At 42.9% G+C, this 57671-nt stretch carries 39 protein-coding genes and 1 pseudogene (1 of these 40 running past the window's edge); 19 read left to right on the top strand and 21 right to left on the bottom strand.

Going from position 1 to position 57671, the window contains the following annotated elements:
* A protein-coding gene (locus JMX96_RS12330; protein WP_227677046.1) for an SIR2 family NAD-dependent protein deacylase crosses the window boundary here: on the top strand, nucleotides 1-796 show its 3' portion. The gene continues 5 nt to the left of window position 1, outside the view; only the last 796 of its 801 coding nucleotides appear in the window; the start codon falls outside the window, past its left edge; the stop codon is at nucleotides 794-796.
* 114 nt (nucleotides 797-910) lie between these two features.
* On the opposite strand, the gene JMX96_RS12325 is transcribed toward JMX96_RS12330, so the two are convergent.
* The 4 genes from JMX96_RS12325 to JMX96_RS12310 all read right to left on the bottom strand — a co-directional run bounded on the left by JMX96_RS12325 (nucleotide 911) and on the right by JMX96_RS12310 (nucleotide 4648).
* Nucleotides 911-1909 carry an adenosine deaminase gene (locus tag JMX96_RS12325; protein WP_201569410.1) on the bottom strand — a complete coding sequence of 333 codons (999 nt, stop codon included), beginning with the start codon at nucleotides 1907-1909 and terminating at the stop codon, nucleotides 911-913.
* Between the two features lie 202 nt (nucleotides 1910-2111).
* On the bottom strand, nucleotides 2112-2636 hold the full coding sequence (locus JMX96_RS12320) for a TPM domain-containing protein (protein WP_201569408.1): 525 nt from the start codon (nucleotides 2634-2636) through the stop codon (nucleotides 2112-2114).
* Nucleotides 2637-2707: 71 nt separating this feature from the next.
* A complete protein-coding gene (locus JMX96_RS12315) occupies nucleotides 2708-3892 on the bottom strand; it encodes a TPM domain-containing protein (RefSeq protein ID WP_201569406.1) in 1185 nt (394 codons plus the stop codon).
* Nucleotides 3893-4015: 123 nt separating this feature from the next.
* Nucleotides 4016-4648 (bottom strand): LemA family protein, encoded by a 633-nt coding sequence (locus tag JMX96_RS12310; RefSeq protein WP_201569404.1) that lies wholly within the window; start codon nucleotides 4646-4648, stop codon nucleotides 4016-4018.
* A gap of 956 nt (nucleotides 4649-5604) precedes the next feature.
* On the opposite strand from JMX96_RS12310, the gene JMX96_RS12305 reads away from it, so the two are divergent.
* Nucleotides 5605-7152, top strand: a complete 1548-nt coding sequence (locus tag JMX96_RS12305) for an alanine/glycine:cation symporter family protein (protein ID WP_201569401.1) — start codon at nucleotides 5605-5607, stop codon at nucleotides 7150-7152.
* Between the two features lie 460 nt (nucleotides 7153-7612).
* Here JMX96_RS12305 and JMX96_RS12300 read toward each other — a convergent pair whose 3' ends face one another.
* Both JMX96_RS12300 and JMX96_RS12295 read right to left on the bottom strand, forming a co-directional pair.
* The gene (locus tag JMX96_RS12300; protein WP_201569399.1) at nucleotides 7613-8218 is read right to left on the bottom strand and encodes a fasciclin domain-containing protein; all 606 of its coding nucleotides are present in this window, start codon (nucleotides 8216-8218) and stop codon (nucleotides 7613-7615) included.
* Between the two features lie 423 nt (nucleotides 8219-8641).
* Nucleotides 8642-9196 (bottom strand): fasciclin domain-containing protein, encoded by a 555-nt coding sequence (locus JMX96_RS12295; RefSeq protein WP_057758533.1) that lies wholly within the window; start codon nucleotides 9194-9196, stop codon nucleotides 8642-8644.
* 572 nt (nucleotides 9197-9768) lie between these two features.
* Here JMX96_RS12295 and metH point away from each other — a divergent pair.
* The 4 genes from metH to JMX96_RS12275 all read left to right on the top strand — a co-directional run bounded on the left by metH (nucleotide 9769) and on the right by JMX96_RS12275 (nucleotide 18268).
* Nucleotides 9769-13572, top strand: a complete 3804-nt coding sequence (metH, locus tag JMX96_RS12290; RefSeq protein ID WP_201569397.1) for a methionine synthase — start codon at nucleotides 9769-9771, stop codon at nucleotides 13570-13572.
* 199 nt (nucleotides 13573-13771) lie between these two features.
* Complete coding sequence (locus JMX96_RS12285; protein WP_201569395.1) at nucleotides 13772-14701, top strand: bile acid:sodium symporter family protein; 930 nt, start codon at nucleotides 13772-13774, stop codon at nucleotides 14699-14701.
* A 137-nt stretch (nucleotides 14702-14838) separates the two neighbouring features.
* The gene (locus JMX96_RS12280; protein WP_201569393.1) at nucleotides 14839-16587 is read left to right on the top strand and encodes a hypothetical protein; all 1749 of its coding nucleotides are present in this window, start codon (nucleotides 14839-14841) and stop codon (nucleotides 16585-16587) included.
* Nucleotides 16571-18268, top strand: a complete 1698-nt coding sequence (locus tag JMX96_RS12275; protein ID WP_201569391.1) for a hypothetical protein — start codon at nucleotides 16571-16573, stop codon at nucleotides 18266-18268. The genes JMX96_RS12280 and JMX96_RS12275 overlap by 17 nt, the downstream gene beginning before the upstream one ends.
* A 168-nt stretch (nucleotides 18269-18436) precedes the next feature.
* Here JMX96_RS12275 and JMX96_RS12270 read toward each other — a convergent pair whose 3' ends face one another.
* From JMX96_RS12270 to JMX96_RS12225, 10 genes are all read right to left on the bottom strand, one after another.
* Complete coding sequence (locus tag JMX96_RS12270) at nucleotides 18437-18952, bottom strand: hypothetical protein (RefSeq protein ID WP_201569389.1); 516 nt, start codon at nucleotides 18950-18952, stop codon at nucleotides 18437-18439.
* 245 nt (nucleotides 18953-19197) lie between these two features.
* Nucleotides 19198-19344, bottom strand: coding sequence for a DUF2256 domain-containing protein (locus JMX96_RS12265; RefSeq protein ID WP_201569387.1), 147 nt, complete (start codon nucleotides 19342-19344; stop codon nucleotides 19198-19200).
* Nucleotides 19345-19389: 45 nt separating this feature from the next.
* Complete coding sequence (locus JMX96_RS12260) at nucleotides 19390-19632, bottom strand: DUF2256 domain-containing protein (RefSeq protein ID WP_265088991.1); 243 nt, start codon at nucleotides 19630-19632, stop codon at nucleotides 19390-19392.
* 157 nt (nucleotides 19633-19789) lie between these two features.
* Nucleotides 19790-25939: a DNA repair ATPase gene (locus JMX96_RS12255; protein ID WP_201569385.1), complete on the bottom strand. Its 6150-nt coding sequence runs from the start codon at nucleotides 25937-25939 to the stop codon at nucleotides 19790-19792.
* A gap of 308 nt (nucleotides 25940-26247) precedes the next feature.
* Nucleotides 26248-28323 (bottom strand): hypothetical protein, encoded by a 2076-nt coding sequence (locus JMX96_RS12250; RefSeq protein WP_201569383.1) that lies wholly within the window; start codon nucleotides 28321-28323, stop codon nucleotides 26248-26250.
* 280 nt (nucleotides 28324-28603) lie between these two features.
* Nucleotides 28604-29260 (bottom strand): hypothetical protein, encoded by a 657-nt coding sequence (locus tag JMX96_RS12245; protein WP_201569381.1) that lies wholly within the window; start codon nucleotides 29258-29260, stop codon nucleotides 28604-28606.
* 142 nt (nucleotides 29261-29402) lie between these two features.
* Nucleotides 29403-30365: a Xaa-Pro aminopeptidase gene (locus JMX96_RS12240; protein WP_227677045.1), complete on the bottom strand. Its 963-nt coding sequence runs from the start codon at nucleotides 30363-30365 to the stop codon at nucleotides 29403-29405.
* Between the two features lie 377 nt (nucleotides 30366-30742).
* Nucleotides 30743-31228 carry an META domain-containing protein gene (locus JMX96_RS12235; protein WP_201569377.1) on the bottom strand — a complete coding sequence of 162 codons (486 nt, stop codon included), beginning with the start codon at nucleotides 31226-31228 and terminating at the stop codon, nucleotides 30743-30745.
* A gap of 370 nt (nucleotides 31229-31598) precedes the next feature.
* Nucleotides 31599-32705 carry a lipase secretion chaperone gene (locus JMX96_RS12230; protein ID WP_201569375.1) on the bottom strand — a complete coding sequence of 369 codons (1107 nt, stop codon included), beginning with the start codon at nucleotides 32703-32705 and terminating at the stop codon, nucleotides 31599-31601.
* 56 nt (nucleotides 32706-32761) lie between these two features.
* Nucleotides 32762-33838: an esterase/lipase family protein gene (locus JMX96_RS12225; protein WP_201569373.1), complete on the bottom strand. Its 1077-nt coding sequence runs from the start codon at nucleotides 33836-33838 to the stop codon at nucleotides 32762-32764.
* 298 nt (nucleotides 33839-34136) lie between these two features.
* Here JMX96_RS12225 and map point away from each other — a divergent pair, with 298 nt between their 5' ends.
* The gene (gene map, locus JMX96_RS12220) at nucleotides 34137-34928 is read left to right on the top strand and encodes a type I methionyl aminopeptidase (protein WP_371548431.1); all 792 of its coding nucleotides are present in this window, start codon (nucleotides 34137-34139) and stop codon (nucleotides 34926-34928) included.
* A 518-nt stretch (nucleotides 34929-35446) separates the two neighbouring features.
* Nucleotides 35447-38203, top strand: coding sequence for a [protein-PII] uridylyltransferase (gene glnD, locus JMX96_RS12215; RefSeq protein WP_201569371.1), 2757 nt, complete (start codon nucleotides 35447-35449; stop codon nucleotides 38201-38203).
* An 81-nt stretch (nucleotides 38204-38284) separates the two neighbouring features.
* Here glnD and JMX96_RS12210 read toward each other — a convergent pair whose 3' ends face one another.
* Nucleotides 38285-38956, bottom strand: coding sequence for a hypothetical protein (locus JMX96_RS12210; RefSeq protein ID WP_201569369.1), 672 nt, complete (start codon nucleotides 38954-38956; stop codon nucleotides 38285-38287).
* A gap of 261 nt (nucleotides 38957-39217) precedes the next feature.
* On the opposite strand from JMX96_RS12210, the gene dapC reads away from it, so the two are divergent.
* The 8 genes from dapC (at nucleotide 39218) to JMX96_RS12170 (ending at nucleotide 48477) form a co-directional block, all read left to right on the top strand.
* A complete protein-coding gene (dapC, locus tag JMX96_RS12205) occupies nucleotides 39218-40447 on the top strand; it encodes a succinyldiaminopimelate transaminase (protein WP_201569367.1) in 1230 nt (409 codons plus the stop codon).
* Nucleotides 40448-40771: 324 nt separating this feature from the next.
* Nucleotides 40772-42757: a DUF294 nucleotidyltransferase-like domain-containing protein gene (locus JMX96_RS12200; RefSeq protein WP_201569364.1), complete on the top strand. Its 1986-nt coding sequence runs from the start codon at nucleotides 40772-40774 to the stop codon at nucleotides 42755-42757.
* Between the two features lie 82 nt (nucleotides 42758-42839).
* On the top strand, nucleotides 42840-43445 hold the full coding sequence (locus JMX96_RS12195) for a 3'-5' exonuclease (protein WP_201569362.1): 606 nt from the start codon (nucleotides 42840-42842) through the stop codon (nucleotides 43443-43445).
* 151 nt (nucleotides 43446-43596) lie between these two features.
* Nucleotides 43597-45657, top strand: coding sequence for a D-alanyl-D-alanine carboxypeptidase/D-alanyl-D-alanine-endopeptidase (locus tag JMX96_RS12190; protein ID WP_227677044.1), 2061 nt, complete (start codon nucleotides 43597-43599; stop codon nucleotides 45655-45657).
* A 64-nt stretch (nucleotides 45658-45721) separates the two neighbouring features.
* Nucleotides 45722-46207 carry an ABZJ_00895 family protein gene (locus JMX96_RS12185; protein ID WP_057758504.1) on the top strand — a complete coding sequence of 162 codons (486 nt, stop codon included), beginning with the start codon at nucleotides 45722-45724 and terminating at the stop codon, nucleotides 46205-46207.
* A 185-nt stretch (nucleotides 46208-46392) separates the two neighbouring features.
* Entirely contained in the window at nucleotides 46393-46929 is a 537-nt protein-coding gene (locus tag JMX96_RS12180; RefSeq protein ID WP_201569360.1) for a DUF421 domain-containing protein, read from the top strand.
* 84 nt (nucleotides 46930-47013) lie between these two features.
* Nucleotides 47014-47502 carry a 23S rRNA (pseudouridine(1915)-N(3))-methyltransferase RlmH gene (rlmH, locus tag JMX96_RS12175; protein WP_057758501.1) on the top strand — a complete coding sequence of 163 codons (489 nt, stop codon included), beginning with the start codon at nucleotides 47014-47016 and terminating at the stop codon, nucleotides 47500-47502.
* Nucleotides 47503-47586: 84 nt separating this feature from the next.
* Complete coding sequence (locus JMX96_RS12170) at nucleotides 47587-48477, top strand: DODA-type extradiol aromatic ring-opening family dioxygenase (RefSeq protein WP_201569358.1); 891 nt, start codon at nucleotides 47587-47589, stop codon at nucleotides 48475-48477.
* Between the two features lie 29 nt (nucleotides 48478-48506).
* Here JMX96_RS12170 and JMX96_RS12165 read toward each other — a convergent pair whose 3' ends face one another.
* Together JMX96_RS12165 and JMX96_RS12160 are read right to left on the bottom strand one after the other, a co-directional pair.
* The gene (locus JMX96_RS12165; protein ID WP_201569356.1) at nucleotides 48507-50000 is read right to left on the bottom strand and encodes an amidase; all 1494 of its coding nucleotides are present in this window, start codon (nucleotides 49998-50000) and stop codon (nucleotides 48507-48509) included.
* A gap of 324 nt (nucleotides 50001-50324) precedes the next feature.
* The gene (locus JMX96_RS12160) at nucleotides 50325-53696 is read right to left on the bottom strand and encodes a DNA translocase FtsK (protein ID WP_201569354.1); all 3372 of its coding nucleotides are present in this window, start codon (nucleotides 53694-53696) and stop codon (nucleotides 50325-50327) included.
* Nucleotides 53697-54243: 547 nt separating this feature from the next.
* Here JMX96_RS12160 and trxB point away from each other — a divergent pair.
* The 3 genes from trxB to JMX96_RS12145 are packed head-to-tail and all read left to right on the top strand — an operon-like array spanning nucleotide 54244 to nucleotide 56538.
* Entirely contained in the window at nucleotides 54244-55266 is a 1023-nt protein-coding gene (trxB, locus tag JMX96_RS12155) for a thioredoxin-disulfide reductase (protein WP_057758497.1), read from the top strand.
* Nucleotides 55267-56073: a leucyl/phenylalanyl-tRNA--protein transferase gene (gene aat / locus JMX96_RS12150; protein ID WP_201569352.1), complete on the top strand. Its 807-nt coding sequence runs from the start codon at nucleotides 55267-55269 to the stop codon at nucleotides 56071-56073.
* A 30-nt stretch (nucleotides 56074-56103) separates the two neighbouring features.
* The gene (locus JMX96_RS12145) at nucleotides 56104-56538 is read left to right on the top strand and encodes a MerR family transcriptional regulator (protein ID WP_057758493.1); all 435 of its coding nucleotides are present in this window, start codon (nucleotides 56104-56106) and stop codon (nucleotides 56536-56538) included.
* 259 nt (nucleotides 56539-56797) lie between these two features.
* Here JMX96_RS12145 and rimI read toward each other — a convergent pair whose 3' ends face one another.
* Entirely contained in the window at nucleotides 56798-57292 is a 495-nt protein-coding gene (gene rimI / locus JMX96_RS12140; protein ID WP_201569350.1) for a ribosomal protein S18-alanine N-acetyltransferase, read from the bottom strand.
* A gap of 194 nt (nucleotides 57293-57486) precedes the next feature.
* Nucleotides 57487-57671 (bottom strand): annotated as a pseudogene (gene tuf, locus JMX96_RS12135) (elongation factor Tu); the annotation flags it as partial.

Here is a 57671-nt window from a genome sequence, read left to right as displayed (position 1 = left end):
AGCAGAATTATCACCAGCGTTAATAGCAGAAGTAAAACTTGCAGCACAACTACTGGCGTCGAAACAGCGTATTTGCGTTTTGACTGGAGCTGGCATTTCAGCAGAAAGCGGCATCCCAACGTTTCGAGATAAGCAAACAGGACTGTGGGAGAACTATGGTGTCGAAGACTTGGCCACCCCTGAAGCGTTCACTCGTGATCCAAAGCTGGTGTGGTCATGGTATCAGTGGCGTCGGCAAATGGTCGCAGACAAAGCGCCAAATCCTGCCCATCATGCGTTGGCTCAGTGGCAGTATCATGCGCAAACCTCCGATCAGCAAGTGACACTCATCACCCAAAATGTCGATGATTTGCACGAGCAAGCTGGTAGCGCAGTGACTCACCTGCATGGTCATCTGTGGCGCAACCGCTGTGGTCAGTGTGAGACACCTTATCAAGACCAATCGAGAGCATCGTACGATAATCAAGGTGCTATGAGTTTTGATGAATCACTGCTTAGCTGTCCGCATTGCGACGGTTATATTAGACCAGATATTGTTTGGTTTGGCGAAGCTCTACCCGTACAGGCATGGCAGACTGCTGAAGAAGCTGCGGCTAATTGCGAAGTATTTATCAGTATCGGTACCTCAAGCTTGGTTTATCCTGCTGCTGGATTGGCACAATTAGCCAAACAGAATGGCGCGAAAGTTATTGAGATAAACCCTGATCCAACGCCAAATACTATCGTTGATATCACATTAGCAGAAAAGGCTGGAATCATTTTACCACTGCTTATAGCAGAGATTACTACTTTATAAACGTTGCTACTACTTATAGATATTACTGAATGAATGAGTGACAGACAATAAAAAAGGCTTAACGATTTATATAGACCGTTAAGCCTTTGCTACTAAAAACAAGCTCGTTGTAGCTTATTTCAATGCAAGATCAACTCTCGCCAAGTAAGCTTCTTTCAATTCATCACTGATAAATGCCGATTTAAACGAGTTTTTGACCAATGTAATAATATCGTCTTCCGTAATCGGTAGATTTTCATATAGGTTGATAAAGTTTTGATTCACGTAGCCTTTGAAATACGCAGGGTCGTCCGAGTTAACGCTAATATTCAGACCATAGTCTAAAAGCTCTTTGATATTGTGCTCTTTATAAGTCTCAAAGACTTTTAGCTCGATATTTGAGTTCGGGCAAACCGTCAGTGGCATTTGCTCATCTTTGAGTCTTTGCATCAACTCTGGACTTTTTATAGACTGCACACCATGATCGATTCTATTGATATTCAATAAATCTAGCGCTTCGTAGATGTACGAAAAGTCAGCTTCCTCGCCTGCATGAGCAACCAGCTTAAAGCCTTCTTTTTTGGCTTTTTGGAAGACTTCTTTGAATTTCGATGGTGGGTTGCCCAATTCTGATGAATCAAGACCAACACCGATAATGTCATCTTTATAGTCCAGTGCTTGCTCTAATGTCTCAAACGCTTCTTCTTGCGATAAATGACGCAAGAAACACATAATAATGCATGATGTAATACCGTATTTTGCTTTGGCATCTGCAAGCGCTTCTTTGATACCTGTGATGATCGCTTCAAAAGGCACGCCGCGTTCAGTATGCGTCTGCGGATCAAAGAATATCTCTGTGTGAATGACATTATCTTCAACACATCTAAGAATATATTCCCACGTCAAATCATAGAAATCATCTTTTGTGAGTAGGACGTTGGCACCCGCATAGTAGATATCTAAAAAGGTCTGCAGATTGGTGAAGTTATAGGCACTGCGTACATCTTCGATATTTTTATAAGGTATCTCTACGTTGTTCTTTTTGGCCAGTCTAAACATCAGCTCAGGCTCTAGCGAACCTTCGATATGTAGATGAAGTTCAGCTTTCGGTAATTTCTTTATTAATTCGATCATAGTATTCCAATAATGGTGTTATCGAGACGAGCCCTAGTAAATGTTGCACAGTAGGATAATCGAACTGTATACATAAGGCATTACCTGTCCCAGAAGAGTCATTTTAACACTAAAAGCATATCGCCTAAAACAAGACCTTTTGACCGTATAGATAAGCTACTTATAAAAGCAACCTTCTTAATACAACCGTATAAAGTGCAAATTACTTTAAAAATACGACTGTATCAGACAGCTCATTACCTTCTGGATCATGCTCTAAATGATAGTATTGACGTAACACTTGCCCCACTTCGTCTAGAAGTTCAGTCAAGCTCTCTTCTGTCTTTTGAGTAGCAATACCAGATACCGCCTTTTCACACATTGCATTCCATACCGTTGGACTAACGTGAGCGCTGATACCTCGGTCTGCGACAATCTCTAGTTTACGCTCGCATACATTGACATAGATCAAGACGCCCGTATTTTCTTCGGTATCCCAGACGCGATATTCGCTAAACAAATCAATCGCACGCTCACGGCAGTTCATGCGATAGGCTTCTTGGATAGGCAGATGGTTTTCTACAATCAAGAACACCTCACCACGATGCCCACGTTCGGCTCGTGTCACAGCATCTGTTAAACGCGCCTTAGATTCTGTTGTTAGCCATTTACTATGTAATAAAGGGACGAACAAAACTTGACGCCACCAGCGGGCAAAACTGGGGTTTGAAGCGTTGTCTTCTACCATTATATTATTTCCTCAAGTACGTCGTTTTCGATGGTTATGTAGAGTTTATCTTGTTTGAGTGTGTGGAATACTTACCACGAGCCACCTGCACCGCCGCCGCCGAAACCACCGCCGCCACCGCCAAAGCCGCCTCCTCCGAAACCACCACCGCCAAAGCCGCCTCCACTACCGCCGCCCATACCGGGTAAGAAAATCATGCCACCTCTGCGCCCACCTTTACCGCCGCCGCCTTTTCCACCGCCACCGCCGCGTGAGATCAAAAACATCCAGATGAATATTGCCATAATCAGCGTCATGAAGAAACCGCCGCCTAGTGCCATTGAACCTGCAAAAAACCCGCCAGCGGTAATAATAGAACCAAATACCCGGCCCAATATATTAGTAATAAAGCTACCAAAAATCATCGCCATGATAAATAAGAAAATAGGTGATGGCAGCTCGTCTGAGCTTTGCTGAGCAGTACGTTCTGCAGCTTGCGCATCAGCACGGGCTAAGACTTCAGGATCAGCAGTTAGGCGCGTTTTAAGCGCTTCAACGCCAGCGATTATCCCTGCACCATAGTTATTTTGCTTAAATAACGGTGTGATATCTTCTCGAATGACACGGTTAACCGCTGCATCTGGTAAGACACCTTCTAATCCATAACCCGTTAAGATATACATATCACGGTCATTGACAGCGACGACAATCAGCAGACCATCATCGATAGCTTCATCACCCAATTCCCACTTCTCAGCAACTTGCAATGCATAATCAAATATTGGTACGCCATTGGTAGTTGGTACGATAACCACCGCTGCTTGTGCTAATCCCTGCTGATAAATACTTCTAAGCTGCGCCTCTAGACGTAGCTTTTCTTGAGGATTTAAGATATTGACCTGATCAACGACTGGTTCATTAAGTATCAACTTATCAGCGTCAACACCCTCGGCACTGGAGCGTACAGGTGGCTGAGCGGTTGTTTGGGCATTGGCAGTACCATTTGCTGCGCTTTGGTTATCTGCATTTTGATTGATAGCGTCGTTGCCGAGCACTGCCCCATTGATAGCATCGTTATTTAATACAGCATCATTGATTGCTTCGTTAGACTCGCCTGCTTTAGCAACGGCCACCAACTCTTCGACACTACGGTTTTGCAGATCCGAGGTGCTATCTGTCGCCACCGCTGTATCATTGGGTGCAGCGTGCAATACAGGCACGCTGACGACACCTAACGTAAACAGTAATGCTGATAAGATTGCTTTTGAATTATTCATCTAATCTATACCACCTCAGATAACATCTTTACCAATTGATAGACTCTAACTAATCATCATTGAACCATTAGCTAAATGAACAGAGCTGCCTATGCCGCTCTGTCGTCACATTCATTCTAAATTTTATTCAGCAGACTTTTCTGTAGAGTCGCCAAAATTAACACTTGGTGCGGTTGAAATCGCCTCTTCATTGGCCACACTAAAGTTGGGCTTAGTATCCATCCCAAATACTTTTGCAGTGATGTTGGTTGGGAACTGACGTACCGTTGTATTGTATCCTTGCACTTCTTGGATGTAGCGGTTACGAGCCACAGCAATACGGTTCTCAGTACCTTCTAACTGCGCTTGTAAATCTTGAAACAGTGCATCTGATTTTAGATCTGGATAACGCTCAGATACCGCCATCAAACGTGATAATGCGCCTGTCATCTGCTCTTGCGCTGCTGCATAACGCTCCATCGCTTCTGGATCATTAAGCACTTCTGGCGTCACCGTGATACCGCCCGCACGTGAGCGAGCTTCTGCCACTTGGGTAAATACCTCTTGCTCTTGCTCGGCGTATTGCTGTACGACTTTGACTAAGTTTGGCACCAAATCAGAACGGCGCTGATACTGGTTGACCACTTCTGACCATGAAGCAGTGACCTGCTCATCTTGTGCCTGCAGGTTATTGTAGCCACAGCCGCTTAGACCAACCGTAGAAGTTGTCAATAAAGCGGCTAGCAACATCGGCTTCATAATAGATTTACGCGTCATTGTTGATTCTCCTAATAATGATAAATAACAAATATCCAGTACCACGTTTTTAATATTTTTAAGTTTTCTTGGTATTCATACGGCAGTCATACGCTCTATATATTGTATATCTGCGCATCACTCTATCAGCATGATATCAAAAGAAGTTGTCCTAATGATGGCGTTATATACGGCTTTTTACAATTGACCGTTACCAAAACACAACCGCATAGTGTCAACGATAACGCGTTCTTATCATGATAGATATAGAGCAAAAATCTAGCAGTCTAACGCAATCAGACTAAATGTTATAAAAGTACAAACAATTATTTATATATAATCCAAATCTTGCTAATGTATCTGCTAAATAAAATACGAATATATCTACCGTCTACAAAGAAATTTCTAGTAATTAGTACAAAAATATGGCAAATTGCAGTTACGTAGCCGTACGGTTTGAATACATTTGGTAGTGGACTTATAGTTTGATTAGTATTAGCGAGTTTTTAATTTCTTAATAAAAACATCAATTAACTGTCAAATTATCGCTAGATACTGTCAATTCGCCATACCAGTCATGCATTCATTCAAGACAGCTCATAGTAAGTTGAATGCCATCATGGTGATGGATATTTAATTATATAACCGCCTGTTTTATCCGCCGGTCAACTTATGACTCATCTGATGTATAACATGATGATAGAAGGCCGCAGTAGTTGAGGTTGTAGAATAATAGTAAACGCAGCTGATATTTATATTGTCAGTGATAAGCGCTATGCAAATAGTCCGTATTACTGACGAGATACGCGGGTAAATACAGACAACTACAGTCCATTCTTGGTGGCCCAGCACATGAGACTTAGACAACAAATAAGTCGATGCAGAGACTTTAACTGCTTAACTTAAATAAGTAAGTTAACCAGTTAGTTTACTCCTAGCAAACAGTGCCACCTTGAGACAGTACTAGGAACATAAATATGGAAGGTTTAGTTAACTTAGTAAATGGAATTATTTGGAGCCCAGCGCTGATTTATCTCTGCTTGGGTGCCGGTCTGTTCTATTCCATTATGACGCGCTTTGTACAAGTACGTCTATTCGGTGAGATGATCAAACTCCTATTCACTGGTAAATCTAGTGCACAGGGTATCTCATCATTTCAGGCACTTGCCGTCTCACTCGCCGGTCGTGTGGGTATGGGTAACATCGCTGGGGTAGCTGCTGCTATCGGCTTCGGTGGCCCAGGTGCCGTATTCTGGATGTGGATCGTAGCCTTCCTAGGCGCATCTACAGCCTATGTCGAATCTACTCTTGCTCAGATTTACAAAGAAAAAGATGTGGTAACTGGCGAGTATCGCGGTGGCCCAGCTTATTACTTTGAACGTGCCCTTGGTCAAAAGTGGTACGGTATCCTCTTCGCAATCGCTTCTATTTTATCATGTGGTATGTTCTTACCTGGTGTACAGGCGAACGGTGTTATCAGTGCATTTGCACAGGTAATGGGCGAAGGTACGATCATGAACGTTGCAGGCCTAGAAGTTGGCTCTATGCGTTTGGTCGGCTTGGCTATCATCTTAGTCGTGCTAGGTATCATCATCTTTGGTGGTATTAAGCGTATTGCAACCTTTACTGAGTTTGCAGTACCTTTTATGGCTTTAGGTTATATTGCCTTAGCGCTAATCATCATGTTCAGCAACTTCAGCTTGATTCCAGATGTATTTGGTATGATCGTTGGTGATGCATTCACTGCACAAGCAGGTTTTGGTGCTGCTATCGGTTGGGGTGTGAAACGTGGTATCTACTCTAACGAAGCTGGTCAGGGTACAGGGCCTCACGCTGCTGCTGCTGCTGAAGTTGAGCATCCATCACAGCAGGGTCTCGTTCAGGCATTCTCAGTATATGTTGATACGTTACTAGTATGTTCTGCTACTGCATTCATGATCTTGTCTACTGGTATGTACAACATTCAAGGTACGCTACCAGATGGCCAGTTCATCGTACAGAACGTTGCTGCTACTACTGAAATCAATGCTCCTGCGTTCACGCAAATGGCAATGGAATCTGTATACGGTACGTTTGGTAATGCCTTTATCGCAATCGCTGTATTCTTCTTTGCCTTTACAACAATTCTGGCTTACTACTACATCGCTGAAGTAAACGTCGCTTACTTAACACGTTTTCTTGGTCGTAGTGCGAACAGAACTGGTCTATTCCTAGTGAAAGTGCTTATCATGGCGATGGTTGCTTATGGTGGTCTAAACTCAGCTGGTTATATCTGGGCAATCGGTGATATCGGTGTTGGTCTTATGGCTTGGCTTAACATTGTTGGTATTCTTGTCATCTTCATCGTGGCTCGTCCAACCCTTACTATGCTTAAAGACTATGAAGCTCAGCGTAAAGCTGGCGTAACTCGCTATAGCTTTGACCCTGCTAAATTCGGTATCAAAAACGCACCTTATTGGGAAGAGCGTCATCTAGCACAGCAAAAAAGCATGAACGCTGATCCATTACGTAAAGATAAAGTGTAAGTCGATTTAGATTTAGTAAGGTTACTACTTAATCTTATTGAATGAATAAAAAGCCCGAGACTATAGTCTCGGGCTTTTTTGTTTGGATGTTTTTCTACACCGCTACAGAATAGCTTACCGAAAAAACATCGAAGCCCACGTTCATACGAGCTGATTTAATACCTTAAAATCACCCTTTTATCTTCTAAGGTTAATCTGCATTCGAAACAACATATAACTGACATTTTGTATTTTGCTTGTCTTCTTTACAGAGCTTACTTTGGCATTTTATAACCCTATACTGATTAGGTAGCTCTACCGATATACTTAACCAAGAGCGTATATCATCGCTTCAATTTTTGCGCCTTAACTTCCTTACTCTTAATTTTCGCGTTCTTAATTCATCGACATAAAAAAGCCTAGCGCGATGGCTAGGCTTTCTTTAACTTATAGATTATGAATCCACGCGTTAATAAATAGCTTATTCAGGCATTAATACTGCATCGATAGTGTGGACCACACCATTGGTTGCCATGATATCTGTACCAGTAATATTTGCTGTATTACCAGTAGCATCAGTAATCACGTTATCTTCACTGATAGTAATGGTTTTACCGTTCGCTGTTTCGATTTCAGTACCGTATGGGATGTCAGCCGCTTTAACTTCCATCGCTAACACATGGTAAGGAAGAACCGTTTTTAGCAAGTCTGTATTGGCCAATAACTCTTCTTTAGTTACGCCTAGTTTTTCTAGTACTGGAGCAAACGCATCATCAGTTGGAGCAAATACAGTATGCTTAGTTTCTTCCATTAGCATAGTATCAAGACCAGCAGCCTGTAGCGCAGCGGTTAAGATAGTTAAGTTTTCGTTTTCTGCTGCGATTTCAGCGATAGTTTGAGTCGCTTCCATGTCCATTTCGGCCATTGGCTCTGCTTCAACAGCTTCTGTCTCAACAACTGGCTCAACTGCCATTTCTTCAGTCGCTTCTGGTTCAGTTGGCTCTGCAACAGTCTCAGTATCGTTACACGCTGCTAGTGACATGGCTGCGGTTACAACTGCGATAGATAACAAGTTCTTCTTTAACATAGGTAATTCCTTTTTGGATAAATAATTGATTAAGGGATTTATTTAAATTAATAACTTTCGATAAATATAATGGTGACCAATGATTGATAAATGTATCAATTACTTAGTCATACTATTTAGTCCGTTATATTGATAGTTCTCAGTCTAACTGTTTAATTTTCAAATGGTATTTACTTAGGTAGCAACACTGTATCAATCACGTATATAGCATTGTTTGCTTGTATATCAGTTATTGCGATATTTGAGACAAAATGATGTGGATTAACTATTTTCGGATTTTTATTTAAAAAATTCCAACCTAAATAGGAACTTATATAGATAAAGCTCTAAAGTCTAAAACAGCCGTTGTCTGATAATGAAATCATCACAAACAATGGCTGCTTAGTCTTACAATAAATACAGTGGGTATGCCTCAGTTAATACTTATTTAGGCAACAATACTCTATCAATTACATGGACGACACCATTGTTGGCAGCGATATCAGTCTTCACGATATTCGTTGTGCGACCATTCTCATCCATCAATTTGCCTTCTTTGGTTACCATCAACGTATCTTTGCTAGCGGTCATTACGTTGCCAGGCTTCACGTCTTTGGCATACATAGCCATATCACCAGCGACTACGTGATAACCCAATACTTTGGTCAATAGTGGCTTATTAGCAAATAACTGCGCTTTGGTCATACCTGTTTCTTGCAATGCTTGCATAAAGGCGGCATTGGTCGGTGCAAATACCGTATAGTGGGCGTTAGGATCAGACAACATATCGACTAGACCTGCTGCTTGTACCGCTTCTACCAATACTGAGAAATCAGGATTGCTTTGCGCAATTTGTACAACATTCATTTTAGCCATACTCTGACTGTGCATTGGTGCTTTCATATCGCCCGTCTTCGCTGGCATCATATTATTACAAGCACTTAGACCTGCGATTGAGATAGCCAATGTACCGATGGTGGCAATTTTAGTAAGTTTCATAACATTTTCCTTAATGATTTGAATTTCTTTGACGTTGGTATTGTTTCAACTATGATATTACTGTCTTATAGATCGTCTTGCCTGCTAATGCCATTTGCTCACCATACCGTACTGCTAATACCGATACTTTTGGTACCAGTTGCTGCTAATAAATGAGCCTATATTTATAAGTAGGACTTACTAAGACCTTGTATTTCTGAAATTAAATTAACATGTAAGCAATCTTTATCAACCTGCCTTTGCGCAATTTTTTGTGGTATGGATGTAAATTCTGTCTGACTTCTGAGCATTCCCGTTGGTTTTCATTTGCAAAAGAAAAGCTTTATGTAAGCCCCTAGCGAAATGATATTCATTTGTGCGTATCTGCTTTATGAAATAGACTCTAATACCTTACTTTACCACTTAGCTCTCCTCCTATTTATCTATTGCCAAAGAGGAATATGCAGTATCCCTATGTAGCAAACTTTTCATGCTAAAATAATGCAAATTTGCGGTCCTCTTCGTGAGACTCTGCACGCTACTGGTTTGTTATTCCTTCTTTTTTTAATAATTACGATATAAGCAGCACACCTATGATTCCAACGACGACCTCACCAACTGATTCTCATACCGATACCGCCTCTAGTTCCTCATCCGCTAATGACTTTATATTAACGCCGCCTGCTGTGTTTCCGTTTAAGGAGCAGCAGCTAACCGCTCGTGCCCGTATTACTGAGCAGATGGCATCACGCATTTTGATGTTAGACGGTGCGATGGGTACGCAGATTCAGACTTATAAACTAGAAGAAGCGGATTATCGTGGTGAGCGCTTTGCTGATATTGACCAAGATGTACGCGGCAACAACGACTTGCTGGTACTGACTCAGCCGCACATGATTAAAGACATTCATCACGATCATCTGCTAGCGGGCGCTGATATCATCGAGACCAATACATTTAACGGTACGCGTCTGTCGATGGCTGACTATGATATGCAGTATCTAGTGCCAGAACTAAATAGGACAGCGGCCAAGATTGCTCGAGAAGCGGCGGATGAATTTACCGCAAAAACGCCTGAAAAACCGCGCTTCGTTGCAGGCGTCGTGGGTCCGACTTCGCGTACGTGTTCGCTATCGCCTGATGTCAATGATCCTGCGTTTCGTAATATTACCTTTGATGAGTTGGTACTCAACTACCGTGAGGCGACCTTATGCCTGATAGAAGGCGGCGTCGATATCATTTTGATTGAGACGATCTTTGATACGCTAAATGCCAAAGCGGCGATATTTGCGATCACTGGTGTGTTTGACGATATTGGCTTTGAATTGCCAATTATGATTTCGGGTACGATTACCGACGCGTCAGGTCGCACGCTATCTGGTCAAACGGCCGAGGCATTTTATAACTCTATCCGCCATGCCAAGCCTCTATCTGTTGGCTTTAACTGTGCGCTAGGTGCTGATGCGCTGCGTCCACATATTCAGACATTGTCAAACATCGCTGATACTTACGTCTCTGCGCATCCAAACGCTGGTCTGCCCAATGAGTTTGGTGAGTATGATGAAACCGCTGAAGAAACGGCTGCCCTACTTGAAGGTTTTGCCAAAGCAGGTATCTTAAACATTGTCGGCGGCTGCTGTGGTACGACGCCTGAGCACATCCGTCAAATTGCTAAAGTTGTGGCAAACTATCCACCGCGAGTTATCCCTGAGATAGCACCTGCCTGCCGACTATCAGGTCTAGAGCCATTTACCATCAATTCTGATAGTCTGTTTGTCAATGTCGGTGAGCGTACTAACGTCACAGGCTCTAAAAAATTCTTACGTTTGATTAAAACCGAAGCCTATACCGAAGCACTCGATGTCGCTCGCGATCAGGTCGAAGGTGGCGCGCAGATCGTTGATATCAATATGGACGAAGGCATGCTCGACTCCAAGCAGGCGATGATTCACTTCGTCAACTTGGTCTCAGGCGAACCAGATATCAGCCGTGTGCCACTGATGATTGACTCATCTAAATGGGACATTATCGAAGAAGGCCTAAAGCGTACGCAGGGTAAATCTGTCGTCAACTCTATCTCATTAAAAGAAGGTCATGCTGAGTTCGTTGAGCGTGCCAAATTATGCATGCGTTATGGTGCCGCGATTATAGTCATGGCATTTGATGAAGACGGACAGGCTGACACTTACGAGCGCAAGATTGAGATATCTAAGCGCAGCTACGATGTATTGGTTAATGAAGTGGGCTTCCCTAGCGAGGACATTATCTTTGACCCAAATATCTTTGCCGTTGCCACGGGTATCACCGAGCACAATAACTACGGCGCTGACTTTATCAATGCCACACGCTGGATTACGGAAAATCTACCAAATGCCATGGTCTCGGGCGGCGTATCCAACGTATCGTTTAGTTTCCGTGGTAACCCGATCCGTGAAGCGATCAACTCCGTATTCTTATACCACGCGATCAAAAATGGCCTGACCATGGGTATCGTCAACCCAGCCATGCTTGAGCTGTACGATGATATTCCAAAGGAAGCCCGTGACGCTATCGAAGACGTCATGCTCAACCGCAATCAAGGTGAGACTGGTCAAGATGCGACTGAGCGTCTGATGACCGTCGCTGAAAACTACCAAGATGGCGGCAAGAAAAAAGACAGCACCGTCGATATGAGCTGGCGCGAAGGTACGGTAGAAGAACGTATCGCCCACGCACTGGTCAAAGGCGTGACGACTTTTATCGAAGCGGATACCAAAGAAGCATGGGAGAAGTACCCTAAACCGCTAGAAGTAATCGAAGGGCCACTCATGGACGGTATGAATATCGTCGGTGACCTATTCGGTGCCGGTAAAATGTTCCTACCACAAGTCGTGAAATCTGCCCGCGTGATGAAGCAATCCGTCGCATGGCTAAACCCATATATCGAAGCGGAAAAAGTCGAAGGCGAAGTCAAAGGTAAAATCCTAATGGCAACCGTCAAAGGCGACGTGCATGATATCGGCAAAAACATCGTCGGCGTGGTACTCGGCTGTAACGGCTATGATATCGTCGATTTGGGCGTCATGGTGCCATGTGAAAAAATCCTCGATACTGCCATCGCAGAAAAAGTTGACATCATCGGTCTGTCTGGTCTGATTACCCCAAGTCTCGATGAGATGGTCTATGTCGCCAAGCAAATGCAAGAGCGCGGCATGACATTACCACTGATGATCGGCGGTGCAACGACGTCGAAAGCGCATACTGCCGTCAAGGTCGAGCCGCAATATCAAAACGATGGCGTCATCTATGTATCGGACGCTTCGCGCTCAGTAGGCGTGGTGACCAAATTGCTATCAAAAGAACATCGTCAAGCGCTCATCGATGAAACCCGTGAAGAATATGTCAAGGTACGTGAGCGTCTGGCTAAGCGTCAACCAAAAGCTGCCAAAGTCACCTATGCCGAATCGGTCAAGATTGGCTTTCAGTATGATTGGAAAAACTATGTGCCACCAGTGCCAAATAAGCTAGGACAAGTCATATTGGATGACTATCCAATCGCGAATCTGCTGCCTTATATTGACTGGACACCGTTCTTTATCTCTTGGGGTCTGACTGGTAAATACCCGAAAATCTTGCAAGATGACGTCGTTGGCGAAGCGGCGCGTGATCTGTTTGAAAATGCTGAAGAGCTGCTACAGAAGATGATTGAGGAAAAATCAATCGTAGCTAAAGGGGTGTTTAAACTGATGCCTGCACGCCGTACTGGATCGGACACGGTAACTGTGTATGATAATGACCCAAAAAATGGTGGCAGCCCAACGTATCAGTTTGAGCACTTACGTCAGCAAAGCGACAAGGCAAGCGGCAAGCCAAACTTTAGCTTGGCTGACTTTATCTCGCCATCAGAGACACATACCGATCACTTAGGCGGCTTTACCGTCTCAATCGTCGGTACAGAAGCACTCGCTGAGCAATATAAAGCAGCAGGCGATGACTATAATGCCATCATGGTACAGGCGCTGTCTGACCGCTTAGCCGAAGCGTTTGCCGAGCATCTACACGAGCTAATTCGTAAAGAATATTGGGGCTACCAACCGACCGAGTCACTCACCAATGATGAGATGATTAAAGAAAAATACGTCGGCATCCGCCCTGCACCTGGCTACCCTGCCTGTCCTGAGCACACCGAAAAAGGCAAATTGTTTGATTGGCTTGGTACGGTAGATGCGATTGGTACGACGTTGACCGAAAGCTATGCGATGTGGCCTGCGTCATCGGTCAGCGGATTCTATTACTCGCATCCTGATAGTGAGTATTTCAATGTCGGTAAAATCAGCCGTGATCAGTTAGAAAGTTATGCTGAACGTAAAGGCTGGGATATGAAAACAGCTGAGAAGTGGTTAAACCCGAATTTATAGTAGATTGACTAATGCAATTATAGAAACCTAATAGTTCTTTTTTGGCTTACTTATTTAATATGAGTAAGCCATTTTTTATGGCATTCTATTTTGCCTACCCTCAGCAAACTTATCGCTACGTTCATAGCAAAATACTTTTATCATTTACTGACAAGAACCATGCTAGATTATTGTCTACTTTATTATTTTGAGACAGGCTATGAATCAGATTGCATTACTTTCTAGTTGGATTGGCAAAACTTTTGCAATTTGGGCATTGGTCAGTGCTGTTTTGGGATTTATTTTTCCTGAGTTTTTTGCCTCGTTGGCTTTTTTGATCGTTCCTATACTTGGCATCATTATGTTTGGGATGGGCATGACGCTCAAAACGGAAGATTTCCTAGAGATTGTCAAACGCCCCAAGCCTGTACTGGTTGGACTATTAGCACAATTCACGCTAATGCCTCTCATTGCTTACTTGTTGACAGTGATTTTCAACCTTGATCCTTTAATAGCAGTCGGTGTTATTTTGGTTGGTTGTTGCCCGGGCGGCACGTCGAGTAACGTGATTACGTTCTTAGCCAAAGGTGATGTGGCATTGAGTGTGGCGATTACCTCTATCTCTACCCTGCTTGCGCCTTTTCTGACCCCGATTCTATTAAATGTGTTTGCTGGTCAGCTCATTGATATCAACCTAGCCAGTATGATGATGACCATTACTAAGATTGTCATTTTACCGATACTGCTAGGCGTCGTCTTTCATAAGTTTTTGGGTAAAAAAATCGAGTTCGTCACTGAGGTATTACCGATGGTGTCGGTATTGGGTATTTCTATTATCATCGCGGCAGTGGTTGCCGTGTCTAAAGCAACCATCTTAGATAGTGGTGCTATCGTCTTTATCGTCGTTGCCTTGCACAATATGACGGGTTATACCTTGGGATATGTAATCGCTCGCTTGTCTGGATTTACGGAGAAACAACGCCGCGCGATTATGGTAGAAGTGGGTATGCAAAACTCTGGTCTAGGCGCTGCCCTTGCAGCGACTTATTTCAATCCTGTCGCGGCCTTACCTAGTGCAATATTTAGTGTCTGGCATAACTTTAGCGGTGCGTTGGTTGCGAATATTTTTGCTAAGAGAGATGGTAAGTAGAAGTTTTATTAGTTGTATGCTAGTTGTGATTGGTGATGATTACTTAAAGAGTGATATTGAGAACGAAAATTAAAGTGTGGACGTGATCAGGTAAAATACATAAGATCAATAATGGAAAACACCATCAAGGATAGATTATGAATGAATTCGAAAAAATAATAGTAGATTCTACAAAAGATGGTACTTTCTTAGATGTCTTATATGAAGAATATCGTAAGCACATAGGTGACGATGATGAGTTAATCCGGACTTTAGTCGAATTACACAACCAAGAAAAAATAAATATTATTTCTGAGTTTGGTTTACTCAGGAATGAAGCCTCTAGTTCAAACTTCTTTATAATACGTAACATATTTAGAAGCTTATTGCCTTTATTAAACGTGCCAGTAGAGGAAGTCAAAAGCTGTGTGAAACAACTCACTATCGAAGCAGGTAATGACATGGCATCACATGATTTAATTTTACCATTCATTGAATTTTGTTCTGCTGATATTGAAAGAGTAGAATCACTACTTGAACAGGAACTAAAAATAACTGATGATGATTTTGACTATATTTCAACAGCTCTTATCAGTGGTTATAAAATAAATAAGAGAACCTATTTTAATAAAGCAGTACAATTATTGAATCATAGGAATCCAATCATAGTTCAAAGAGTAATATTTGCACTAAGTAGATTTAATTATAATGAAGAACCCGAACTGGCGGCCACTGTAGTAAAGGAGATAATAACTTGCACGGAAAGTATTGAAGATGAACAAATATTATCGACTGCTATAAACACTTTAATTACTTTGCTAGCTGATTATGAAGATCTCGAACCCGACATTATAGAGTTTTTCGAACGTAATATTGGCAATAACGATCCTGACTTTATATTTAGAATTGCACAGCAGTTGAACTATCGTCATGCTAACCTCTCAGAAAATATACAAAGATTACTACTTAGCTTTTTTAAAGATATAAATATTGATTGGAAGGGTGTTATCAATCAAATTGATTTATACATATACAAAAAAATATCAGAGTTGGATGCTATAAATATTGCCGAACTTTTCGAATACATACTAAGTAACAATTCCAACTCATTAGACGTAGGGGTTCTGACTAATTCTTTACGAAGGCTTCGAGAAAAAGAATATGAAGAAGTGCTTTCTAGCATTTTTACGAGATGGCTACTTAAAAGAGAAATGATATATTGTGTATCGGCTGTCAAATTAGTTAAAACTTCAACTACTGATCAAATAAAGATAGGTTTTGATACAGGGCAGGTTAAAGTAGAGGATTTAATGTATCTTGTAAATAAGGCTATTGGTTGGTTTAGTCTACAACCATCAACTTCCTTAAGTCTTATTTTATCGGTTATACCATTGTCTACAGAGAGTCAGATACAGTTAATCGGAAATAAGACCTTCGAGTTTATTGCTCTAAATTACCCGTCTCAAACTAAAGCCTTCTTACAAGAATATTTAGACTCTTCAGACAAAAATATCGTGAATTTCAGTGAGAGTCTTATTCAGCAATTAGACAGCTTTCTTGAAGAATTTAATAAACTTTATAAGATAAAAGAGCTTAGACCTAGTACAAGACAGAGAAACGAATATGCAAACTATCAACAAAAATTATTTAATGAAGCTATGGCAAAGCCAATAGAAAACTCGCTAATGGATATGTTTTTTCCAAACAAGAAAATCACTCTTTACGGAAACAAATTTATTCATAAGCACAAGGATTCCAATGGTGAAATAGTGAGACAGGTTATGCCTTTTAGTAAAATGTCCCATAGTATAGACTTTCCAAGTCTAGCTAACTTAACTCCTCATACGCAAGAATACTTTTTGAGATTATTAAAAGTTGAGGAGCTAGCAAATGAAACTAATCCTTAAAGAGTATTTAGCTTCACTAAACGAGAGAGATGAACTTGACGCTATCCTACCTGATCTATTGAGTCAGATGGGTTTAGTCGTTTTTAGTACTCCACGCCGTGGAATTAAAGAGTATGGTGTAGATATTGCTGCTGTAGGTTCAATCGGTGGTGAACAAGAGAAAGTATACCTTTTGTCTGTAAAAGCTGGAAATTTAACTAGAGAGACATGGAATGGTTCATCTAATCAAGTGTTACGCCCTTCTCTAGATGAAATTTTAGATTCTTACATACCTGCGAGAGTTCCTCCTGAGCATAAAGATAAGCCAATAGAAATTTGTCTTTGCTTTGGAGGGGAAGTACATTCAGGTATTCGTCAAGAAGTTACAGGTTATACCAGTCGTAATAGTACGAGTAATATTCAATTTTCAGAGTGGAATGGCGACAAAATTGCTGAGTTTATACTTCAATACTTCTTCAATGAAGAGTTAGCACCAGAAAAATATAGACGCTTACTGCGTAAGTCTATTGCAATGTTAGACGAGCCTGATGTTTCAATTCAATATTACAAGAGTCTAGTTAACGAGTTATGTAGTCAAGAACTTGACGATAAGAAATCTGTTATTGCTGTGCTACGACAGCTGAACATATATACATGGATGCTTTTTGCATGGTCAAGAGATGTAGGGAATTTAGAATCTGCTTATATTTGTTCAGAGTATGTCCTACTAAAGGCATGGGATATTAGTAAGTCCTTTCTTCAAATGAGAGGCAAAAATACTGAAGTCATTAATCATCTTATTTATAAATTAATTAATTTACAACTGACCGTAGCAGATTTCTACTTCGAGAAAATTGTTGTACCGTCCGCTAATACATACTTAGGGTTATCATCGATGGTAGCGCCATCATGTGCTGTAGATGTTAATTTAAAATTGTTTGATTTGTTAGGTCGATTATCATTAAGAGGGATTTGGACTTATAATCAATATTGCTTACTAATAAATCAAAATGAAGCAGAAGAAAATTTGAGAGCATTCGAAACTCAATATCATAAAACTTGTAACCTGATTATGTCTATGATAGACAATAACAGCATCCTGTTGACTCCTTATAAAGATGATCAAGCTACTGACATCATGTTGGCTATTTTCTGCTTATCACGATGTAGGGAATATCACACTTTTATAGAATCTTGGTTAAAAAACTTAGTAAACTTAACTAATATTAGCTTTGCTACTAATCAAACGTATTTTTCAAATATTCGAGAATATAGAAAACTAATTGCACATCCAATCAATGCAACGAAGGAATATAGAGAAGAAGTAACACAAGGATCAATTTTACTACCTTATTTGTCTTTAGTAGCAAGCATGTTTAACTTCGAAGAACTCTATACTTCAATTCAGAGCTTACATCGTGATTTTCTAAGTCATTCGAATATACAGCTATACTTTTTCAATGACGATTCTGAAAATTACTTATACAATAATATGGAAATGCATGGTTCATCTCTCTCCGATGTTGATATCCAACAACCAGCGCAAGACTTACTAACAGATATTATTGAAGAGTGTGAATCATCTAATGAAATTAACGATTTATCAGCGATGAAATCTGGATTGTACCCATTAGTGCTAACAGCTTGTAGGCATTACAGGTTACCGTTTCCGATTCATATTTTGAAACAGCTAAAAGATTAAGTTATACTTATTTTAACAGCACCGCCACCTCTATCTTCCTCCTCTAGCAATATTGGGTTAGAAAACGTTGCGGTTTTCTATTGTCTTAATTACTGTTCTTTATTGATATAACCTAATAACTAATTTTTTTAAATAGATAAGCGTTCTTACTCCGATTCTATAAGAAAATCAAAATATAGTCTCAAGCATCTTGCTAATAATACTATCAATTTCAAAAAAACCTATATTTAACAAATAGAAATACAAAGAAACACTTGCCAAAATAAAAGAATAATCTGCAATAGAACTTTTCTTTGAAGATGAAAATTTATTAGAACCCTCGATAACACTTTTATCCTTCTCTAAAAGTCCGCTGTTTAATGCTTTCAACAATCCAAAACCTATAATTGCAAACTGAATAAATGTATAAAACATTTGCTTATTAGGTTGAACTATGAATATACTACTAAGAATAAAGTCAAAAGCTGGAAGAAAACCAAAAACCATTGTTATAGTTAAAAGAGCATACACAAGAACAATGTGGCCATTTACCTGATTCTTTATTTTTTCATCATTTCCAATTGGTATTTTATCTGTATTTGATTTTTCCAACTCATGATTTTTATCTTTATTGACATGTTCTTCAACTATGAAATCCTCCATTTCTCTCGTTTCTAAATTTTGATCATCATTAAGTTTATTCATTACTTTCACTCTTCAAATTGATAAAGCAATTTTGCTTTATATCTTATTATTAAAAATAACATAGTTTGAAGAAAAAAATAGGTCTAAAACCAATCGGCGCGACAACCTATGACGCATAGTATGTATCCATAATAGTCATGAAAGTTAATTAAAGCCTCTACTTTATTTTAATAGCATTTCCACCTCTACTTTTTGAGCATGCCTCGATAAGAAATTTGGCGGTCTTCTTTTATCCTAGTTTAAACTTAATCCACTTTACCCTTTTCACGCCGACACCGCTCCGAACAATAAATCACCTGCTCCCAGTCCTTCTCCCACTTCTTACGCCACGTAAACGGGCGCTGGCAGACGGGGCAAATTTTTTGCGGTAGGTTTACTTTTTTATGTGCCATTATTTGCTCCCATCTACTTCTAACTATTTATGTTGTGGTGACATCTTACTTTTGATGATCTAGCCCTTCATACTTTTTAACACGGCGACACTGGTCTGAGCAATAGACCATGCTCTCCCAGTTTTTATCCAGCTTCTTAGTCCAGCTAAACTCGCGCTCGCAGACAGGGCAAAGTTTTTTGCGGACGTTCTTTTTTTTGTGCGCCATAATTTTCTCATTGGTTTGATATAGTCGATTCACTACCATCGGATACGGTGTCAGGCTTGCTTGATCTACTGTTTGTAGCAACTTTACTCACCGTCATCGTACCCAAAGTAGCTGTTGCCGACTATATTACCATTGTCTTTTAATCATAAGCCCTATTTATAGTGCTATTCATAACTGCTAACCATCAGCATTGCTCATAAACCTTAATAATTAATCGTCAGCTATTAATCAGTAGTGATTAATCATAGTCGTCAAAGATTTTATTAAGCCTGTTGAGACTATTGACGATTAACTTACCAGATTGATCGGTGCTGGTATCAATCGCCAGTTTCTCATCCATCCGCATCGTCAATGGCTCTAATGCTTGCTTGAGGGCAGTTGCCATCAGTGCCGTTTGCTGATGAATATTAGGGATATCGCTATCGGCTGTTTGATTATCATTATTGCTAACCAAGCTATCCGCCATTTTTTGCGCCAGTTGTTCAACGGCCTCAACCAGCTGTACCATCAGTGCTTTTTGCACCTCTTGGTTTTGCTTGAGATACTCGCCTTCTGCCTTTCCAGCATTGTGATCGTGCTTATATATTTGCAGCAATTGACTCACACTTTTCTCGAAGCCGTTATCGATGCTATCGCTGACGACTTTGGCATTGTTAATGACGCTATCGGCAAGGATTTTTTGTGCTTCTAATTGGGCGTTTAGCTGGGCATCGAGTTGCGCTTGTTGACCTGCTTCTCGTAAGCGAGCGATTTGCTCTGGGTCGTTTTTCGTTAAGTATGTCTCAAACTGGCTACTGATGGCATTGAAACCACTGGCCAAATCGACCAACTGGGCAACGATACGCGCGCCCGTATCACCATCTTCACCGCCCATGGCTTTGTTACGTAGGAAGTCAGCTTTGATTTGCGCCCAACGCTCTGTTTCTGCGTCGGTTAACACACCACGCATCTCGCCAAGCTTGAGCAAGTTACTCTCTGCGCCTTGGGTCAATAGCTGCGACTCGCCTAGATAGTGATCATCTATCAGCTGGTTCAGCTCGCTTTCATTCATGACCGCCGACAGCTTTTCGGTCATCTTATTCATATTACGATAACTGCCTTGCAGCTTAAATATCGGTTCAACACGATAATTATCATCTTGCGAGGCGGAGGCAATATAGGCTTGGTTGACGTCCAGAATGACTTCTTGCACCCTAAACATATGGCGCAAGATGGCGATAATTTCGTTAACTTCTGAAGTGCTATACGGATACGTCAGATCGCTGCTTTGTGCTTGTGCGAGGTTGGTATTGTCGGTTTTTGCCATTTTAATCAAACGATGCACATCGTTTAAGTCACGGTTGGCCATTGGTGCGAGGACGGTATTAGAGGTCAGCGAGTTTTCAATATAACTGAGTGCAAACACTTCTTCCATACCGCTCATGATATCGCCTAAGTTGTAGATATCGGCACGGTTGGCAAGCATGTCAGGGACCTTAAATGCCTCGCCACTTTCGGTATATGGGTTACCTGCCATGACCACGCAGAACTTTTTGCCACGCATGTCATAGGTCTTAGTCTTACCTTGCCAGACACCATCGATACGGCGTGTACCATCACCCAATGAGATAAACTTCTGCAAAAATTCTGCATGGGTATGCTGAATATCATCGAGATAAAGCATGACGTTATTGCCCATCTCAAAGGCCAAGTTGATTTTATTCAACTCTTCTCGTGCAGTGGCATTGGGTGCTTTTTCGGGATCTAATGAGGTGACGTCATGACCGAGTGACGGACAGTTAATCTTCATAAAGATAAGGCCGAGACGATTTGCCACGTACTCCATCAAGGTGGTTTTACCATACCCTGGTGGCGATATCATCATGAGGATACCCATCAGATCAGTACGCTTATCCTCACCAACCGTGCCCATCTGTTTGGCAAGATTGTCACCGATGAGCGGCAGATAGCTCTCGTTAATCAGACGGTTACGCACAAACGAAGACAATGGACGCGGCATAAACTCGTCCAATCGCAACGTCTCTTTTGAATCATGCAATATCTCTGAGCGCATGGCCAGATAACGTCTGTAGGCAGGGATAACTTGGGTATCATGATGATGTAGACGATTTAAGAAATCATCAACGGCAAAGATTAAGGTCTGCTGATGAATACGTATATGCTCACCCAGCAAATTATTGACCTGACTCTCAAGCGATACCTTACCCGTGCTACGTTCAAAACTTTGCACTTGATTGAGCGGATTATTAATACTGGTCAATGATGTAGTCGATGACGTAGCCGACGAGGTGATTGAGGAAAATGACAAGGCCGATGGTGTGCCACTTGCGCCTGTACTGTTTAAACCTTGATTGCCCAATCCTTTAGCACTTAGCCCTTTATTAAAAGCCCCTTTATTAAAGGTAGCACCTGAATCAATGAGTCGTTGCACCAAAGCTTCACGCTGGGCATCATTTAATTGGGTAAGCAAGACGGCAATGGCTTCTGGCACATAATGACGGCCGCTCTCTAGCTGTTGCTTGCGTAGCGCTTCTTTTTCTTTACTCTCAGCAAGCTCCTCTTCACTGAGTGCCTCACCTGCTTCATTGGTGCCATCAGTCGCTACGTTAACCGACTCTGTCCCACCATAAGTCTTATCAAGTAGTGCATGAAACCATGTGGCCAATAGCTCATAGGCTGATTTGGGTTGGAATCCAAGCTTACTGATAGAAGACTGTAGTTGATCAAAACTGGCCGTATTTTGCGTGCTGCCTGAGGCACTATTCAATGTTTGGCTTAACTGCTCACACAACTGCTGCGCTTGTTGACTGGTTTGCCATTTTATTGTGTTATATGCACCTGCACTTGATTCCGCCGACTGCCCCATGACGCTCACCAAATATTCACTGGCCAGTTGGACATAGCTTGGTTTGAAGATGTTAGCGCCTTTATCAACGCTAGCACCGATATCACTACCAATATTGTCATCATTATGAGCCATAACAAAATGACGCATCACTTGGCTCATGTCCTCGACCAATAGAGACTTCGCAGTATCGCTACCCAATGCACGGCGCAGTTGCTCGGCGGTCGCAGCTCTATCTGTCCAGTTGCTCGCGCGCGTCAGCACGGATTCATTTAACCAAGCGTCATAACCAAATTGACGCAAGCTGTCTAGACCAAGTGCTTGTACAATGTTTAGTTGCCAATAGAATAATTGCGCTAACGCACGTACTTGCGGAGTATAAATCAGTAGCCCTGCCTCACGCAATGTCGGCAATATTTGCATCAATAATAGCGTGGCATCATGATCATGAATGCCTTTGTCATAACCAAGCTGATAGCGAGGGGTGGCATAAGCTTTGACCAGTTTAGACAATGAGCTGTCATTATCAATATCGCCATTCATATCTAGGGTAATGACAGTCGCATCGTATGCTTGATATAGGCGCGCTTCAGTCAAACCCTCCTGGCTGTTCTTAGCACTTTCGATAATGCTATAGGCCAAGTACTCGGCGCGGTACACCTTGTCAGACTCAGAGGCGATATTCATGTCCCAATACGGGCGCAAGGCGTTTAACTCAGCATTATTGAGCACTTCATAATAGTCGGTACCCGTTAGATGCAAATTCAGCACACGCTTGCCATCTGACTGTTGACGACTCAATAAGGTCAAATCTAATGGCTGAGTATTGACCGAAAAACGATGCTTACCCAATTTGATGATTTGGCCACCATCTTCAAACAAGTCCGACTTGTCTTTTAAACTCTTATAGCTCTCGATTTGAATGGCTTTTAGACGGGCATCGATGTCATCTGCTTTGACACTAAAGCCCATTGCTTGTAGCTCTTTTGCGATATTGCGGACTTTTTGCACCAGACCATCAGCGGCAAAATACGTATTTAACGCTTCTTCCTCTGTAAAGCCTGTGACGCCTGTGCTTTGCGTGCGTTTTTTAATACTTTCAAGCATTCGCAGCGCGCCATCACCTAAGTTTTGCGCTTTACGGTTGCGAGCATCAAGCAGTTGCTGCTTATGGTTTTCAAAGGTTTCGTAAATCTCTTCACGTTTACTGATAATATCAGCTAAAAACTGATCGCCACTATTGGTTTCTGGATCAGCGAACTGGCTTTCCAACTCTTCTAGCTGTACTAGCAATTTTGCCATTTGCTCGTCTGACTTTTCAGGCGTATTGGCAATGGATAAGGCATTGGCAATGGACTGACCAAACAGCTTAAACTGCGCACCAAATTGCGCAACGGCCTCAGCAGAGCCTAGATTTTTGCGTTTATGATTAAGCTTGGCTTTGCTCTGATTGAGGCTAGCATAAATGGTCGATATGTCATCGATGATTTGCGTACGTACCGTGGCATCGGCTACATCTAGCGTCCCTAGCAACTCAGTCAATAAATCTAACCCTTGCGCTGTTTCATCGATTTTTTCTAGTACGGGTTTTAGCTCAGCATTGGTTTCAGCGGTGTTTAAGCGCTCACTGACATCGACCAATATGCCTTCGTAGCTTGATAGCGCCTCTTCACCACTTAAAAACAATACCGTTTTTTCAGCCAGCTCACTTTCTGCTTCTTCTAACTGCGTCTGTAATGCTTGTAGCTTACCGGCATCTAGATAGCGCAAATCCTCCAAGCTGACCAAACGGCCTTTTTGGCGTCTTAACGCTGACAGCTGATCGACATAATCACTGGCAGACTCAAAGCTAGTGACTCGTATCTGCCGCAAAATCTCACTTTGCTGCGTATCGGCATCGGCTAACGCAGTTTGGGTTTGCTTCTGGATACTTTGTACTTTGGCAAACTCATCAATCACTAGCTCAGCCGTGGCCGTCACTTCTTTAATACTACTGGCGACTTCGCTCAGCTCAGGCTCAGACAACCAGTAATAGCTGTCAAAGAGTCGGCTGGTATTATTGGTAAGCTCTTCATAGAGCTTTTGAGAGACGCTTTGATTGTCAATCAGGCGAGTAATGCTATACAGGTCTGAGATACCGCGTACCAGTTCTTTATTGCCAATTTTGCCATAGAAGCTCGTGCTTTCTGGCAGCTCACTCACATACTCGTGTGAGGCATAAGGGGTATGCCATATCTGCATCGGATGAATACGAGATGGCTCACTTTGATCGCTAAACAGCACCAAACGGCCATTCTCAGCCAAAGCCATACCGTTGCAATAGATAGGGTTTGCTAATTGCTTTTTAATCAAATTATAAGGAAACAACCCCGTGACGCCCAAGTCTCTGTCATAAAATAAAAATAGAACGTCTTCCCCATTTGGCGATATGATTTTGCGTTTGAACTTTAAGTCTTTGGCGTCCACATTATTGGCATCAAACAGTTTATATTCGCCCGTTTGCAGATAGTAGCCACCCGGAAATATGATGCCGTGGTCTTCTGGTAGCTGCACACACGATTGTCTAATCGCATCCAAACGTAATACCGCTTCGGTCAAGGTGTTATAGACGAAATAGCGATAACTATTCTCGCGATACGGTAATATCTTAAGCAGTATTAAACTGCCAACTTTGGCATAAGCAATCTCGGCATCGGTCAACGACTGAGTACGATCTTCGACAGGCTCACTATAGATACCCTGCCCTGACTGCGTATTATCCTCAATCTTAATGGTCAAATCACCACCAACCGTTTCTACAAATATCGTGTCTAAGATATTCATATGGGGATACTTGCCATTCACCATTTGATCGCGTGTGGTCTCAATCCAGTCAAAATCATAAGCAGGCGGCAGTTCAATGTCACGCTCGCCTCGATTGTCCACATAAGCGACTTGTGCCGACTCTGGCGTACCTTGGCTAAAATCTAACGCAAAACGGAACACTCGAATATCAGTGATGCGCTCACCAATCTGAAATGCCAATAGCAATTTGCTGTCTTTCACCGTTATTTGAATCAGGCGCGTTTGCTTGTAATATCGATACAGCTCATTGAAGTCTTGGACAAAGGCGTCTTGAGCCAAAAAAGTGCCTTTTAGGTCAACCTCTTCGAGCTGATACTCTTCTTCATTACCAGCTGGCTCGTTCAGACGATATAACGACAATACATCCTTAACATTGCTCGCACGTTTGAGTCCCATAAAAACGTTGTAGCCAAAAAGTAGATATTCGCCTACTTGCACCATATCCTGCGCCACACAGTTATGTTCGGTACGGATACGCGTACGGGCGATGACTTGCATTTGAGTACTGCCGAACTCTTCAAGGCGTGCAGTATTTAGCGTGGCCGTCTGTTGCTCTAAACGAGCACCTTGTTCTGTCAAACGTTTTTTGATGAGCTCATAAGCATTGCCCGAGGCAACCGCCTGATCAGTTTGGCTTGCTTGACTAGCATTAGGGTTGTCATTGCTATCTGGAGTGGTTAGGTTTTGCGTGTCCGCCATTGTTGCTCGTCCGTTTCTGTTTTTACATAATAAGAGAATTTTTTGGCAATAAGAAAAATAAGAAGTTATTTGAGATAAAGATCATCGAAAGTAAAGAAGCACTTGGCTAATCTAAAAAAACGATTCATCACTGCGGATTTTTTAGATTAGCCAACTCATTATTAATAATAAGTTGGCTATCGCTCTATGAAGATGTATAGAACAAGTTGGTTAGATTCAGCCTGCCTCCTAAATGACAGGCTAGTTATCAAGGGAGAAATGCATTAATCTTGGCGCGTGTCTTCAATCTATAAAGACATGTCTTAATATTAAATGGTTTTATCATCATTTTGCTTGGTTGCTTTCATAGCTTGACTAGCCATCACGCCATTGATAATACCGCTCAACGTATCTGACTTACCTGCTAGGCCATCGATGGCTTTGCCGATAGATAGTGACGTGGCAAAGTTATCAAAGAAATGCGCTTCGCCGCCAACAATATCAATTTTGGCTTTTTGTAGTGCCACTGCCAATACTTCAGCGTTTTCTTTGGCAATCTCTTTACCTGCGTCGATCGATGCCAGTGCTTCTTGCAAGGCTGTCTCAAGACTCATGCGGAACTCTTCGTGCTCACGCGCTTCTTTATTCATACTACCCATTGCATTGAATTTCTCGACTAGACCATCTGCTTCGGCTTGGAAATGCGCGCGAGTGACTTCGGCTTTTGCCAGTCCAACTTCGCGTTCTGCTTTGGCATTAGACTCACCGCGTGCTGCGATGATTTCAGCATCTGCCATGCCTTTTTCGCGTTCAGCCTTGGCAGTAGATTGACCACGAGCAGCAATAATCTCTGCATCGACCATACCGATATCACGCTCAGCTTTCGCCTTAGATTCACCGCGAGCCGCGATAACCTCAGCATCTGCCATACCTTTTTCACGCTCTGACTGCGCTTCAGCTTGTCCAGTCGCTTTAATAATATTGGCTCTAGCAATGCCTTCTTTTTCCATAGAGACCGACTTAGCTTCTTGGATAGCAGCTTCAGCAAAGCCATGTGCAGACTCTTCGGCTTTAATACCTTCAGCCATTCTGATTTTGGCTTCTGACTCTTTGGCAGAGGCTTCAAGGTTAGCCGTAGCAAGCGTAGTGATTTCAACGGCTTTATGCTTGGCTGACAGCTCTTCGGCTTCGGCTTTTTTCACCTGACGTACTTTGATTTCTTCAGCATCCGCTTCAGCAGCTAGCACGCGTGTTTGCTTAGAACGCTCAGCCTCACTAACTTCGCGAACTTCTTTGATACGCTCTTCTTCTTGCGCCACTGTTTTGTCGACCGCAATACGCTCGCGGATGACATTGGCGATTTCTTTTTTCTCAAGTTCAATCGCACGTTCAGCCTCGATACGTTGCAAGTCAACTTCACGCTCACGAGAGACGATTTCTAAGTCACGAGCACGCGTAACCTTCTCTTCTTCGATGACAACTGCACGCAGACGATTTTGACCTGCTACTTCAATTTCACGTTGCTGATTCTCTCGCTGAATCGCTAAGTCCTGCTCAACCATTATGACGGCCGTTTCTGACTTCTTACGCTCTTCTTCTTCAATCTTACGAGTTTCAGCCGTTTCACGAGCAATCACTGACGATATTTCACGCTTTTGCTTGGCTTCAGCATCGGCTTGTTGACGCTCAAGCTCTAGCATCGCCTCTCTGGTTTCAACGTTCTTTTTCTTAACCGCTAGCTCTTCATCACGCTCCAGCTCATTGGTAATAACGTTTTGAAAAGCCGTTAGTTGAGTAATCTTTTTGATACCTTCAGCATCTAGAATATTACTTGAGTCCAACGACACTTTCGGTGTTTGCTCTAGATAATCGATTGCGACATCTTCTAAGACATAGCCGTTTAGATCGTTACCGATTTCTTGAACGATACTGTCACGAAACTCGCTGCGGTTTTCAAACAATTTAACGAAATCTATTTGCTTACCAACTGTTTTTAGCGCCTCTGAAAACTTGGCATTAAACAGCTCATTAACAGCGACTTTATCTGAGGCTCTCTCAACTCCAACCGATTTGGCAACTTTTAATACATCTTCTTCGGTTTCATTGACACGTAGATAAAATGCGACTGTAATATCAGCACGCATATTATCGGCGCAAATTAGTCCTTCTTTACCGCGTCTATCAACTTCTAACGTGATGAGCGAGATTCTCATCAGCTCTTTTTTATTAATAACTGGCCAAACAAAGCCACCATCAAAACGTACGGCTATTTTGCTCACACCGTTGATAATTAGTGCTTTGCCCTGCTCAACCTTGAAGTAAAAGGCTTTGAGCATCAACAGTGCTGCCATAATGAAAACAAACGCCAGCACCACAACCACGCCGACGATAATGAGTATGTCCATGTTTATTCCTTTAATTGAAACATTCTATAGTCAGTTCTATATCCATCAGATGCTCGGTCCGGCTTGCTCAACTACTCTATGTAGCAGTTTCACTTGCCTTTTCTCATACCTAAACTAGTTGAACCAACAATAACTAAATTTAAAACCGTTCGTATGATGTGAAAAATAGAGATTTTTTAGCTCAATGGCTGTTTATTATTTATCAAGGCTTATCTTATTTTCGAGTTTACTCTATGCTAAAAGCGATGATAGAAAGTCGTATCGACTAAACGATTTATAATTATTTATCTTCAACACGAGCGACTTCATAGGTATTTTTTTCTTCTAAATACGCGATCAACATCACTCTATCGCCCTTTTTCAGTAAGCTAGTACTGTTGTCTGAACGAACCTTGAGTATCAAACCTGCACCGCCATCATTCAATTCTGCCTCACCGTGCTTGTCCGTCACACTAAGTGTGCGCACAATCGCGATTTTGCCTACATTATTAGCAGAATTACGTTTGGGGATTCTGGCAATGTTTTTGCGGATGGGTGAAATGATAATGCCTGTCAGCCACATAGAAACGACCAATACGAATATTAGTGCCCCTGTGCCAAACACGTAATACAGAACACCAGAGTCAAAATTTTGATGTAAGAAACTGGTATACAAATAGCTCAACAACCAACCGATTAAACTAATTAAGCTTAATATAATGACTAAAGGCACACCGTAGAGACCAAACTTCAACATGAGACCTGTAAAAAAACCGGTCGATGATAAATCAGAGACAGCAGCATCACTACCTGTCTCTACAGCATCCACGCTGTCCATATCTGCCATGCCGAGTAAAGATACCACCCAATATAGAGTAACGAACATCACAAGACCGGTGAAAACAATCGTTGGATATAAACTTATTTTGGTGATGAACACGAAAAAAGCCTCTTGCATTACGCGGGTTCTCCCTTTGTGAACCTAATCTTCTATTTGTAATAACCTACTACAAAAGCTAAGGCTCTTCACTTAATATTTATAAACTTATGTTGTTTTACAAATAAGTTTATATACATATCACGACATAAAACATACTTCTCTAACGACCCCATATCGGTGAGCGTACGACTCCATCATTTTGACCGCTAATGGCATAGCTGGTATTGCCTGACAGCGAATGTATAACTAGGCTACCACCATTTTGGCCTGCTGCTTGCCCGCCCACATTCAAGCGGCGAGTTGGATAGATGGCATAATTGCCAGAGGGAGATAGACGTGCGGGTTCATCAAGCCCTGTTTCTGCCAAGTTGACCACCTGTCCAGTTGTCAAGGTCATGACAGCCGCCTTGCGACCATTTAGATAAGCCATACGCTGACCATCTAAGCTAAGCTGAGGACTGGCCACATACCCATTCGTTGATACAGCTGTCGCATTGCCCGTAGCGAAGTCATAACGATAAATTCGCGGTCGTCCAGCACGGATTTTATCACTGGTATAGACAAAGCTCTTGCCATCAGCAGCATAACTTGGCTGTACCTCTGTACTCGGCAGGGTCGTTAACTGCTGGGTATTTCCATCACTCAGACGCATTTTATAGATATCAGCATTACCACCGACAGTAGAGCTATAAAGCAAATCTTGACCATCGGGTGAGAATGACGCTGACATATTACTGCCTTCAGCATTTACCACTAGATTGCGCGTATTGCTACTACGATCATAAATATAAATTTTCGGATGCTCACGCGGGGCTTGTTTGCTATAGGCAAGCAGTTGTCCGTCTGCCGACCATGCTGGCGCATAGATATAGCCATTAAGCTGATCGATTAGCTGACGATCGCTACCGTCAGGACGAATACTATAAAGTGTCGATACTTTCGCTGTACCTGCGCCCTGCTCTTCTATATAGGCAATATATCCTTGGCGATCAATCACTGGCATACGTGCAGTCAGCGGACTGGTCTCAACTGTACTGATTGGCTTTTTTACTGAGGTATTAGGTAATGTCTGGCAACCGGTAAGCACAGCAAATATGCTGATGGCCATAGGTGCTTTTATCATTAGTCTATCTATGATTGATTTAGATAGACTCCCTTTACATATGGTTGTTTTATTTATGGCAGTTTTCAGCATAGCGTCATATCCAACAGAGCTTGATGATAAAAGTCTTATAAATATCTAAAAAAGCGATCGTTATCGACATAAATTCAGAGCCATCACCATCAATTTAAAAAATCAAAGATATTACAGAAACATTACTCTAGTGTAACCTAAACTGGACTAAATTTTGGATAAAAAAATGCCCCACTTGATAGCGAGGCATTTTGCGTTTTAAGAAGAGTAACTTCACATGAGTAACTCCAGACGAGCAACTCTAGAAAAGTAGTTACAATTGTTTAAGCTCACGAACCAGTCAAACTTTTTACTCAATCATTAAGCTACTTTGCAACGGCTTTAAAATAAGCGACTTGAGCATCATTTTTAATGGTCAAAATAGGCACATTGTTGGCATTTTTACTAAGGCTATATTTACCTTTTACAGTAGCTAATGCAGCAGTGTCAAAGCTAGCTTGCGGTTCAGGACATGCCATCATAGTACTGATGCCGTTTTTAATCTCGACTTCACCATTTGCAACACTATATCCAGCGCCCATGTTATTACAGGTATTCATAAATGCCACGTAATCTCTACCGTTATCATTCATAAAATTTAACGTTAACGGCTTGGCTGGGTCAAAAAACAGCTGAGTCACTTTGTCACCATTGCTACGTTTGGCATCAACTAGTTGCCAGTTGTGTGCTTGCAAGACATCTGCAGTGATTGGTTGACTGACTGGCGCAGACAAATTCGTCGTCTGACAACCCGCAGCAAGTGTACCAACTGCCAATGTCGCGGCCATCATTACTTTAGTCATGTTCTTCATATCAACTCCTCGCTTTATTGCATCCGATACTTTTATTAAACACACTATCTGCATGAGCCATCAGCGCTAACAGACAAACTATAAGCTCTCATAGGTATAGTAAAAGCTCAGATTTATTATGATTCATTCATTGTTTTATTTAATGCTCTAAACAATGGCAATATTGTGCATGACACACAGGGAGGTGTCATCATAGACTGGGTAGTTATTCGGAATACGTTTTGTACTAATTTGCTAATATCTTGCTACTTGCCCTTGCCAGTACCTAAATGAGCTGCTAACTATAATCTTGCTCACTCTGTTCATCCCTATCAACGATGGTTATTAATGGTTATTGATGATAGCTAGTGACGGTAACTATTGACGGTAATTAGGGATTATTCACGGCTTGCTGTCGTTGCAATGCCGCATAACCATCTAGACGCTTACGCTCAGTATCATTAAATAGTTGCTGTTCAAGCTGATTTATCTGAATTTGCGCTTGGGCTGCATCGTCACCTTGGCTTAATAAGCGATTTTTCTGAGTTTCATACTGGGTGAAGCGTTGGTCAAAATTAGCGTCTTCTTGATCTACTTGTGCCAGTCTTTCTGCTGCTGGTGCGCCTACTAGCTCTCGGCGCATATTATATAATTCCTCGGGCGTTGCACCGCGAGCTTTCATCTGTTCAGTGCGAGTCATCAATTCGCTAATATTGGCTTGTTGCATAATATTGGTTTTAGTAGCATTATCTGGCAATCGACTGATATAGTCCTGACGGGCAGCTTGTTTTTGTACGTCAGACATCTGCTTATTCTGGTCAATTCTGACCATCTCTATACTATAATTATCGTAATCATCCTCTGCGCCAAAAAATGCTGTAATGGTTGGCTTGTCAAAGTACTGCTGTCGTAGATTAGCGATATCTTGTTTTTGTTGGGCAACTGCATTCAAGTCCAGCTCACCACTTTTGGTCGCCTGTAATTGCAGATTACCATAGCGCTTTTCTATCTCAGGAAGTGCTTTAAGGTAAGCAACATATTGATTAAAAATAGTGACCGCTTGGCTAGCGGCAGGCTCTGGTGTGTGATGGCGAATATAACTCTCCACACGGGCAAATATAACCGCTTCTTCTTCCTCACCTAGGGCTGATAAAAAATAATCAAACAAACGTCGCAGACCTTCAGTGACGACTAATTGTTTATTTTCATCGATGATGATTTCACCATCAATGTGGGTGCCCTTTAATGAGCGTGGTAAATTTTCTAATCCTGTGACAAATTGAGACTGGCTGGGTGTCGTTGTCGCTTTCACGACTTGTCCCGCAGCCAGCTCAGTTGTCACTGTTTCGTTAGTCTCATTATCGGAGACGGACGGTTTGATTGAAGCTGAATTTATATCGTTACTAGGCTTGAACCACAAAATAACCGCCGCTGTGGCTATGATAACCACGGCGATGATAGCAACTGTGACATAGGTTGGACGGCGGCTATTTGACATAAACGATATTTCTCAATCAATGAACATTCTTGTTTTGCACTATTTTGCATTTCGGCTTATAGGTTGGCGTTTTTCAGACGGTTTACCTGAGTACGATAGATAGATTTTGGCTCAGACTCTCCCCATGCCGTCAGACCCAAGACTTGATCAGCGGAATCCAAATGGTTCATTCTATAATTATCACGAATCACATAGCCAAGACGACTTGAGCAAGCAGATACCAATCCATCATTAGACTCCCCTGCAAACGGTACGCCCGTTGCGGCCAATAGATAATCGCTAGGGTCAAGCGCGCTCGTTATTTGCCCAACGCCGCTAAACGAATAGTATTTGATGCCATTGACCGCAGTACTAGTCGGTTGACCACAATAGTTTTTTGGCATTGCTGCAGGAAATTTGGCATTGAACTTAGCAGCACCATCGGTCGATAGAGCCACGAGCGCTTGCCAGCCATCTTGCTGTTGAATTTGATTGAAACTGATACCAGAACCAATATCTGTAAAGCCACCAATCAGATTAAACACGCCTGATACTAGCTGAGTGGTGACATTAGATGGCTGTCCAGAAGTATTATTTGGCTCAAGGACAGTTTTAACAAAATCAGCGGTTTTTGATCCTTGCTCCGGACTTGATACCGCAGTTACTGAAGCCACGTACTTTGGCGCGACGCCAGCGACATAACGGATATCTATACCGCCCTGACTGTGTCCAAATAAGTTGACTTTAGACTCACCTGAAATGGCGGCAATGGTCTTGACCTGTTGTAGCAGTTGCTCACCTCGAACTTCGCTGTTATTGACTGCTGACGTTTTGGTGGTATATACCTCTGAGCCACCTTTCATCAAGTCTTCAGGAATCCCGTTAAAATAGTCAATGACTCCAAATAGCGTTGTGAAACCGCCAAGCCCGTGTGCTAAGACGACTGGATATTGAGTTTTAGTGTAACTAGAAGTGAAGTATTTACTGTCTACCAACTTGCAACCATTAGCATTGGCACAATTATAGTATTGTCCTGCAGCTTGAGCAGAAGTGGTTTGCATGGTCATTAGGAGAACACCAGCACTGATTGAACCAAGTATTGGTAACAATGTCTTTGGTGTGAGAGCTGCACGAATGTACAAAGAAAGCGTCATAACAACATCCTTGTTATCATTGATTTGGTTATTTCTACTGCACAACTACAGTAAAAATTGCTGCCAATTCCGTTAACAGCCAAAATTACATTACTTATATATCCTGCAACATTCAACTAATTTGTCAAAATATGAATATATTAGTCTGACTAATGAGTCATATAAGAGTTAATCACGCTGTAAAGCAATTATTATCAATGATGATGATAGGTACACTATCACTTAACGTAAAAGTGTCACTAGTACGTTTATGGTATAATCTATCCACAATGAACCCATAATTATAAGATATACGATGATGACTAAAAAATCCCTTATCCAGTCTCCAGAAGCCATAGAAAAAATGCGTGTGGCCGGTAAACTCGCTAGTGATGTGCTTGTTATGCTCGACGAGCATGTCAAAGTGGGCGTCAGTACCGAAGCACTCAATCAGATCGCCCATGACTATATTGTTAATGTGCAGCAGGCTATCCCTGCCCCACTTAATTATAATGGTTTTCCAAAATCTATCTGTACCTCAGTCAACCATGTTGTTTGTCACGGTATCCCAACTGAAAGCAAGCTGCTGAAAGATGGTGATATTATCAACATCGACGTGACTGTCATTAAAGACGGTTACTATGGCGATACCTCAAAAATGTGGATCGTCGGCAACGGCTCTATCATGGCCCAGCGTATTTGCAAAGTGGCGCAAGACGCCCTTTACGCAGGTATGAGCGTGGTCAAGAACGGTGCTCGCCTAGGTGATGTCGGCGCGGCTATTCAAGCCGTTGTCGAGCCTGAGCGCTTTAGTATCGTTCGCGAGTTCTGTGGTCATGGTATCAGTGACGAATTTCACCACGAGCCACAAGTCATGCACTATGGCAAAAAAGGCACTGGCTTTGAGCTAAAAACAGGCATGACGTTTACCATCGAGCCTATGATTAACCAAGGCACGTGGCAGACTAAGATTTTGCCTGATGAGTGGACGGCGATTACTAAAGACCGTAAACTGTCTGCCCAATGGGAGCACACCATGGTCGTAACAGACAATGGCTGTGAAGTGTTTACCACTCGCCCCGAAGAAGATTTAAGTTTTTTGACGCAGTAGTACAATCAAAGATCGCTTAGGCGGTCTTTTTTTTGGTCTTTAATTAGGGCGTGTTTGATATTCAACCATGGCACTGACAGAGACTATTTTTTAGACAGTTCGACGTTAAAAATAGTAAGTTTAGTCATTCTAACCGTCTATTTTTAACAATGAAATGGCAAAAAACAGTCCTGTCTCCTTCTATTAATATTGGAGCTGAGGCTAAAACTGCCCCATACCGCGTTGTAAACCTAGTTAAGGCACAAGCATTACCGTCGTTTTACTCCTTGTCTAAAACAGTTTTAGCAATCAGCAGTGCCTATTTGTGAATATCAAACACGCCCTAGTCCATATTGAGTATTGTGCTTATAGGCGCTTTGTCTTTATACTCAGATGACCTGATAACTTCTATTGATATATTTATCAACACCTTTATTGATAGTTGCTATTGGTGACTTTTATTAGCCATCAGCATATTAGATGCCCAATAGCGCTCAGCTCGAACGTTCTATTTCTAAACTCTTAACTGGATAACACTCATGTTTAATTGTGATATCGCCTCTGTTGATTTGACGCCTTTACCGATACTACCAAGTGAGGTGGCGGCAGACTCATCCCCACTGTCAGCCAAAAATGTGACAGACAAGAATCTACTTGGCATTCCTGAATGGTTGGCACAAATCAACGACGATATCAGCCGCTCACTAGAACGTGGCACCAATATTCGTCAGCTGGTTGCAGCTCGCGCTTGCGCTATCGACAGCCTATTGATTGCATTGTTTAAATGGTTTGAGTTGGATAAAACTGATTTGGCGTTTTTTGCGACTGGTGGCTACGGGCGCGGTGAGCTATCGCTCTATTCAGACATTGATATTTTGCTTCTGTCTCCTGGTGAGATAGGTACTGATGCCAGTAGCAAAATCGACAAACTGGTCGCTCTACTATGGGATATAGGATTAGAGCCTGCGCTCTCCGTACGTAGTGTTAATGATGCGCTAGAGGCAGCGCTTGACCATACGATTGCCAGTGCTCAGCTAGAGGCTCGACTCCTAATCGGCAACGAAGCATTGCAAGACATGCCTGCTCAAATCGTCAATAAACAGTGGTCTCCGCGCGCCTTCTTTGATGTAAAAATGGAAGAATCCAAAGCGCGTTATTTGCAGCACAATGCCACCGAGTACAACCTTGAACCCAATATCAAAACAGCACCGGGTGGGCTACGTGATATTCATATCATCGGCTGGGTCACCAAGCGTTATTTTCGCGTGAGCAAGCTATATGATTTGGTACAACAGAACTTTTTGACCGAAAAAGAGTTTGATGAGTTGAGCTTTGCCGAAGGGTACTTATGGCAAATTCGTCATTACTTACATGTACTGACTGGCCGTAACGAAAACAAGCTGTTGTTCGATTACCAGCGTGAGATTGCTCAGCTAATGGGCTACGAGACCCAGCCTGATGACCAGCCTAATGCTGCGGTCGAACGGTTTATGCGCGACTACTATCGCTGTGCGATGCAGATATCAACGCTGTCTGAGATGCTGACCAATCATTATTATGAAACGATCATAGAGCCGCAGCTGCCTGACGATGAACGGCCAAAAAAACAGCCTATAAATGCGCGATTCAACCGTATTGGTAACCAGATTGCCATCGCACATCATCGAGTTTTTGCACAGCACCCAGATTCTATCTTAGAGATGTTTTTATTGATGGGTCAGCATGGCATCGATAAAGTTCGCACCCATACTTTGCGCGCACTCAAAATTGCCGCACGCGGCATCGATCAGATATATAGAGACAACCATACTCACAGAGCGTTGTTTTTATCGAATCTAAAAGAACAAAACTACCTATTTCATCGTCTACGTACTATGAATCGCTATGGAGTATTGGGTAACTATATTCCTGCTTTTGCGCAAGTCACTGGCCTTATGCAATATGACTTGTTCCATCGTTATACAGTAGATGCGCATACCTTGTTTTTGATTAGAATTTTGCATCGATTTACAGATCCGACCTTCCATGAAGAGTTTCCACTGGTCAGCTCTATCTTTCAGCGTATCGAGCGTAAAGAGATTTTGGTGCTGGCAGCCATGTTCCATGATATTGCTAAGGGCCGTGGCGGCGATCATAGTGAGCTTGGTCAAACCGAATCAATTGAGTTTTGTTTATCGCATGGTATGAGCTTGGCGGATGCGAACTTAGTAGGCTGGCTCACGCGCTATCACCTTCTTATGTCGATTACTGCACAGAAAAAAGATATCTCAGACCCTGAGGTGGTGACTATTTTCTCCGATCTCATCGGTAACGTGACTCATCTAAACCATCTGTATGTACTGACGGTGGCTGATATGAATGCGACCAACCCACAGCTATGGAACAGCTGGCGGGCAACGCTCATGAAACAGCTATACTCACAAACTCGGCGCATCTTGCGCGCTGATATCGATGCACCTACCAATCGTCAAGATATGATTAGCGCCACACGCAAGCAAGCGTTGACGATGCTAGATAATGTCAATAACCAGCACATGAACCGCGATGAAGTATTGCGTCTGTGGGATGACTTGGGCGATGAGTATTTCTTGCGAGAGATTGCAGAAGATATCTTATGGCATACCGAAGCTATTTTGAATCACCCACCGATTGGATTGGCTTCTAATGCTGACAGCCCACCGTTGGTCGTTTTGCGTGAACATCGCGAATTGGCACTTGATGCGGTACAGGTATTTGTTTATACCCAAGATCAAATGAACCTATTTGCCGTTACTATGGCAGTATTTGATCAGATGAATCTTGATGTTTTAGATGCACGCATTATCACAGCGACCCGTGACTTTGCTTTGGATTCTTATGTATTGCTAGATCCTAGTGGCACATTGTTGGTTGATGAGGAGAGCCAACAAGAGCTAAAACAACGCTTAATTGACTCGTTCAAAGACCCTACTGTACTTAAGCTGACGAACAAGCGTATGCCGCGTCAGTTGAAACACTTTGAAGTAAAAACGGTGATTAACTTCGAATTCAATGAAGCATCAGATCAACACATCATGAGCTTAGAAACGCTTGATCAGCCAGGGCTATTGGCGCGAGTTGGGCAAGTGTTTTTGCAAGAGCAAATCGAAGTACATGCTGCGCGTATTACTACTTTAGGTGAGCGTGCAGAGGATATGTTTTATATCAGTGATCAAAACGATAAGCCACTATCACCTGATAGACTGGAAGCATTAAAGGCAGCTCTGTTAGCCAGTCTTACCGTTCAGAAAGAGCATAATAGCGTAATATATTTTTGATACGGCTAGATATTTTTGGTTAGCCATTATTTTGAATATTAACTAGCAAAAGTAGTCTGATAGTCATCATAGAAGTACGTTTTATAACGTACTTCTATAGGTTATCTCGCTAGCATGTTCATTCAATTCATCGTCAGCAAGCTCTGGCGGCAAAACCCCTACTTCAGGTGGCTGCTGCTCCATGATTAAACGTCCAGCATCGACTTCTTTTTGTAGCAAACACTGCAAGCTTGCTAGGTGAAGCTGTCCATCTAGATAATCGTCTAAGGCTTCTAAAGAAATAGGCGACTTGGCATGTACATCAGGATACAGGCTATCTTCTGCCAAAATAATCATTTCATTGAGCGCCTCTTCGCGCATCAGCTCATCGTTGTCTATTTTGCGCTGAAGTTTATTTGCCAACTGGCCTTTAGCAGCAAGTGCACTGACAAAAAATATGGTCTGTATCACAAATAAAGAGACGTATTGCCATAGCGGTAATGAGATACCGAATATATTATTGAGCAGCATCAAGGCCATTGCCACTACCACGTAGCCGACTAATTGCCACAACAGCCACATAATTAGGCTGTTTTCACCATACCAAAACATTTTCTTTTCTTGACGCTCGATCAGTTGCTGGCGCGCTTGCCACCAGCTCTGTTCACGCTCTTTGAGCAGCTTATACAGGTTAGAACGCTGTAAATTGTTATCAAGTTTTTCATCATTGATATCTTTAGCGATGAGATCATCATTATTTAGCACACTAGACATATCAAACTATCCTTAAAACGATCTACCACGTTTGTGATGTAGTCATTTTTTATATTGTTATAGGTTATACATTATGAAAGGTTCAAAAGACTTTTGAGCGACTACCTATTTGGTAGTCATATGATGAATAGCTTACGCTTGGTAAATGCCTATTCACGATATAAGAAGAAAAGGACAAAAAATTAGAGAAGTGCTACACTGCTCTAATATAAATTTTCTTTATAACTTTATTATTAATTGTCTATTATAGTTATCACACTTATGAATCACAACTTAAAGCATCTACATCCTTATCCATTCGCAAAGATGGCAACCTTGCTTGCCGATAGCAAGCCTGCCAACGGTTACAGTGAAATAAAGCTCGGTATTGGTGAGCCAAAACATGAACCCCCTGCATTTGTGCTGGACGTCCTACGCGAAAACTTGGACAAAATAAGTCGTTATCCGACTACAAACGGTATGTTTGAGCTACGTCAAACTATCGCCCACTGGTTAGAGAAGCGGTTTTTTCTAAATCACGTCGATGCTAATACTCAAGTATTACCAGTAATGGGCACACGAGAAGCGATTTTTAGTTTTGTACAAGCGGTCGTTGATCATGATGTAGCTGACAAAGAGAGCAATGCTCCAGCGTCTAATGCATCGCCTACGGTTGTCATGCCTAACCCGTTTTATCAGATATATGAAGGCGCAGCGATACTGGCACAGGCAACGCCTTATTTTGTCCCTTGTACATCAGATAATGATTACAAAGGTGACTATCGCGCGGTACCAAAAGACGTTTGGACGCGTACGCAGCTATTGTTTGTCTGTAGTCCAAATAATCCAACAGGCTCCGTCATGACAATGGATGATTGGGAATACCTTATTCGTCTGTCAGATCAGTACGGTTTCATCATTGCCAGTGACGAGTGTTATAGCGAGCTGTATTTTGATACAGCACCGATTGGATTGCTCCAAGCTTGTGCTGCCCTTGGTCGCCGTGATTTCAAAAACTGTATCGTGTTCCACTCTTTATCCAAACGTTCAAACTTACCGGGTTTGCGCTCTGGGTTTGTGGCTGGTGATGCCAAAATTTTGCAGGCTTATTTGCAATATCGTACTTACCAAGGTTGTGCGATGCCGATACCACATCAGCTCGCCTCTATCGCTGCGTGGCAAGACGAAAAACACGTCGCTCATAATCGCGCACTATATCAAGAAAAGTTTGCCCTATGGATGTCTGAGCTTGGCGAGTTGCTAGAGTTACGCATGCCTGATGCTGGGTTCTACTTCTGGGTCAAAGTACCTGAGCAATTCGGCGGTGATGATGAAATCTTTGTCAAAGCGTTATATGAGCAAACCAATATCCATGCACTAGCAGGACGCTATTTGTCACGTGAAGTTGATGGTCATAATCCTGGACAAGGTTATGTGCGTATCGCTCTGGTCGCGAGTGTCGATGAGAGCCGAGAAGCAATCAGTCGTATCCGCAAATTATTAGGTGCTTAAAACTAATTAGAAAAATCTAATGTAGCTGGAATAAATGTCGCAGTAGCAAAAAGCCTCCAATAACCCTATTTATATTGTGGTTATTGGAGGCTTTTGGTTTTATTAGGCCGTGTCCTCATTTTAAAAATGGTGATAAAAATGAGATAAATTGCAGTCAAACAAGGAAAATAGTGCAGATAATATCGGGATATTAACCAGCTATTTAACGATGTTTGGCAAAATTTAGCCATTTTTAGCCCGTTTAGATATGATCAATTGAATTGAGGACACGCCCTAGTGCTATAGTAAAGTCTCTACCGAAAATATGCCATCAAGGATGATGCCATGCCCCATCTTGATTTTAGCCAACCGCCCTTCGATGTATTGAGCTTAGCTGAGCGTCAAAGCATTAGAAAAAACACCCAGATACGCTACCTTGCCAAAAACGAGAGCTTGCCTGCAGAAGAACTGCAATGTCTATATGTCGTCATCAAAGGGCAAATCGAGCAATCACTAGATGGTGATTTTGTCGCGTCCTATGTCGGTAGCAATCACGCTGATGGTCTGAACAATAATGATTGGTTTGATAGTCGCCGCCTGCCTGAATCACTTCCCAAGGACAATCAGCTAGAGCATGAAAGTACGTCCATACAACCCTATCAATTCCGAGCCAGTGAAGAGACGTTACTGCTCCAAGTCGCTGGTGATGCTATCGATAAAATCAGTGCACAAAATCATCTGGTACGGCAAATGCTATCAGACAAACTGCCCGAACGATTAAAAGCATTGCGCCAACGACGTCATAATAAAACGCTAGATCCTGCTAGCTATACCAACCAACAAGAAGTACAGCAAATCATGCTGCAGCCGGTGATAGATGTTCATCTATTACCAGTGCATATCGTCGATGCCGATGATAGCTTGTACGAAGCAGCCCGCATCATGACCAAAGCTGGATTAAAACATGTGCTGGTCCGGCCGCTACATAGCTTAGAGGGTTTAAATGAAGTAAATAGTTTAAATGGTTCGGATAGCTCACAAACAGCGCAATATGAGACAGGATTACTCTTAGGGATTCTGACCGATACTGATATTTGTCGCGCGGTGAGTGATAAACAAGATCCTGCTACTACTCTTTGCCAGCGCTATGCAAATTTTAATCTCCGTACCATCAAAGCCAGTGATGAGATTGGCGATGCGCTGCTGACCATGACTCGCTATCGTATTCATAGACTGCCAGTCATTGATAAGAGTGGCGATGTCGTCGGTGTGCTTGGGCAAAGCGATATGCTCGCTCATATTGGTAATCATTCGCAGCTGATTAGTATTCAAATCGAGCAGGCGCAGGACTTATCGAGCCTAGATACTGCTGTTGAGCTGATCGGGCGCTATATTCGTGCACAGCATCACAATGGTGTCAAAATCGGCAATATCAGTCGTATGGTACAGACGCTAAATGCGCAGGTGTTTACCAAACTATGGCAGCTAATCGTACCTGATGAAGTGATGGCCAATACTTGCCTAATCGTTATGGGTTCAGAAGGGCGCGGTGAGCAAATCATGCGTACCGATCAGGACAACGCGCTCATCATTCGTGATGGCTATACGCATCCTGACCTAGCACAGTTTGCTGATACTTTTAATAGCCATTTAGCAACGCTTGGCTACCCACTGTGTGATGGCAATATTATGATGACCAATCCTATGTGGCGACAACCGCTCGAGCAATTCACTGCGCAAATTGGCCTATGGTTTAGAAATTCAGATCCGATGCATGGTATTTACTTGTCTGCGATACTAGATGCTGAATATGTCTGCGGCGATGAGTCACTGCTTACTCAAGTACGTCAGTATTTAAAGCTTGCTCATCAACAAGCAGACCCTATGTTTGTCAGGCAGTTTGCCCGTGCAGCGCTACAGTTTGGTGATGTTAATCAATGGTGGCAGAAGTTTGTACCTTTACTAGGCGGTAAATCAGCATCATCCGACATTGATCTAAAAAAAGCCGGTATCTTTCCTTTGGTGCATGGTATCCGCACTTTAGCATTAGAAAACAATGTGCTCGACGTGCCTAGTACCAAGGCGCGTTTAAAGTCCTTGGTACAGGTTGATGCTATGACCCAAGAGCGTGCCGATACGCTGCTAGAAGCATTAGAGTTTTTTATGGCACAGCGCTTGTCTGTGGCACTCTCAACTGACGATAAGCATGCACGGCAAGTAGATCCTACGACTTTGACCGCACTTGAACGTGACCTACTAAAAGAGTGTCTGGCCGTGGTCAAAAGCTTCAAAAACCAATTGCGTCAACACTATCAACTAGAAATCGCATAAATGTGGCAGTCTTAATATAGAGGCTTCATAAATACAGAAATTTTGTAAGTACAAAAACAATATAGATGGATGAGCGATTAATATGAGCTGGTTACAGCAGTTATCTTGCGCTTGGCAAAAGACGCAATTACAGCGTCCAGAGCTTGCCCCAATGTTTACGATACCTTCGGCTGAGCAGTGGGTAGCGATTGACTGCGAAATGACAGGATTGAACCCCAAGAAGCATCACCTGCTGTCTGTAGCAGCGATACGTATTAATGGCAATACGATCGACACGGGTAATGGCATGCATTTGGTTTGCAGACCTCCTGTCATGCCAGACCGCGACACTATTGTCATTCATGGCCTGCGTACCGCCGACGTTGAACATGGCATGAGTTACGATGACATGTTAGCCCTACTACTACCATTCATAGGTAATCGACCAATTGTTGGATTCTGTACACAGCTAGACATAGCTTTTTTGAATCCATTGGTCAAACGCTATATGGGAACCTCGCTACCAAACGAAGTCATAGATTTGCGTCATCTGTACAGTCGGCGTATCAGTGGTCATACGCAAGGGCTTTCTGGACAAGCTCAACATCTGAATCGTATCTTAGCCCATTACAACATTCCTGAACTGGGCGCGCATGATGCTTATAACGATGCTGTCATGACGGCGATGGCTTTTTTGCATGTGCGTTAGCAGCAAGTCATGCTCTCAGTTCAATCGATAGTTAGAGTTAGTTATCTAAATAAGGGCGTTGTTATTGCTAAAATTGTGCTGCTGGCATCATGTGCGAAAACAGCAACTCATGTTACCATAGGCTGTTTTTGCCACCTGATGAAAGATGCTCATGCGATACCCTTCTAGACGCCGCCATTACCCTACTGCTGCAACCAAAATCACCACGCTTTGTCGTCATTTGCGACCGCTGAACCAACCTAGTAAACGTCTATCTAGGTTAGCGTTATTGGCAGCGGTTATAGTCGCACCAATACATGCACAAGCCATGTTGCCAGCAGCCATTCAAAAAGCCTTGGCGCGTGCCGACTTGACAGAAGCAGATATCAGCATCGTGATTACACCTGTGGGTGACAAGGCTGCCAGTCGTCTGCCTACTCCTATTCAAGTCATTGATAGTGATGAAACTGGCAGCCAATCTGCAGCTACTATAGTATCTGAACACCCAGTTACAAACGCCTCTACGGATACAATTAGCAGCGACCCGAGCCATCAGAGCGCGTTAGTTACCATAGAGCAGCGCACCATTGAGAAGCACGAGCGAAAAATACATGCCTATACTGATGACCCTTATACTTATCAGAGCGTAGAGAGCATTCCAACAGTCATCCCTAATGAATCTCAGCATACGCTTGATCAGAATGCCAAAGCCCAAGATACTGAGAGCAATAGTAAAGCCTCTATAAAGATTTCATTTTCGCCTTTGCTAGATCACCAGTCTGACATCCCTCGTACGCCTGCCAGCACCATGAAGCTCGTGCCTAGCTTTATCGCTTTGGACACTTTAGGGGCCGATTTTGTGTGGTATACACGGGTTTATCACACAGGTATTGTCATCGGCAACCGTCTACATGGTGACTTGATCATTCAAGGTAGTGGCGACCCAAAAATGACCCACGAGCGCTTAAAGCAGTTACTGTATAAAGTGCAAGCATCCGGTATTCGTCATATCGATGGTGACATCATCATCGACAGCACGGTTTTTAATGATGTTAGTAAAGATCCTGCCGCCTTTGACAACTCACCGCTACGTCCCTATAACGCCAGCCCAGATGGGTTTTTGGTTAACTTTAGCACCATTGGTATCAAAACTTACCCTCAAGATAATGGTCAAGCCAATGTGACCTATAAGCCGCGGTTAGCTAACTATCAGCTGCCTGCTACAATCAATACCCGTGCAGCCAGTTGTGGGCAAGCAAGCTATAGCCTAGCGCCGCAGTGGCAAAACACGCAGCTTGTGTTAAATGCCAATCTCCCAGAGAGCTGCGGTGAGCATGTCTTTTACGTAGCATATCCCAATGCCAAAGAGTTTGCCGCACACGTCATCGCTGCCAAATGGCAAGCATTAGGGAATACTTTGAGTGGACAGGTAATCTCACAAGAAGCACCTTACGATATGACCAAGACGACAAAACGAGCGCACGGACTTACGGCTATCGCGATGTCGCCTCTACCTATGGTCAGCTATCCGTCGTTGAATTTAACCGAGCAGATTCATGACATTAACCACTTCTCAAACAATGTCATGGCTGAGCAAATGGCGTTATCTATAGGCGCTTATGATAAAGAAAGGCTGACTCAAACAATACCTGCTAGCATAACTGCGACTAGTCCAAGCAGTCATGAAGTCAAAGCTAGCAATGAAGTCAAAGCTAATAATGAGGTGGATAGTAAAGTAGTAGCCGATAAATCTAATGGTAAAAAGGCTGATAGCTTATATCAATTTGGCAAACCTGCTACGACAGACTATCCAGCAGCCTTACAAACCATCAATCAATGGTGGCAAACCAACCTCAGTACGCCGCCGCCACATTTGACCAATGGCTCAGGGCTTTGCCGCGAGTGTACTATCACCGCAGCCAACCTAAGCGAGCTACTGACTTATGCTTACAGTCGACCAAATTTTGATGCCTATGTCGATTCGTTAGGTGTCGCTGGGGTTAGTGGCACTATTGCCGCCCATAGCGATCGCTTGCCTGAATCTGTAGCTACTGGTCGTGCATGGATAAAAACTGGCACGTTAAATAACGTCACCTCAATGGCAGGTTACGTCAAAGGGCTGTCAGGACAGGATTACGTTGTCGTCGGTATAATTAATACTGATCAAGCATTAAATCCTTATGCAGCGCGACCTATATTAGATGCCATGCTCGACTGGACAGCACAGCGCTGACACTTAACGCTTTAAGTCGATTTATTATCAATACTCTATTTTTTACCTTTATAAAGGTTAGCTTATGTCACGCCAGACAACCAGTCTCAACAAACCTCAAACACTTGTACAAGTGCAGCCCAAACTGGCACGATATGTCGGTTTTTTTGCGATTGGATACACGCTTGCCAGTACCATATTTATGATGATACAGACCAAACTTGCGCTCAATCCGCAATTGGTCATGGTGGTTTCTATTATCGTGGGTGCTTATATCGCTGTCAGTAAATTTATCAAACATCAGAAGCGAGCATTAGCGCGAGATGAGATTAATAAATTGATGTTTGGTGGGGTTGTGATTGTTTGGATGCTGACGGTCATTTATTTTTCAGCCATCTGGTTTTGGCTGTTTGATACGATAAGCCGTGAGGTATTGTTTGAGATGGCGATGCAGCGTCCACTGCCCCTGCTTTCATCATTAATGTTGATGCTAGTTCTCACTCTAGTCAGTGCGCGAATCAGTCTATGGTCTATCAATCGATTATTAGACCCTATACGCAAATCAACGTAAGTACAAACCATCATCTACAAGGTGCTACAAAGTTTTCCCCTGCTAATGCGTAAAATCCGTTAGGCTAAGTTTAGGGCGTGTCATTATTTTAAGAATAGTACTAAAAATGAGACAAAGTAAGACGCGCCCTAGTAAGTAAAATTTTAGCGATGACTTGTTTTACCTTTATAATAGGAGCGAGCATTATGGACATGATCTTTTTTGACAACATAGACAAGCTTGGTCGTATTGTTTTGACGACTGTTATGGTTTACGTGTTGATCGTGACAGTTACCAAAGTCTCTGGCAAACGCTCAACGTCACAGCTCAACAACTTCGATTGGATCGTAACGGTCATGATCGGCTCGTTAGGTGCCAGTACGATTTTGCTCAAAGACATTCCCTTTGTTGAAGGGGTTTCGTCTATTTTAGTATTGTACCTATTGCAATTTGTGGTGACCAAATATGCGGCTGTTTCACCGCAATTTAGTAACTTTATTTTATCAGAGCCGCGTATCGTTTTTTATCAAGGGCAGTTTTTGCCAGATGCCATGCGCGATGAGCGTTTGACGCGTCAAGAAATCGAATGTGCCATGCGTTCTGAAGGGATTAATAGTTTCGATGATGTCGAAGCCATTGTCTTTGAGTCTGATGCAAAGCTGACTGTCATTCCAAAGCCAAGCCAAGCGGACGATCAAAGCGCAAGTAGCAACGTATCAGAGACGATTAACCCTCTGATGTAAATTGCAGACAATGAAGAACGAGCGATACAATTATTAAGAACACGGCCTAATAAGCTTGAATTCAATTATCGAGATGTAAGCATTATGAAAGTAAGGATTTTGACCGTTGGCAATAAAATGCCTAGCTGGGTACAGACGGGTTTTGACGAATATTACAAACGCATTCAACCAATGCTAAGCACAGAAATTGTCGAAATTGCGGCAGCCAAGCGGGCAAAGAACCCTTCAGATGCCAATTTGGCGCAGTACCGTGAGCAGGAAGGTCAGGCTATATTAGCTGCTCATAATGCATCGAGCCGCGAGCAATTATGGGTACTAGATGTCAAAGGCAAGATGATTTCGACAGAAGGATTGGCTGATAAGCTCGCTGATGGCATGCTGCAAGGCGATGATATTGCCTTGGTCATTGGCGGTGCAGATGGTGTCTCGCCAGAAGTATTGGCAAAGGCCGATGCAAAATTATCACTATCAGCACTGACATTGCCGCATCCGCTAGTGCGCGTCGTACTTATGGAACAATTGTATCGCGCGATGAGTATCAACAACAACCACCCTTATCACCGTGGTAATTAAATAAAATACTGAGCTATTTTTTCGATTTAAAACATTGACCCTAAAGTAGATTGAAAAACTGGCGCACGCCCTAATAAATGCAACATGAAATATCCAAAACGTGCGACACCCAACGCCTCTAAGCCCTCTCATCAACGTGATGACCATCATAGTGTGCAGACGCCTATCACAGCGGCTGCCGCATGGGGAAATACATCTGATGTAGCGACGAATACATCTAAGCTACCAGCGCTCTTTATCTCGCATGGCGCACCTACGCTTGCAATTGAGCAGTCTGCGACGACCAGTGCACTGGCACGTATCGGTCAAAACTTACCTAAGCCACGTGCCATTGTCATTATGTCAGCGCATTGGCAGTCAGCAAAGCTAGAGATTAGCAGCAATCCACAGCCAAAGACGTGGCATGATTTTTCAGGATTTTCGCCTGAACTTTACGACATTCAGTACCCTGCTATAGGCCAGCCAGCGCTTGCTGAGACACTTGCGCAGCAGCTGACCGCACGTGGCATCACTTGTAGTGTCAATCCAGTACGTGCCTGTGATCATGGTGTGTGGGCGCCGCTCAGACATCTGTATCCAGAAGCCGATGTGCCTATCGTACAGATATCACTACCACAGCATTATGACAGTACTGCCTGCTATCAATTAGGCGCACAATTGGCACATTTACGTGATGAGCAAATCCTCTTCATCGGTTCAGGTAACATTACGCATAATTTGCAAGCATTGCGCTGGGAAGCTGACAGCATCGATCAAGCAGCCAAAACGTTTAAGCAATGGTTGTTGCAGCAGCTCAAAATAGACATTCCCACGGCGCTCGATTGGCAGCAATACCCAGACTACAAGGAGATTCATCCAAGTGATGAACACTTGCTACCGTTGTTTTTTGCATTAGGTACTGGTCAGCGTGTCTCTGTCGTTCATCAAAGTATGGCCCATCATAGCTTGGGTATGGATATCTATCGCTTTGATTGAGTGTTATCAATCCAAACCATAGCTTAACCTTACTTCTCAAAAGCGTGTTTGGTAAATAAACCTGCGCGCTCCATCTCGCCCGCCACACTGAATAATGTCGCTTCATCATTCATGCGCCCGATTAACTGCATACCAATCGGTAGGCCTTTTTTGCTCATACCGACTGGTACTGACATTGCGGGTAACCCTGTAACATTACCCAATAACGTAAAACCCATCTTACCTAATACAGGGGCACTGAGCTTTTCTATCATGCCTGAGCTAAAGGCATATCTACCCATGTTAAAGCCCTTGTTAAGCACCTCGGCGCTACGCATCATCATCTCATCCATACGGCTAGGCGGTAGTACACCATGCTTTACCGCAGGCGTGGGCACAGTCGGGCACAAAATCATATCGTAGTCTTCTAGCAATAGACCCGTCTGATACTGGCTATGATGCCAGCCATGTTTGGCATGTGCCAAATCAACCGCTGACAATGAGCGCCCAAGCAGCGCCATATTATAGGTTTGTGGCTCTAAGTTTTTGACGTGGTCAACCCCAAACTCACGCTCGATATTATCAATCGTAAAAGCAGTATGCGCGCAGACCACAACGATAAAGTCATGCCAAAACTGCTCAATATTGATGTTTGGCTCGGCTGGTACTACTTCATGACCCATAGACTCTAATTGCTTAGCCGTTTGCTCAAGTACCGTTAGTACCTCTTTGTCTACTGTCGTATTGGCTATCAAAGGCTGCTGATGCAAAGCGATTTTTAGCTGTCGCGGCGCACGCATTGCCGCTTGCAAAAAGGTTCCGTCTGGCGGAGCAATAACATAAGGGCCGCCAATCTCTGCTCCACTAGTGGCATCTAGCATCGCCGCACTATCGCGTACTGAACGCGTAATCACGTGGTCAGCCACGGCCCCCTCCCAGCCTTCACCAAGATTAGGGCCCATTGGATTACGTCCGCGGCTTGGCTTTAACCCAAACGTACCGCACCAAGCAGATGGGAAACGTATCGAGCCGCCACCGTCACCACCACCTGCCATCGGGACAATACCGCTCGCAACTGCTGCTGCACTGCCCCCTGACGAGCCGCCAGAGCTATAGCCTTTTTTGAAAGGATTGTGAGTAGCGCCATGCGCTTTTGGCTCAGTGGTGATAATCAGACCAAACTCAGGAGTATTAGTCTTGCCAAAAGTATTAACGCCTGTCGCTTTCATCCGTTTGACGATTTCGCTGTCTTTTTCTGAAATGATATTGACACTGCGGCTGCCCATCGTAATAGGTTCGTCGGCGAAGCTAAATGATAAATCTTTTAGTAAATACGGCACGCCAGTAAATGCACCTGAAGGTAAACCCGCCTGCGCAGCATTGTAAGCACGCTCATCAAAACGATGCACGATGGCATTTAGCTTAGGATTGATTTGATTGGCTTGATGGACAGCAGCGTCTAGCAATTCCTTTGCGCTGACCTCACCTGAATTGACCAATGCCGCTAAGGCTAGTCCATCATATTGAGTATATTCTTTAAACATAACCAACCTTCCTTGGAGAGTAATTTTATTAAGACTATGTAACACTCGTATTTTCTAAAATTAATGACTATTTTTTCATAAACTCCTGTCAGTTTAGTATAAAAAACCGTGCCTGATATTTGATAAACGGACTCGTTAGTCATCTGGTCGGTTTCGTCAACTAATGAACCAATATGCGAATCTACTTTTCGCACCCTAGAGCATACTGAATAATAAGAGCTTACCTCTAAACCCTCAATTTATGAAAGCATTATTAAGTTTCTTCCATAAAAAAACGAGCCATTTTCATGACTCGCTTTTTCGTTATCAACTTAAGGATTAATCCTACATCAATAGTTCACGTTTGCCACTTTTACCCATAGAGCTGACCAATCCAGCTTCTTCCATAGAGTCGACAATACGCGCAGCACGGTTGTAGCCGATGCTGAATTTACGCTGAATGCTTGAGGCAGAAACTTTACGTGTTTCCATGATAAAGGCCACGGCATCATTATATAAATCATCATCTTCACCAGAGGCATTGGCTGTACTACCACCGCCTGGGCTAGATAATTCAAAGTTGCCTGCCATATTATCAATATAATCAGGGGCGCCGCGCTCACGCCAAGCATCACAGACACGGTTAACTTCTTCGTCACTGACGTAAGCACCATGCACACGATCTGGCTCAATCTGCCCTGGTCCCAAGAACAACATATCACCGTTACCTAGCATGTCCTCAGCACCGCCACTATCTAGAATCGTGCGTGAATCGACTTTTGAGTTGACTCGTAGTGCCGCACGCACTGGGATGTTGGCTTTAATCAGACCCGTAATGACATCGACTGACGGACGCTGAGTCGCTAGCATTAAATGAATACCTGCAGCACGCGATTTTTGCGCCAAACGTGTGATGAGCTCTTCGGCTTGTTTACCAACCTGCATAATCATATCGGCAAACTCATCCGCGACAATGACAATCATGGGTAAGGTTTTTAGCTTGGGTGCTTGGCTAATACTTACGCTGTCATTCGGACGCCATAGAGGATCGAGCATAGGATTGCCTGATTTCTCCGCCGCGATGACCTTCTTATTGAACTCATTGAGCTTACGAACCTTTAGCAAACTCATCAGCTGATAGCGTCGTTCCATCTCAGCCACACACCATGACAAGCTACTAGCGGCTTCCGTCATATCGGTGACTACTGGCGTTAGCAAATGCGGAATATCATTGTAATTGGCAAGCTCAAGCTGCTTTGGATCAATCAAAATAAGACGCAGCTCATTGGGTGTATATTTGAGTAGCATAGATAGTAGCATCGAGTTGACCAATACTGATTTACCAGAGCCTGTAGTACCAGCGACCAGCATATGCGGCGCACGCGCAAGGTCGGTAATGATTGGGTTACCACCGATATCTTTACCCATTGCCATGCTAATCTGCGCTTTCGGGTCTTTGAACGTTTCGGTATTGAGCAGTTCAATCAAACGTACCATTTCACGTTTCTTGTTAGGCACTTCGATACCGATGTAGGGTTTGCCTGGAATTACTTCGACCACACGCAAAGAGGCCATAGATAGTGAGCGCGCTAAATCACGTGAGATACCTGTGACTTTACTAGCCTTTACCCCAGCAGCCAACTCTACTTCGAAACGGGTGACAACAGGCCCTGGAATAGCATTAACCACAGAGGCTTTTACGTTAAATTCTTGTAGCTTAATTTCTAATAACTCAGACAGTTTTTCAAGCTCAGCCACAGTGTAGCTAGGCTTGCGGTCAGGATCAGGCTTATCCAATATAGACACTTCTGGAATAGGCGTTAGACTGCTGCGATAAGCTGCCGTTTGCATCGAGCGTGATTTTTGACTAAAAGCTGCGTCATCACTAATATGCGGCATGACCGGTACATTAGTGTCGTCATCACTGTCGTCCTCTGGCATCATATCAGTGATATGGTTGCTGCTATCGCCCTCTGGGACAGCAAAACTAACAGATGGTTGCGCGGGCGCTTTCTGATCAGGCTGTACATTTGAGACTGGGCTAGTCACTTCCACCGTTGGCGCTGCTTTTGGATTGGCAGGAGGCGTATTGGTTGGTGTCATGTCTGAAACGTCTAACACATCTGACAATGCAGGCTCAGTCTCTACTGTTACCGGAGCGACTTCAGGCTCAGAGACTATTGACGCATTATTAGTCTGTGGCAACTCTACAGGCGTATCAGACAGTTGATTGGCTGAATCCTGTGCAAAACTAATAGGCTCTTCTACGATAGGTTCTGGTGTCTTCTCTTGTACGATTGGCTCAGCTGCTACGGTTTCCTGAACAGGCTTAGAGTCTACTAGCGTTTCTACGATAGATTCTGTAGGTTCTGGTATATTACCATGCTCTGCCAACCATGCTTCTGCCAACTTATCTACTTCCACAGTCTCATATGTCGTAGAGATTTTAGGATCAGCAGGTTCAACGACTGGCTGACTGGCTAAATTACTACTCACTGACTCATCAACTGATGGCTGAGTTAGTGGTTCTTTATCATGTATATCTGGTTGAGCAACCGCTTCCATCGTTGTAGTGGTCACAGTAGCAGGCACTGATTTCTCTAACGATGCTGTGGCACTAGCACCCGTTTGGGAATAGTTAGGTACAGGCATAGCCGAGCTGTCCATACCCTTGGCACTGTAGGCCATTTGCTCACTTGCAAGTAAATCATCGACCGTATTGGCATCATTCCACGCAAAGCTTGGCTCAACTTTGCGAGCAATAGGTGCAGTCAAGTTTGAAACTAATGGCTGGACTGCATTGTTGGCTGTATTATCAGTAGCAGCGTTAAGCGTTTCTGTATCGGTATTTACCTGACCACCTTTTGAGCTATTAGGTGTCGCCGCTGCTTTTGCTGCGATGACAGAGGCTTTGACACTATCTGCCAATCCTGAGGTTGCCAAAAAGTCTGACAATACACTACCGAAACGTCCGCTACTGCTAACGTCTTGAGTACCGCTAGTATTTTCAGCAGACTGCAACTCCAGTGGCAGCTGCTCATGCTCTACTTTTTTATCTACCGACTCATCTAGTTTCTGGCTATCATCTTGTGATGTACTGCTCGGTTCAGTAGCTTCAATAGAATCCTGATTTTTTACACCTGAACCAAGCCACGACAGCGCACGAACCTTTTGATATATCGTCATCCAATGGATATTAAAGGCAAACGTAGCGGTAATCACAACGAATACTGCTAAGAAAACCACACTCCCCCACTGCGATAGCAGCTGTGCCAAACGCGCTTGTAACTCTAGCCCGATGATACCACCTGCGATACCTTCGAGGCCGATTGCGTCAGGGTTCGTAACTTGTTGAACTAAAGAGACCAATTGTGCAAATAATGCGCTAGCACTTAATAGTAAAAACACATAAGCGACCAATCGCATGAGCCAAAACGTTGGCTTGTTTTCCCACCAAATCAAGATAGATTCATAAACCACAAACGCCAAAAACCACCAAGCACCAAACCCAAAAAAGCTATAAAGCAAATCGGATAACCATGCGCCAGCCTCGCCGCCCATATTGTTAATCGTGGTCATATCACTACTGATGTGCGACCAGCTAGGATCGTTGCCTGTATAAGTCATCAAAATGACAAACAGATAAACGGCCAGTATTAACCCAAGGAGGGTAAACATTCCCTTTTTTAAATACTCAATAAGCGGTGCTGATATCACGTAAGATCTGCCTTGTTATTAATACTAAATGGTCGCCAATGCATGACTAAGCCTAATCATGCTGACATAAAGTGTTGACATAAATGTACCGAGCGAAGTGTTTGTTTGGCATGTGCCGATTGTAGAGCCTTTAAACAACCGTTATCGCTTGGCTCCTACTACACTTGGCATAACTTCTTATAATAACAAATACATAGGTACAGTGGCGACAGTCTTATCAAGAAAGCGTGTAAGAAAGTAAATCAGTAGACACTTTGCGTAAGAAAACAGTTGGTTAGCGAAACAATAGTGGCAAAATATGGCTAACTGTATTGCCTAAATTCTATAAAATAGTCTCTGTTTTTGCACTTATGTTCTAAGGTTATTTATTCTTTGATTCTAATGATACCTGTGTTTGTTTTAGCAAACTTGCACTTTGTGCACTGTGCCCTTATGTTATTATCACACAGCAATTAGAAGAAGCATATTCGTAGTCATTTTTGATATTCGTCTTTTATTATATTTATAACTTACATTTTTAATTCGTATATTTAGCAAGGAACAACTCATGGCAACTGACACTACTGCTCCACGTCACGAAAAGCTCATTATCTTAGGTTCAGGCCCTGCTGGCTACTCTGCCGCAGTTTATGCAGCACGCGCTAACCTTAAACCAGTTATGGTCACTGGTATGGAAGTCGGTGGACAATTAACCACCACTACCGAAGTCGACAACTGGCCAGGCGATGCGCATGATTTGACAGGTCCTGCATTGATGGAACGTATGAAAGCGCATGCTGAGCGTTTCGGTACTGAACTGGTCTATGATCATATCAACGAAGTAAACCTAAACGAACGTCCTTTTCAATTGACAGGTAACAACGGTAGCTATACTTGTGACGCGCTCATTATTTCAACTGGCGCCTCTGCACAGTACTTGGGACTAGAGTCAGAGACCAAGTTCAGAGGGCTTGGCGTATCAGCCTGCGCTACTTGTGATGGTTTCTTTTATAAAAACCAAAAAGTTGCGGTGATTGGTGGTGGTAACACAGCGGTTGAAGAAGCTTTGTACTTATCTAATATTGCGTCTGAAGTGACCTTAGTACATCGCCGTGACAGCCTACGCTCTGAGAAAATTCTGCAAGACAAGCTGTTTGAAAAAGCCAAAAATGGTAATGTCAAAATCGAATGGAACCATCAAGTAAAAGAAGTGGTCGGTGATGACATGGGCGTCAATGGCGTCGTCATCGAATCTATGATTGATGGCAGCACCAAACAACTAGATACAATGGGTATGTTTGTCGCTATTGGTCATAAGCCAAATACTGACTTGTTCAAAGGTCAATTAGACATGAAAGATGGCTATCTGATCGTTAATAGTGGCTTGAATGGTAATGCTACTCAAACCAGTATTGAAGGTGTGTTTGCCGCAGGTGACGTAGCCGATCACGTTTACCGTCAAGCCATCACTTCTGCTGGCACTGGCTGTATGGCTGCGCTGGATGCTGAAAAGTACTTGGATGCATTGGGCGAAACCGTCGCTCGTGACCACACTTATGATTCAACCCTAACTGCAGATAAAGAAGCCTAAATGGGCAACTTTACTCAACAGCACGATAAACACATTACGCCTGAGACTTTAAAAAGTCTTGGGCGTTATGACTTTCCTGATCCCATTTCTATCGATCCTGATGGTATTGGCATTGTCGCTATGGGCGGTGACTTAGCGCCTGAAACGCTGATATCAGCCTATGCTCAGGGGCTATTTCCTTGGTTTAACGAAGATGAGCCTATTGCTTGGTGGTGTCCCGAGCCACGTTGTGTGATTGTCCCATCTGCCTATCAACCGAGCAAGTCTCTACGTAAGCAAGCAAATCGCGAACGTTGGCAAGTGACGCTCAATCAAGCCTTTGACGATGTCATACATGCCTGTAGCTTACCGCGTAGCGATGGCCTTAATGACAATCAGCCTGAAGGCGAGCATACTTGGATTCATGATGAGATGATCGAAGCTTATACCAAATTGCATGCGCAAGGCTTTGCTCATAGCATTGAAGTTTGGGACGAGGCAGGTCAACTGATTGGCGGATTATACGGGTTAAAGATAAACGGCATCTATTTTGGTGAGTCAATGTTTCATCAAGCGTCTAATGCGTCAAAGCTAGCATTTTGGGGTCTGATGCGCCTGTGTGAGCAAAGTGATGTCGCACTCGTCGACTGTCAATTACCGAACGATCATTTAATGAGTTTAGGTGCCACTACTTTACCACGTGCTGATTTCCTAGCTCAGTTAGACAACTTAATAGGCAGCCAGTCTGTGCCATGGCAAAGGCACTCTCATAAACCGTTAGCTGTATCATTACTGGATAGCGAATCGCCTTGGCAACCAGAGTTATGATTATCATAGCGAAAAAAATAAGAGGTTATTATGGCACTTGATACATCGTTTCTATTGATTGGTGAGCTAGCAGCAAAGGCCAATACGACCAAAGATACGGTTCGCCATTACGAGCAATTAGGCTTGCTAAAATCTCGCAAGCGTCAGGCAGGCTCACGTTTATATACCGAGTTTCATCCAGAATGTATCGAACGCATAGAGCTGATCAAAAGTGCGCAAGCTATTGGTTTTACGCTTACTGAAATCAAAAACAGCTTAAATGATTATTATGATGGTCACTTGGATATCGATTCACAGCTTTTACTCACACAGCAGAAGCTAGAACAAGTTAAAAAACAGCAAGCCAATATCAGCATAATGGTGGAGTTACTGAGCGAACGCTTGGATATTTTAGGTCGAATGAAAGCAGATAGTGATTATCAGCTTGATGTAGAAGTCTGTAAAAAGAAAATTCCTTTGCAATAAAGCTTAGTCAATTCTGCTCTTATATCGTAGCTGTTATAGCTACTTTTATCATCGCCGTTTATTTTTTATTAGGGCGTGTCCTCATTTTAAAAATGGTGATAAAAATGAGATAAATTGCCGTCAAACGAGGAAAATAGTGCAGATAATATCGAGATATTGACCAACTATTTGACGATGTTTGGCAAAATTTAGCTGTTTTTAGCCCATTTAGAGGACACTCGTTTGAATTGAGGACATGCCCTAAGCTTTACTCACTTCATTAAATATAAGTATGCTGCATGATTAATGCATCGACTGCTGGTTTATGTGGCACTTTATAATAGCCTTTGCGTCTATGAATGATGCTAAATGCTTGTTGCTCGTATAACGCTATCGCCGCTGCATTATCGGCACGTACTTCTAACAAAAGACTCTCTACCTGATTAAGCTGTAACAGCTCATGCAGCCTATTCAATACCTGCGAAGCAATACCTTGGCGTTGGTGCTCTGGATCAGTTCCGATACGTAACACCTCTGCTTGCTCAAAAGTCACTTGATATAAGCAATAGCCAACTATCTCACGATGAGAGACACCCTCCTCTTTCGCTTGATCATAAGCAATCAATAGGCAAATACTGTCCTGCTCAAGTAACTTAGTCAATGTTTTCTGGTTCCAAGCATCATCCGGCTGCACCATCGCCTCTATATTAGCGACGGTTTGAATAACGTTTTCGAGTTCTACTGCATTCATTGATAATACTTCTATCGCAAACATGACGTTCCTTTTACACGATTATTATTAGGCTGTTTTTATTATTATATTATACTTAGATGATATATGTAGAGCTTGCCATACATTCATGTAGACCCGTAATTATACAATCAATATTTCTCAAAAAAAAAAGGCCACCCTAAATAGGATGGCCTTTTTTATGACTAATTCATAAGCTCATTACTGAGAATTAAGTCTTAGTTCAATACGTTAGCAACAACACCAGCGCCTACAGTACGGCCGCCTTCACGAATTGCGAAGCGAAGACCTTTGTCCATAGCGATTGGGTGGATAAGCTCTACGCCCATCTCAACGTTATCACCAGGCATTACCATTTCAGTACCGTCTTGTAATTGGATTGCGCCAGTTACGTCAGTAGTAC

It is taken from the genome of Psychrobacter sp. JCM 18900, from assembly GCF_904846625.1.
Taxonomy (GTDB): Bacteria; Pseudomonadota; Gammaproteobacteria; order Pseudomonadales; family Moraxellaceae; genus Psychrobacter.
The sequence above is the reverse complement of the archived record's forward strand: the minus strand, read 5'-3'. Positions and strand labels throughout refer to the sequence as shown.

Excerpts from the sequence above, each read along its gene's own strand:
- JMX96_RS12325 (WP_201569410.1), bottom strand. The coding sequence starts at position 1,909 with ATGATCGAATTAATAAAGAAATTACCGAAAGCTGAACTTCATCTACAT.
- JMX96_RS12320 (WP_201569408.1), bottom strand. The coding sequence starts at position 2,636 with ATGGTAGAAGACAACGCTTCAAACCCCAGTTTTGCCCGCTGGTGGCGT.
- JMX96_RS12315 (WP_201569406.1), bottom strand. The coding sequence starts at position 3,892 with ATGAATAATTCAAAAGCAATCTTATCAGCATTACTGTTTACGTTAGGT.
- JMX96_RS12310 (WP_201569404.1), bottom strand. The coding sequence starts at position 4,648 with ATGACGCGTAAATCTATTATGAAGCCGATGTTGCTAGCCGCTTTATTG.
- JMX96_RS12305 (WP_201569401.1), top strand. The coding sequence starts at position 5,605 with ATGGAAGGTTTAGTTAACTTAGTAAATGGAATTATTTGGAGCCCAGCG.
- JMX96_RS12300 (WP_201569399.1), bottom strand. The coding sequence starts at position 8,218 with ATGTTAAAGAAGAACTTGTTATCTATCGCAGTTGTAACCGCAGCCATG.
- JMX96_RS12295 (WP_057758533.1), bottom strand. The coding sequence starts at position 9,196 with ATGAAACTTACTAAAATTGCCACCATCGGTACATTGGCTATCTCAATC.
- metH (WP_201569397.1), top strand. The coding sequence starts at position 9,769 with ATGATTCCAACGACGACCTCACCAACTGATTCTCATACCGATACCGCC.
- JMX96_RS12285 (WP_201569395.1), top strand. The coding sequence starts at position 13,772 with ATGAATCAGATTGCATTACTTTCTAGTTGGATTGGCAAAACTTTTGCA.
- JMX96_RS12280 (WP_201569393.1), top strand. The coding sequence starts at position 14,839 with ATGAATGAATTCGAAAAAATAATAGTAGATTCTACAAAAGATGGTACT.
- JMX96_RS12275 (WP_201569391.1), top strand. The coding sequence starts at position 16,571 with ATGAAACTAATCCTTAAAGAGTATTTAGCTTCACTAAACGAGAGAGAT.
- JMX96_RS12270 (WP_201569389.1), bottom strand. The coding sequence starts at position 18,952 with ATGAATAAACTTAATGATGATCAAAATTTAGAAACGAGAGAAATGGAG.
- JMX96_RS12265 (WP_201569387.1), bottom strand. The coding sequence starts at position 19,344 with ATGGCACATAAAAAAGTAAACCTACCGCAAAAAATTTGCCCCGTCTGC.
- JMX96_RS12255 (WP_201569385.1), bottom strand. The coding sequence starts at position 25,939 with ATGGCGGACACGCAAAACCTAACCACTCCAGATAGCAATGACAACCCT.
- JMX96_RS12250 (WP_201569383.1), bottom strand. The coding sequence starts at position 28,323 with ATGGACATACTCATTATCGTCGGCGTGGTTGTGGTGCTGGCGTTTGTT.
- JMX96_RS12245 (WP_201569381.1), bottom strand. The coding sequence starts at position 29,260 with ATGCAAGAGGCTTTTTTCGTGTTCATCACCAAAATAAGTTTATATCCA.
- JMX96_RS12240 (WP_227677045.1), bottom strand. The coding sequence starts at position 30,365 with ATGATAAAAGCACCTATGGCCATCAGCATATTTGCTGTGCTTACCGGT.
- JMX96_RS12235 (WP_201569377.1), bottom strand. The coding sequence starts at position 31,228 with ATGAAGAACATGACTAAAGTAATGATGGCCGCGACATTGGCAGTTGGT.
- JMX96_RS12230 (WP_201569375.1), bottom strand. The coding sequence starts at position 32,705 with ATGTCAAATAGCCGCCGTCCAACCTATGTCACAGTTGCTATCATCGCC.
- JMX96_RS12225 (WP_201569373.1), bottom strand. The coding sequence starts at position 33,838 with ATGACGCTTTCTTTGTACATTCGTGCAGCTCTCACACCAAAGACATTG.
- map (WP_371548431.1), top strand. The coding sequence starts at position 34,137 with ATGACTAAAAAATCCCTTATCCAGTCTCCAGAAGCCATAGAAAAAATG.
- glnD (WP_201569371.1), top strand. The coding sequence starts at position 35,447 with ATGTTTAATTGTGATATCGCCTCTGTTGATTTGACGCCTTTACCGATA.
- JMX96_RS12210 (WP_201569369.1), bottom strand. The coding sequence starts at position 38,956 with ATGTCTAGTGTGCTAAATAATGATGATCTCATCGCTAAAGATATCAAT.
- dapC (WP_201569367.1), top strand. The coding sequence starts at position 39,218 with ATGAATCACAACTTAAAGCATCTACATCCTTATCCATTCGCAAAGATG.
- JMX96_RS12200 (WP_201569364.1), top strand. The coding sequence starts at position 40,772 with ATGCCCCATCTTGATTTTAGCCAACCGCCCTTCGATGTATTGAGCTTA.
- JMX96_RS12195 (WP_201569362.1), top strand. The coding sequence starts at position 42,840 with ATGAGCTGGTTACAGCAGTTATCTTGCGCTTGGCAAAAGACGCAATTA.
- JMX96_RS12190 (WP_227677044.1), top strand. The coding sequence starts at position 43,597 with ATGCGATACCCTTCTAGACGCCGCCATTACCCTACTGCTGCAACCAAA.
- JMX96_RS12185 (WP_057758504.1), top strand. The coding sequence starts at position 45,722 with ATGTCACGCCAGACAACCAGTCTCAACAAACCTCAAACACTTGTACAA.
- JMX96_RS12180 (WP_201569360.1), top strand. The coding sequence starts at position 46,393 with ATGGACATGATCTTTTTTGACAACATAGACAAGCTTGGTCGTATTGTT.
- rlmH (WP_057758501.1), top strand. The coding sequence starts at position 47,014 with ATGAAAGTAAGGATTTTGACCGTTGGCAATAAAATGCCTAGCTGGGTA.
- JMX96_RS12170 (WP_201569358.1), top strand. The coding sequence starts at position 47,587 with ATGAAATATCCAAAACGTGCGACACCCAACGCCTCTAAGCCCTCTCAT.
- JMX96_RS12165 (WP_201569356.1), bottom strand. The coding sequence starts at position 50,000 with ATGTTTAAAGAATATACTCAATATGATGGACTAGCCTTAGCGGCATTG.
- trxB (WP_057758497.1), top strand. The coding sequence starts at position 54,244 with ATGGCAACTGACACTACTGCTCCACGTCACGAAAAGCTCATTATCTTA.
- aat (WP_201569352.1), top strand. The coding sequence starts at position 55,267 with ATGGGCAACTTTACTCAACAGCACGATAAACACATTACGCCTGAGACT.
- JMX96_RS12145 (WP_057758493.1), top strand. The coding sequence starts at position 56,104 with ATGGCACTTGATACATCGTTTCTATTGATTGGTGAGCTAGCAGCAAAG.
- rimI (WP_201569350.1), bottom strand. The coding sequence starts at position 57,292 with ATGTTTGCGATAGAAGTATTATCAATGAATGCAGTAGAACTCGAAAAC.